62 protein-coding genes, 1 other RNA gene, 3 pseudogenes and 1 riboswitch (1 of these 67 running past the window's edge) are annotated in these 55,881 nt (G+C 52.1%); of the genes and pseudogenes, 42 read left to right on the forward strand and 24 right to left on the reverse strand.

The features are described from left to right. Positions 1–97 precede the first annotated feature (97 nt). A complete protein-coding gene (locus tag I6L47_RS06800) occupies positions 98–1,372 on the forward strand; it encodes an amidohydrolase (RefSeq protein WP_139442465.1) in 1,275 nt (424 codons plus the stop codon). An 81-nt stretch (positions 1,373–1,453) separates the two neighbouring features. Here I6L47_RS06800 and I6L47_RS06805 read toward each other — a convergent pair whose 3' ends face one another. Together I6L47_RS06805 and I6L47_RS06810 are read right to left on the reverse strand one after the other, a co-directional pair. Further along, on the reverse strand, positions 1,454–1,801 hold the full coding sequence (locus I6L47_RS06805; protein ID WP_019446547.1) for an RnfH family protein: 348 nt from the start codon (positions 1,799–1,801) through the stop codon (positions 1,454–1,456). Beyond that, positions 1,794–2,228: an SRPBCC family protein gene (locus I6L47_RS06810; RefSeq protein WP_005334496.1), complete on the reverse strand. Its 435-nt coding sequence runs from the start codon at positions 2,226–2,228 to the stop codon at positions 1,794–1,796. Before I6L47_RS06810 ends, I6L47_RS06805 begins: the two co-directional genes overlap by 8 nt. 169 nt (positions 2,229–2,397) lie before the next feature. On the opposite strand from I6L47_RS06810, the gene smpB reads away from it, so the two are divergent. From smpB to I6L47_RS06855, 9 genes are all read left to right on the forward strand, one after another. After that, positions 2,398–2,886 carry an SsrA-binding protein SmpB gene (gene smpB, locus I6L47_RS06815; RefSeq protein ID WP_005334498.1) on the forward strand — a complete coding sequence of 163 codons (489 nt, stop codon included), beginning with the start codon at positions 2,398–2,400 and terminating at the stop codon, positions 2,884–2,886. Between the two features lie 166 nt (positions 2,887–3,052). Further along, positions 3,053–3,412, forward strand: a transfer-messenger RNA (tmRNA) gene (gene ssrA, locus I6L47_RS06820). Between the two features lie 171 nt (positions 3,413–3,583). Next, positions 3,584–4,882 carry an integrase domain-containing protein gene (locus I6L47_RS06825; protein WP_216948957.1) on the forward strand — a complete coding sequence of 433 codons (1,299 nt, stop codon included), beginning with the start codon at positions 3,584–3,586 and terminating at the stop codon, positions 4,880–4,882. A gap of 478 nt (positions 4,883–5,360) precedes the next feature. After that, a protein-coding gene (locus tag I6L47_RS06830) for an IS3 family transposase (protein WP_216947903.1) occupies positions 5,361–6,523 on the forward strand; the annotation gives its coding sequence in 2 pieces (ribosomal slippage) (positions 5,361–5,616 and positions 5,616–6,523; 1,164 coding nt in all). 121 nt (positions 6,524–6,644) lie between these two features. Beyond that, entirely contained in the window at positions 6,645–7,856 is a 1,212-nt protein-coding gene (locus I6L47_RS22470; protein WP_254204830.1) for a response regulator, read from the forward strand. After that, positions 7,849–9,060 (forward strand): EAL domain-containing protein, encoded by a 1,212-nt coding sequence (locus I6L47_RS06840; protein WP_201995985.1) that lies wholly within the window; start codon positions 7,849–7,851, stop codon positions 9,058–9,060. The genes I6L47_RS22470 and I6L47_RS06840 overlap by 8 nt, the downstream gene beginning before the upstream one ends. Positions 9,061–9,595: 535 nt before the next feature. Next, complete coding sequence (fdhF, locus tag I6L47_RS06845) at positions 9,596–13,786, forward strand: formate dehydrogenase subunit alpha (protein ID WP_216948958.1); 4,191 nt, start codon at positions 9,596–9,598, stop codon at positions 13,784–13,786. Positions 13,787–14,157: 371 nt separating this feature from the next. Beyond that, on the forward strand, positions 14,158–15,510 hold the full coding sequence (locus tag I6L47_RS06850) for a site-specific integrase (protein WP_216948959.1): 1,353 nt from the start codon (positions 14,158–14,160) through the stop codon (positions 15,508–15,510). Positions 15,511–16,181: 671 nt separating this feature from the next. Then, complete coding sequence (locus I6L47_RS06855; RefSeq protein WP_224970031.1) at positions 16,182–17,024, forward strand: GGDEF domain-containing protein; 843 nt, start codon at positions 16,182–16,184, stop codon at positions 17,022–17,024. Positions 17,025–17,069: 45 nt separating this feature from the next. On the opposite strand, the gene I6L47_RS06860 is transcribed toward I6L47_RS06855, so the two are convergent. The 6 genes from I6L47_RS06860 to I6L47_RS06885 all read right to left on the reverse strand — a co-directional run bounded on the left by I6L47_RS06860 (position 17,070) and on the right by I6L47_RS06885 (position 21,688). Then, positions 17,070–17,768, reverse strand: a complete 699-nt coding sequence (locus tag I6L47_RS06860) for a TIGR02642 family protein (protein ID WP_120414208.1) — start codon at positions 17,766–17,768, stop codon at positions 17,070–17,072. Next, positions 17,765–18,190 (reverse strand): hypothetical protein, encoded by a 426-nt coding sequence (locus I6L47_RS06865; protein WP_216948960.1) that lies wholly within the window; start codon positions 18,188–18,190, stop codon positions 17,765–17,767. Before I6L47_RS06865 ends, I6L47_RS06860 begins: the two co-directional genes overlap by 4 nt. Beyond that, entirely contained in the window at positions 18,187–18,516 is a 330-nt protein-coding gene (locus I6L47_RS06870; protein WP_005351636.1) for a nuclease domain-containing protein, read from the reverse strand. The genes I6L47_RS06865 and I6L47_RS06870 overlap by 4 nt, the downstream gene beginning before the upstream one ends. Then, positions 18,513–19,100 carry a DUF1367 family protein gene (locus I6L47_RS06875; RefSeq protein ID WP_216948961.1) on the reverse strand — a complete coding sequence of 196 codons (588 nt, stop codon included), beginning with the start codon at positions 19,098–19,100 and terminating at the stop codon, positions 18,513–18,515. The genes I6L47_RS06870 and I6L47_RS06875 overlap by 4 nt, the downstream gene beginning before the upstream one ends. Positions 19,101–19,414: 314 nt before the next feature. Next, positions 19,415–19,825: a DNA breaking-rejoining protein gene (locus I6L47_RS22475; RefSeq protein ID WP_254204831.1), complete on the reverse strand. Its 411-nt coding sequence runs from the start codon at positions 19,823–19,825 to the stop codon at positions 19,415–19,417. Between the two features lie 222 nt (positions 19,826–20,047). Next, positions 20,048–21,688 (reverse strand): methyl-accepting chemotaxis protein, encoded by a 1,641-nt coding sequence (locus I6L47_RS06885; protein WP_139733148.1) that lies wholly within the window; start codon positions 21,686–21,688, stop codon positions 20,048–20,050. A 388-nt stretch (positions 21,689–22,076) separates the two neighbouring features. Here I6L47_RS06885 and I6L47_RS06890 point away from each other — a divergent pair, with 388 nt between their 5' ends. Next, positions 22,077–22,703: a heme-binding beta-barrel domain-containing protein gene (locus I6L47_RS06890; RefSeq protein WP_005360892.1), complete on the forward strand. Its 627-nt coding sequence runs from the start codon at positions 22,077–22,079 to the stop codon at positions 22,701–22,703. A 47-nt stretch (positions 22,704–22,750) separates the two neighbouring features. Here the strand turns inward: I6L47_RS06890 and I6L47_RS06895 are convergent, their stop codons facing one another. Both I6L47_RS06895 and I6L47_RS06900 read right to left on the reverse strand, forming a co-directional pair. Beyond that, positions 22,751–23,206 (reverse strand): hypothetical protein, encoded by a 456-nt coding sequence (locus I6L47_RS06895; protein ID WP_234879982.1) that lies wholly within the window; start codon positions 23,204–23,206, stop codon positions 22,751–22,753. Positions 23,207–23,927: 721 nt separating this feature from the next. Further along, positions 23,928–24,006: riboswitch (cyclic di-GMP riboswitch) on the forward strand. Between the two features lie 148 nt (positions 24,007–24,154). Further along, positions 24,155–25,317 (reverse strand): IS3 family transposase gene (locus I6L47_RS06900; protein WP_216947903.1). Its coding sequence is split into 2 segments (ribosomal slippage): positions 24,155–25,062 and positions 25,062–25,317, totalling 1,164 coding nucleotides; the frame shifts between segments, so codons are not numbered across the junction. A gap of 136 nt (positions 25,318–25,453) precedes the next feature. Here I6L47_RS06900 and I6L47_RS06905 point away from each other — a divergent pair. Genes I6L47_RS06905 through I6L47_RS06915 form a run of 3 tightly spaced genes read left to right on the forward strand, consistent with a single transcriptional unit; the run spans position 25,454 to position 29,179 of the window. Then, positions 25,454–26,797: a diguanylate cyclase gene (locus I6L47_RS06905; protein ID WP_005351627.1), complete on the forward strand. Its 1,344-nt coding sequence runs from the start codon at positions 25,454–25,456 to the stop codon at positions 26,795–26,797. Next, complete coding sequence (locus I6L47_RS06910; RefSeq protein ID WP_120414204.1) at positions 26,790–28,130, forward strand: glycosyltransferase; 1,341 nt, start codon at positions 26,790–26,792, stop codon at positions 28,128–28,130. Before I6L47_RS06905 ends, I6L47_RS06910 begins: the two co-directional genes overlap by 8 nt. Next, positions 28,130–29,179, forward strand: coding sequence for an HlyD family secretion protein (locus I6L47_RS06915; protein ID WP_005351625.1), 1,050 nt, complete (start codon positions 28,130–28,132; stop codon positions 29,177–29,179). The genes I6L47_RS06910 and I6L47_RS06915 overlap by 1 nt, the downstream gene beginning before the upstream one ends. Positions 29,180–29,433: 254 nt before the next feature. Here the strand turns inward: I6L47_RS06915 and I6L47_RS06920 are convergent. Further along, positions 29,434–30,335: pseudogene (locus I6L47_RS06920) on the reverse strand (IS5 family transposase). 351 nt (positions 30,336–30,686) lie between these two features. On the opposite strand from I6L47_RS06920, the gene I6L47_RS06925 reads away from it, so the two are divergent. Together I6L47_RS06925 and I6L47_RS06930 are read left to right on the forward strand one after the other, a co-directional pair. After that, complete coding sequence (locus tag I6L47_RS06925) at positions 30,687–31,745, forward strand: heparan-alpha-glucosaminide N-acetyltransferase domain-containing protein (RefSeq protein WP_005351620.1); 1,059 nt, start codon at positions 30,687–30,689, stop codon at positions 31,743–31,745. Between the two features lie 13 nt (positions 31,746–31,758). Then, on the forward strand, positions 31,759–32,988 hold the full coding sequence (locus I6L47_RS06930) for a DUF1214 domain-containing protein (protein ID WP_216948962.1): 1,230 nt from the start codon (positions 31,759–31,761) through the stop codon (positions 32,986–32,988). A 42-nt stretch (positions 32,989–33,030) separates the two neighbouring features. On the opposite strand, the gene I6L47_RS22480 is transcribed toward I6L47_RS06930, so the two are convergent. The 7 genes from I6L47_RS22480 to I6L47_RS06965 all read right to left on the reverse strand — a co-directional run bounded on the left by I6L47_RS22480 (position 33,031) and on the right by I6L47_RS06965 (position 37,029). Then, positions 33,031–33,399: a hypothetical protein gene (locus I6L47_RS22480; RefSeq protein WP_224970025.1), complete on the reverse strand. Its 369-nt coding sequence runs from the start codon at positions 33,397–33,399 to the stop codon at positions 33,031–33,033. Positions 33,400–33,588: 189 nt separating this feature from the next. Beyond that, positions 33,589–34,404, reverse strand: coding sequence for an alpha/beta hydrolase (locus I6L47_RS06940; protein ID WP_120414201.1), 816 nt, complete (start codon positions 34,402–34,404; stop codon positions 33,589–33,591). A gap of 51 nt (positions 34,405–34,455) precedes the next feature. Then, positions 34,456–34,797: a hypothetical protein gene (locus I6L47_RS06945; RefSeq protein ID WP_043123546.1), complete on the reverse strand. Its 342-nt coding sequence runs from the start codon at positions 34,795–34,797 to the stop codon at positions 34,456–34,458. Positions 34,798–34,812: 15 nt separating this feature from the next. Further along, complete coding sequence (locus I6L47_RS06950) at positions 34,813–35,505, reverse strand: cytochrome c biogenesis CcdA family protein (protein ID WP_115523135.1); 693 nt, start codon at positions 35,503–35,505, stop codon at positions 34,813–34,815. Beyond that, positions 35,505–35,912, reverse strand: a complete 408-nt coding sequence (locus I6L47_RS06955; RefSeq protein WP_201944848.1) for a thioredoxin family protein — start codon at positions 35,910–35,912, stop codon at positions 35,505–35,507. The genes I6L47_RS06950 and I6L47_RS06955 overlap by 1 nt, the downstream gene beginning before the upstream one ends. A 139-nt stretch (positions 35,913–36,051) precedes the next feature. Continuing rightward, positions 36,052–36,486, reverse strand: a complete 435-nt coding sequence (locus tag I6L47_RS06960; RefSeq protein ID WP_045790060.1) for a DUF417 family protein — start codon at positions 36,484–36,486, stop codon at positions 36,052–36,054. A 9-nt stretch (positions 36,487–36,495) separates the two neighbouring features. Further along, the gene (locus I6L47_RS06965) at positions 36,496–37,029 is read right to left on the reverse strand and encodes a carboxymuconolactone decarboxylase family protein (RefSeq protein WP_115523136.1); all 534 of its coding nucleotides are present in this window, start codon (positions 37,027–37,029) and stop codon (positions 36,496–36,498) included. Positions 37,030–37,132: 103 nt separating this feature from the next. On the opposite strand from I6L47_RS06965, the gene I6L47_RS06970 reads away from it, so the two are divergent. The 4 genes and pseudogenes from I6L47_RS06970 (at position 37,133) to I6L47_RS22645 (ending at position 39,109) form a co-directional block, all read left to right on the forward strand. Continuing rightward, positions 37,133–37,954 (forward strand): AraC family transcriptional regulator, encoded by an 822-nt coding sequence (locus I6L47_RS06970; protein WP_216948963.1) that lies wholly within the window; start codon positions 37,133–37,135, stop codon positions 37,952–37,954. Between the two features lie 163 nt (positions 37,955–38,117). Beyond that, positions 38,118–38,219: pseudogene (locus tag I6L47_RS06975) on the forward strand (IS5/IS1182 family transposase); the annotation flags it as partial. A 103-nt stretch (positions 38,220–38,322) separates the two neighbouring features. Beyond that, positions 38,323–38,667, forward strand: a complete 345-nt coding sequence (locus I6L47_RS06980) for a hypothetical protein (protein ID WP_216948964.1) — start codon at positions 38,323–38,325, stop codon at positions 38,665–38,667. Between the two features lie 181 nt (positions 38,668–38,848). After that, positions 38,849–39,109, forward strand: a complete 261-nt coding sequence (locus I6L47_RS22645) for an HNH endonuclease (RefSeq protein ID WP_367949203.1) — start codon at positions 38,849–38,851, stop codon at positions 39,107–39,109. On the opposite strand, the gene sodC is transcribed toward I6L47_RS22645, so the two are convergent. From sodC to I6L47_RS07000, 3 genes are all read right to left on the reverse strand, one after another. Beyond that, positions 39,099–39,614 carry a superoxide dismutase family protein gene (sodC, locus tag I6L47_RS06990; protein WP_179902188.1) on the reverse strand — a complete coding sequence of 172 codons (516 nt, stop codon included), beginning with the start codon at positions 39,612–39,614 and terminating at the stop codon, positions 39,099–39,101. The genes I6L47_RS22645 and sodC overlap by 11 nt on opposite strands. A 34-nt stretch (positions 39,615–39,648) precedes the next feature. Continuing rightward, the gene (locus I6L47_RS06995) at positions 39,649–40,176 is read right to left on the reverse strand and encodes an ankyrin repeat domain-containing protein (protein WP_216948965.1); all 528 of its coding nucleotides are present in this window, start codon (positions 40,174–40,176) and stop codon (positions 39,649–39,651) included. Positions 40,177–40,291: 115 nt separating this feature from the next. Beyond that, positions 40,292–41,866, reverse strand: coding sequence for a catalase (locus I6L47_RS07000; protein WP_302056620.1), 1,575 nt, complete (start codon positions 41,864–41,866; stop codon positions 40,292–40,294). A gap of 685 nt (positions 41,867–42,551) precedes the next feature. Here I6L47_RS07000 and I6L47_RS07005 point away from each other — a divergent pair. The 4 genes and pseudogenes from I6L47_RS07005 to I6L47_RS22595 all read left to right on the forward strand — a co-directional run. Continuing rightward, positions 42,552–42,848 (forward strand): annotated as a pseudogene (locus tag I6L47_RS07005) (transposase); the annotation flags it as partial. Between the two features lie 246 nt (positions 42,849–43,094). Further along, positions 43,095–43,280 carry a hypothetical protein gene (locus tag I6L47_RS22485; protein ID WP_254204877.1) on the forward strand — a complete coding sequence of 62 codons (186 nt, stop codon included), beginning with the start codon at positions 43,095–43,097 and terminating at the stop codon, positions 43,278–43,280. A gap of 18 nt (positions 43,281–43,298) precedes the next feature. Next, complete coding sequence (locus tag I6L47_RS22490; RefSeq protein WP_235674993.1) at positions 43,299–43,481, forward strand: hypothetical protein; 183 nt, start codon at positions 43,299–43,301, stop codon at positions 43,479–43,481. A gap of 33 nt (positions 43,482–43,514) precedes the next feature. Further along, on the forward strand, positions 43,515–43,646 hold the full coding sequence (locus I6L47_RS22595) for a hypothetical protein (protein ID WP_265324541.1): 132 nt from the start codon (positions 43,515–43,517) through the stop codon (positions 43,644–43,646). 70 nt (positions 43,647–43,716) lie between these two features. On the opposite strand, the gene I6L47_RS07015 is transcribed toward I6L47_RS22595, so the two are convergent. The 3 genes from I6L47_RS07015 to I6L47_RS07025 form a co-directional block, all read right to left on the reverse strand. Next, the gene (locus I6L47_RS07015; protein WP_216948966.1) at positions 43,717–44,367 is read right to left on the reverse strand and encodes a hypothetical protein; all 651 of its coding nucleotides are present in this window, start codon (positions 44,365–44,367) and stop codon (positions 43,717–43,719) included. A 10-nt stretch (positions 44,368–44,377) separates the two neighbouring features. After that, entirely contained in the window at positions 44,378–45,058 is a 681-nt protein-coding gene (locus tag I6L47_RS07020; protein ID WP_181270217.1) for an inovirus Gp2 family protein, read from the reverse strand. 480 nt (positions 45,059–45,538) lie between these two features. Continuing rightward, the gene (locus I6L47_RS07025) at positions 45,539–45,757 is read right to left on the reverse strand and encodes an AlpA family transcriptional regulator (RefSeq protein WP_179902194.1); all 219 of its coding nucleotides are present in this window, start codon (positions 45,755–45,757) and stop codon (positions 45,539–45,541) included. Positions 45,758–45,979: 222 nt separating this feature from the next. Between I6L47_RS07025 and I6L47_RS07030 the strand changes: the two genes are divergently transcribed. The 18 genes from I6L47_RS07030 to I6L47_RS07115 form a co-directional block, all read left to right on the forward strand. Further along, positions 45,980–47,482, forward strand: coding sequence for a DUF3987 domain-containing protein (locus I6L47_RS07030; RefSeq protein WP_216948967.1), 1,503 nt, complete (start codon positions 45,980–45,982; stop codon positions 47,480–47,482). A 98-nt stretch (positions 47,483–47,580) separates the two neighbouring features. Then, positions 47,581–48,531, forward strand: a complete 951-nt coding sequence (locus I6L47_RS07035) for a DUF932 domain-containing protein (protein WP_216948968.1) — start codon at positions 47,581–47,583, stop codon at positions 48,529–48,531. Positions 48,532–48,754: 223 nt separating this feature from the next. Beyond that, positions 48,755–49,303: a recombinase family protein gene (locus I6L47_RS07040; RefSeq protein WP_094696828.1), complete on the forward strand. Its 549-nt coding sequence runs from the start codon at positions 48,755–48,757 to the stop codon at positions 49,301–49,303. Positions 49,304–49,484: 181 nt separating this feature from the next. Further along, positions 49,485–49,805, forward strand: coding sequence for a hypothetical protein (locus I6L47_RS07045; RefSeq protein ID WP_069554321.1), 321 nt, complete (start codon positions 49,485–49,487; stop codon positions 49,803–49,805). Between the two features lie 10 nt (positions 49,806–49,815). After that, positions 49,816–50,607, forward strand: coding sequence for a hypothetical protein (locus I6L47_RS07050; protein WP_216948969.1), 792 nt, complete (start codon positions 49,816–49,818; stop codon positions 50,605–50,607). A 64-nt stretch (positions 50,608–50,671) separates the two neighbouring features. After that, the gene (locus tag I6L47_RS07055) at positions 50,672–51,148 is read left to right on the forward strand and encodes a lecithin retinol acyltransferase family protein (protein ID WP_216948970.1); all 477 of its coding nucleotides are present in this window, start codon (positions 50,672–50,674) and stop codon (positions 51,146–51,148) included. Positions 51,149–51,174: 26 nt separating this feature from the next. Then, positions 51,175–51,600, forward strand: a complete 426-nt coding sequence (locus I6L47_RS07060) for a DUF2787 family protein (RefSeq protein ID WP_216948971.1) — start codon at positions 51,175–51,177, stop codon at positions 51,598–51,600. 9 nt (positions 51,601–51,609) lie between these two features. Next, entirely contained in the window at positions 51,610–51,912 is a 303-nt protein-coding gene (locus tag I6L47_RS07065; protein ID WP_216948972.1) for a hypothetical protein, read from the forward strand. Between the two features lie 87 nt (positions 51,913–51,999). Further along, positions 52,000–52,497 (forward strand): JAB domain-containing protein, encoded by a 498-nt coding sequence (locus I6L47_RS07070; protein WP_216948973.1) that lies wholly within the window; start codon positions 52,000–52,002, stop codon positions 52,495–52,497. Then, complete coding sequence (locus tag I6L47_RS07075; protein WP_216948974.1) at positions 52,494–52,685, forward strand: hypothetical protein; 192 nt, start codon at positions 52,494–52,496, stop codon at positions 52,683–52,685. Before I6L47_RS07070 ends, I6L47_RS07075 begins: the two co-directional genes overlap by 4 nt. A 157-nt stretch (positions 52,686–52,842) precedes the next feature. Continuing rightward, entirely contained in the window at positions 52,843–53,052 is a 210-nt protein-coding gene (locus I6L47_RS22495) for a hypothetical protein (protein WP_254204833.1), read from the forward strand. A gap of 163 nt (positions 53,053–53,215) precedes the next feature. Beyond that, the gene (locus tag I6L47_RS07085) at positions 53,216–53,722 is read left to right on the forward strand and encodes a hypothetical protein (RefSeq protein ID WP_216948975.1); all 507 of its coding nucleotides are present in this window, start codon (positions 53,216–53,218) and stop codon (positions 53,720–53,722) included. Further along, a complete protein-coding gene (locus tag I6L47_RS07090) occupies positions 53,722–53,937 on the forward strand; it encodes a hypothetical protein (RefSeq protein ID WP_202001965.1) in 216 nt (71 codons plus the stop codon). The genes I6L47_RS07085 and I6L47_RS07090 overlap by 1 nt, the downstream gene beginning before the upstream one ends. Beyond that, positions 53,934–54,296, forward strand: a complete 363-nt coding sequence (locus I6L47_RS07095; RefSeq protein WP_216948976.1) for a hypothetical protein — start codon at positions 53,934–53,936, stop codon at positions 54,294–54,296. The genes I6L47_RS07090 and I6L47_RS07095 overlap by 4 nt, the downstream gene beginning before the upstream one ends. Next, positions 54,293–54,619, forward strand: coding sequence for a type IV toxin-antitoxin system YeeU family antitoxin (locus tag I6L47_RS07100; RefSeq protein ID WP_216948977.1), 327 nt, complete (start codon positions 54,293–54,295; stop codon positions 54,617–54,619). The genes I6L47_RS07095 and I6L47_RS07100 overlap by 4 nt, the downstream gene beginning before the upstream one ends. 28 nt (positions 54,620–54,647) lie before the next feature. After that, a complete protein-coding gene (locus tag I6L47_RS07105; protein WP_216948978.1) occupies positions 54,648–55,190 on the forward strand; it encodes a hypothetical protein in 543 nt (180 codons plus the stop codon). 1 nt (position 55,191) lies between these two features. After that, positions 55,192–55,548: a hypothetical protein gene (locus I6L47_RS07110; protein ID WP_216948979.1), complete on the forward strand. Its 357-nt coding sequence runs from the start codon at positions 55,192–55,194 to the stop codon at positions 55,546–55,548. Positions 55,549–55,650: 102 nt separating this feature from the next. Further along, positions 55,651–55,881, forward strand: the 5' portion of a protein-coding gene (locus I6L47_RS07115) for a hypothetical protein (RefSeq protein ID WP_139740176.1). It continues 33 nt past the right edge of the window; the window shows 231 of its 264 coding nt (coding positions 1–231); its start codon is at positions 55,651–55,653; its stop codon lies beyond the right edge, outside the window.

Raw genomic sequence — 55,881 nt, forward strand, 5'->3', positions numbered from 1 at the left:
TCGCACGCACAGCTCCCCCGACCAGCTGCTGGCCCCGTGTGGTCAGCCGGGAAAAAAGGCACAATAGCTGACAAATCGAATCACCAAGGAAGCCAAGATGACCCTTGAGCACCTGATCCTGTGGCGCCGCGACCTGCACCGCCTGCCGGAAGCGGCCTGGAAAGAGTTTCGCACCACCAGCCTGATTGCCCACCACCTGAGCGAGCTCGGTTATCGCATCGTGCTCGGCGACAAACTGCTGGCCAGCAATCTGATGATGGGCCGTGATGTGGATGTGGCGGCCGAGAAGGCTCGCGCCCGCCGTCAGGGGGCCCATCCCGACTGGCTGGAGCGGATTGGCGATGTCACCGGGCTGATGGGGGAGCTGGATACCGGCCGTCCCGGCCCGACCCTGGCCTTTCGCTTCGACATCGATGCGGTGGAGGTGGAAGAGTCCGACGCCGAACAGCACCAGCCGCAGCAGGAGGGTTTTGCCTCCCACAACAAGGGGTGGATGCACGCCTGCGCCCACGATGGCCACACCGCCATCGGCATGGGGCTGGCCAGCCAGCTGATGGCGATGAAGGAGCAGCTTTGCGGCCGCATCAAGCTCTTCTTCCAGCCCGCCGAAGAGGGGTGTCGCGGTGGCAAGGCGCTGGCTGCCGGTGGCGCACTCGATGACGTGGATGCCCTGCTCTCGCTCCATATCGGCATTCACGCTGGCAGCGGCGAGCTGGTGATCAATCCCACCGAATTTCTCTGCTCCACCAAGTTCGACGTCCACTTTATGGGCACCGCCGCCCACGCGGGACTCGAACCCAATGCCGGCAGCAATGCGCTGGCAGCCGCCTGCATGGCCACCACCGCCATGCTCGGCATTCCCCGCCACCGCGACGGCATGACCCGCATCAACGTCGGCCAGCTTCACGCCGGCAGCGGCCGCAACGTCATCCCCGATCATGCCGAGCTGCGCGGTGAGACCCGCGGCGCCGACAGCGCGCTCAACGACTACATGTTCAGTCAGGTACAGCGCATCGTCGAAGGTACCGCCCTCGCCCACGGTGTCACCTACCGCATCATCAAGCAGGGTGAGGCCATTGCGCTCGACAACAGTCCGGCGCTGCAGGCCGAGCTGGCGGCGCTGGCCCGCAAGCAGGGGCTCGCCACCATCCAGACTCGCCGCTTTGGCGCCAGTGAAGATGCCGGTTTTCTGATGGAGCGGGTGCAAAAGCAGGGGGGCGAAGCGGCTTACCTCATCCTGGGGGCCGATCTGGCGGCGCCGCACCATCACAACGAATTCGATTTCGATGAGCGGGTGATGCAAAGCGGGGTCGAGCTGCTGGCCGCCTGGGCCCGCGCACGACTGGGTGTGGCAGAAGCTGCCCTCTCTTGATATCCCCTCGGCAAGCTCACCGGCTAACGGGATCAAAAAAAGGCGCCTCGGCGCCTTTTTTCTGCAAGAAAAACCTGAGCACTACTCGCGGTGCTTGCGATGCACATCGGGGCGACCACCGGTCACGCTATCGGCTCTCCCCTCCTCTTTGGCCTTCTCGGCCCGCTTTTTGCGCATCTCGCGGGGATCGGCGATGAGCGGGCGGTAGATCTCGATACGATCGCCGTCGTGCAGCGGCTCGCTCCCTTTCACCGGGCGGCTGTAGATACCGAACTTGTTGACCGCCAGATCGATCTCGGGGTGTTTTTGTACGATGCCGGACTGCTCGATGGCCGCCTGCACGCAGGTCTCGGGCGCCACCCGCAGGGCAATCACCGTCTGCTGCTGCGGCAAGGCATAGACAACCTCGATGTTGAGCTGGTCAGACACCGTATACCTCCTTCGCCCGGTTGGAGAAGGCGGAGACCATGGAGCTCACCAGATCGCGGAATACCTGACCAAAGGCCACCTCGATGAGCTTGGAGGTAAACTCGAAATCGAGATCGAACTCCACCTTGCAGGCATCCACATCGAGCGGGGTAAAGGTCCACCAGCCCGCCAGCTTGCGGAACGGGCCATCCACCAGCTCCATCCTGATCTGACGGTTCACATCCAGCTGATTGCGGGTAGTAAAGGTCTTGGCAATCCCCGCCTTGGCCACATCGACCGACGCCATCATGTAGTCATCGCCAGCCTCGTGGACACGGCTGCCGACACAGCCGGGCAAAAACTGCGGATAGGCATCCACATCGTTAACCAACTTGAACATCTGTTCTGCACTGAACATCACCAGGGCACTGCGCGTAATTCGGGGCATGGCTTTTCCTCATCCAATCGGCGCGATTTTATCACCATGTTTGGGGTTGTGGAGGTAAAACCTCAGCCAAACCGCTCAGAAAGCCACCACTTGACCTGCTGCGCGTTTTACAGCCGCCCCTGCCTACGTATAATACGAGCCTCCTAGTCATTGCCGGAAATCGCCCGTCATGAGCAAAAAAAACAGTAAAAACAAAGCCGGGTCCAGCACCATTGCACTCAACAGAACCGCGCGCCACGAATACTTCATCGAAGAGAAGATCGAAGCGGGCCTGTCCCTGCAAGGGTGGGAAGTCAAATCCCTGCGGGCGGGCAAGGCCAACATCAGCGAAGCCTATGTCATCTTCCGCGATGGCGAGGCCTATCTGTTCGGCTCCAGCTTCCTGCCACTGCAAGCGGCCTCCAGCCACGTGGTATGTGACCCGACCCGCACCCGCAAACTGCTGCTGAGCCGTCGTGAACTCGACAAGCTCGAAAGCCTGATTGCCCGTCAGGGCTACACCATAGTTCCCCTCGCCCTCTACTGGAAACAGTGCTGGGTCAAGGTCGAGATCGGCCTGGTGAAGGGCAAGAAAGAGCACGACAAGCGCGAAGATACCAAGGCCCGCGAATGGGATCGGGAAAAAGCTCGCATCATGAAGAACAAGCATCGCGGCTAACCTGCTACTGGCAGGATCAGAACGCCAGTTCACCTTCCCCCGGCGCAGCTGGCTCTTCAGGCTCAGCTGCGTACAATAAATCGGCAAACAGACTGGCTGCCAGAGGGAATGGGTATCAACGCCTTGCTATGACAGCATTTTTGCGTACAATCGCAATTAACAACTTGGGGCTGATTCTGGATTCGACAAGATTCACGAAACCCAAGGTGCATGCCGAGGTGCGGTAGGCCTCGTTAATAAACCGCAAAAAAATAGTCGCAAACGACGAAAACTACGCACTAGCAGCTTAATAACCTGCATAGAGCCCTTCTACCCTAGCTTGCCTGTGTCCTAGGGAATCGGAAGGTCATCCTTCACAGGATCGTGTGGAAGTCCTGCTCGGGGCGGAAGCATTAAAACCAATCGAGCTAGTCAATTCGTGGCGTGTCTCTCCGCAGCGGGTTGGCGAATGTAAAGAGTGACTAAGCATGTAGTGCCAAGGATGTAGTAATTTTGGACGGGGGTTCAAATCCCCCCAGCTCCACCAAATATTGTTCCGAGAAGGAACGAAGAAGTACAGAAACCCGCAAGATTCAACGTCTTGCGGGTTTTTTGTTGTCCGACAAAGTCGAAGTGGTCGCCTAAAACCAGCTTCACGAGTACTATAATTAGTACCACAAGGTTAGTGGTACTCAATTCGATGGTACTAAGGAGCGTTATGGTCACGGTGGAGAAAAAGAGGCGCGAAACAGGTAACTGCAGATTAACCGACCCAAAAGTTAAAAACGCCAAGCCATCCGAAGACGCTAAGGCGAAAGGCCAGATGACCACCTTGCGCGATGGTGATGGGTTAGAACTGAGGATCAGTGCGGCGGGTTCAAAGCTCTGGGCCTTCAAGTACTCAAAGCCTTCTGACAATAAGCGCACAAACATGAGCTTTGGCACTTACCCAGAGGTATCCCTTGGCCAAGCCCGTGAACTACTGCGAAAGGCTCGCGCCCTGCTGGCCCAAGGCATTGATCCCAAGCTCCACAAAGAAGAACAGGCCGCCATGGTCAAAGCCATGGAAGAAGCCAGCACCAACACCTTTGAACACATGGCATCTAAGTGGCTGGATCTCAAACGCCATGATGTAACTGAAGCCTATGCCGCAGATTCGTGGCGCTCTCTTGAGCTGTATGTGTTGCCCTTCATCGGTTCTATGCCCATCGACCAGATCCGTGCTCCCAAAGTCATCGAGATGCTGCGCCCTCTGGAGGCAGATGGCAAACATGAGACTGTACGCCGCCTTTGTCAGCGGATTAACGAAATCCTCGACTATAGCGTTAACCACGGCCTGCTCGATGCCAATCCCTGCTCAGCGATACGCAAGGTTTTCAAGAAGCCAGCCAAAAAGCACATGCCGACCCTCAAACCGGACGAGTTACCGCTTTTGATGGCTGACATTGCCAATGGTCGGTTAGACCCAACCACGCGCTGCCAAATTGAATGGAGCCTGCATACCTTGGTGCGCCCTGGCGAATCAGCCGGTACCCGTTGGGATGAGATCGACCTTGACGCCAAAATCTGGAATATCCCTGCTGAGCGGATGAAGATGGATCGCCCCCATCGGGTTCCTTTGACCCCGCAAGCTATCTCTCTGCTGGAGCGCATGAAGCCGATCAGCGGCCACCGTCCTTTTGTGTTCCCTGGCCGCCGCGATCCGCTTGGTCACATCAACGACCAAAGTGCCAATGCGGCCTTAAAACGGCTTGGTTATGGCGGGCGACTAGTGGCTCATGGTTTGCGCTCGCTGGGGAGTACCACGCTCAACGAACAGGGCTTCAACCCTGACGCCATTGAGGCCGCACTATCCCACACCGATGAGAACGAAATCCGTCGCGCCTACAACCGCTCTGACTACTTTGAGCAGCGGGTGATCATGATGGGGTGGTGGAGTGACCACATAGAGAACGCCAGCCAAGGAAGCCTGTCTCTGGCAAGCGGCACTAAAGCACTCAAGCTGGTCAACGAGTAAACCGACAACTTTGCGGGAGTATCTTGGCGGGAGAGTGAGAACATCTCCCAGCCAGATCCGGAAACACAAACAAGGCACTACACGGAAGATGACTTAATGTTAGAAAAAGCACCCTCATTAGAAATCCCGTTTAAATACCACAGAAAATCTACGCACTATCAGCAACATAATTATTTGATAGCAATGTCTGTTGTCTCGTTCATGTCTGAGTGCCTGACAAATCATACAAAGTATCCCTGCAACTCAAACTCCAAAGTGAGCATTTCACACAACCCAAGTCAGGAGCTAACCCCTCTTATCCAACAGAACGTCATACTCGCCGAGAGGGTACATCAGTTGGAGCAAAAGGTGGCCGAGCAAGATCGCCAGCTCGCATTTCTGAACCCTGAGCATGACCGCTACGCTCCCAATGTAGTGGTCTAATCATCCCGGACACCATTTTAGGTGGTACAGTCGCCACCATGACCTGAGGTGTTCAATGACAAGATTACGTCGCTCATTTACTGCCGAATTCAAACTCGAAGCCGCATCCCTGGTACTCGACCAGGGATACTCTGTCCCTGAAGCCAGCCGTTCACTGGATGTCGGTGAAACCGTACTGCGTCGCTGGGTTCAGCAGCTCCAATCCGAACGCTGCGGCACAACCCCAATCAGCAAAGCACTGACTCCGGAGCAGCAGAAAATTCAGGAGCTGGAAGCCCGCATCAACCAGCTCGAACGTGAAAAGGACATACTAAAAAAGGCTACTGCTCTCTTGATGGCGGACGAGTTCACACGTACGCGCTGATAGACCGATTAAGGGAGCAAGCCCCCATCACTCTGGTCTGCTGCGCTTTCGATGTTCCCACCTCCTGTTTTTACGATTATCTGGCTCGCAGGCGGACGATTAACCGTGAACGTATGCAACAGCGCTGTGAGTTGCGCCGTTTGTTCAAAGAAAGCCGGAACTCAGCGGGCAGCCGCGCCTTGATGTCGATGATGCGGGAGTTGGGGTATCAGATTGGTCGATTCAAAGTACGTAACCTGATGAAGGAAGCCGGTCTGGTATCCAAGCAACCGGGCGCTCATCGCTATCAGGTCGCTCGGTCTGAACGACCGGACATTCCCAATCTGCTGGCCCGCGAATTTGATGTCCAGCAACCCAATCAGGTGTGGTGTGGCGATATCACCTACGTCTGGGCAGGTGGTCGTTGGCGTTACCTGGCAGCGATTCTTGACCTGTACACCCGGCGGGTCGTGGGCTGGGGGATGTCTGATAAGCCTGATGCAGAGCTGGCCATCAAAGCACTTGAGATGGCGTATCAGCAACGAGGTTGTCCGTCAGGCGTGCTGTTTCACTCTGACCAGGGCAGCCAATATGGCAGCCGGGCATTTCGGCAACGACTGTGGCGCTATCGCATGACCCAGAGCATGAGTCGGCGTGGCAACTGCTGGGATAACGCCCCGATGGAGCGACTGTTCAGGAGCCTGAAGTCAGAGTGGCTCCCGGCTATGGGATATATGAGCTTGCGAGAGGCGAAGCGGGATATCAGTTATTACCTGATGGATTACTACAACTGGCGGCGTCCACATCACCACAATGACGGGATACCGCCAGCAAAAGCCGAGGTTCGGCCTAACCAAGTGTCCGGATTTAGTTGACCACTACAGTCCCCTTACTAGCCTGTAGGTAATAGACCACTCCGAACGCCCAACGCTCAGGCAGGGAAAGAACGTCCCACTCTGGTAATGGGTTTTTCTTCCAGCCTTTGACGACTTCGATTTGAATAGGGTTTCGAGTAGGATCAGGGTTAACACCCGTAACCACGGCCAGCTCGGTGAAGGAGCCTGTTTCCGCTTCAGCATCCCGCTGCTCAATGGCCTGTGGGAACCACCCGCACTGGCGGGCAGCGAATGGTGGTGGCTGGGTAGCGATGCCGCCTTGCAGGCCACCATGGCACAGCTCGGCGCCCGGTTGAGCCCCCTCGATATCCACCAGCTCACCGCCGATCTCGACGGACTGCTGTTGGCGGAAGAGGCCGCGCTGGAGTCCAGCATGGGGAGCGATTGGCACACCTTGCTACAGTCCGGCACTCTCAAGGGGGTCATCCTCTACCCCCGCGAAGCGTTGCGGGGGCGCATGGGCTCGGAGAACTGGTGGCGCCTCGGCCAATCCCCCCTCTATCCGGATCTGTTGCTCGAAAGCTGCCGCGAGCTGATCACCGGGCGAGCCGTGACCACCCATGCCGCCAGCATCGAAAAACTGGGCGGGCGAGTACTGGTCGCCGATGACCATCTGGTCAATCGCGCCCTGCTGACCCGTCAGCTGGCGATTCTGGGGGTGGAGTGCGAGGTAGTGGAAGATGGCGAGAAGGCGTTGCACGCCTGGAAAACCCGGGATTTCGCCCTGCTGATCACCGACTGCCACATGCCGCACATGGATGGCTACACCCTGACCCGCCACCTGCGGGAACAAGGGGAGCAGGCCCCCATCATCGGCGTTACCGCCGATACCTCGGAGGAGGCGGCAGCCAATATGACAGCAGCCGGCATGAACGGCATGCTGTGCAAACCCTATTCGCTGGAGTCACTGCGCCAGATGCTGCTGCGGTGGTTGCCCGCGACTACGATCACAGAGAGAGTGCCCGCTCGACAGGCCATCAATCTCGACATGATCGGTCGCTGGCAAGATCTGTTTGGCGATGAAGAGATTGCCAAAAGCATGGCAAGGGAGTATCTGGCCTCCAACCGGAAAGATTGCCACGCTATGATGAGCGCGCTCTCCTCCGATGATAGCCAGGAGCTGGTGGAGATCGCCCACCGCATCAAAGGGGCAGCCAGAATGGTCGGGGAGCTCTCCCTGGCCGAGCAGGCGGCGCAACTGGAATCGGCGGCCCGCCTCAAACAGTTGAGCGAGCTCGCGCTGCTGACACAGAGAGTGGAAGAACAGATGAACAATATTGAACGTGAAATGGGATTGTGGCTCGATGAGTAGAACGGCAGACGAGTTGGTCATCATGGTAGTCGAGGATCACGGGTTTCAACGCAAGACCCTGATGCACCAGATCCGGGCGCTCGGTTATCAGCAACTGCTGGAGGCCGCAGACGGCATCGAAGCCCTGGCGCTCTGCCAGAGCCACGCTGTCGACATCCTGTTCTGCGATCTGCGGATGCCCGGCATGGATGGCATGGCGCTGCTGCGCCGCCTCTCGCTGGGTGGCTTTCGGGGCGGCATCATCCTCTCCAGCGCGCTGGAAGATGACGTGGTGGAGGCCGTGCTGCGGATGAGCGCGGCCTATGGTCTCCATGTGCTGGGTCGCATCGAGAAACCCTCCAGCCCGCAGCGACTGCGCCAGCTGATCGACTCCTGGGCACCCAAGTCGGCTCCCTCGGGCAAGGACGATGGCCTCGTCCTGTCGGTGGACGAGCTCAAACGCGCCCTCGACAACGACCAGTTGCTGCCCTGGTATCAACCCAAGGTCGGCTTTGCGTCCGGCCAGTGGGTGGGGATGGAGGCGCTGGCCCGCTGGCAGCATCCGGAATACGGGCTGATCTCCCCCGGCATGTTTATCCCGCTGGCGGAAAATAACGGCCTTATCGATCAGCTGACCGATGTCATCATCAACAAGTCGCTGCAGGATTGCCATCTGTGGGGCCAGACCGGTCTCTCCCTCAATCTGTCGATGAACCTCTCAACCACCTCGCTGATTGAGGGGGATCTCTGTCACTTCCTGATCAACCAGTGCCAGCGCTGGGGCGTCAATCCCGAGCTGATCACCCTGGAGGTGACCGAAAGCTCGTTTGTCGAGGATATCGGCAAGGCACTGGAGGTGCTGACCCGGCTGCGGATGCACGGCTTTGGCCTCTCCATCGATGACTTCGGTACCGGCTACTCCTCGATGCAGCAGCTGGCGCTGCTGCCGTTTACCGAGCTCAAACTTGATCGATCTTTTGTAGATCGCTGCTATGCCGATCCCTCCCGTCTGGCCATCATCGAATCGAGCATCGAGCTGGCCCGCAAGCTAGGGCTGAAATCAGTCGCCGAAGGGGTGGAAGATGTGCAGACCTGGCAACTGCTGGCCAAGCTGGGGTGCGATATCTGTCAGGGCTTCTTCACCGCCCGCCCGATGCCGCGCAGCGAACTGCAGCACTGGCACCAGATCTGGCAAGCCCGGCTGCCCACCCTGATATCCGGCTGATCTTCCGCAACCAACCCTTTGGGCCAACAGGGCGCCGATCAGCCGCGTGAATGGCTGCCTTGGAAAAGGTGGCCATTTTCTTTGTGTCGGGCTTGCCACTCAGCATGCCCGCCCCCTATCCACCAACCTTTTATCCAACCGAGTGCCCCCCCCCCCCTTTGCTCTGCATGCGCCGCATGCCTTCATCAGAGCCACCATTTATGCAAAATAAGTTGCATCACAAATGGTACTACTGGCGGATCACGCCTACCGCTAGCGAGAGCAGCCTCTCTTCTACCAGACGCATAAACTGACAATAAGACAATGAATCTCTTGCTTTAACAGGAATGATTCTCAACGATGCGCCGAGGCGATGAGGTAGACAAGGCAACCTGAAATCGTTTTCCCTTTTGAACAATAAGCTGTCTAAAATCAAATAAAGTTGTAAATAATCTTTGTTATGGTGAGCGTATAGCAAGCGGCCTCCCTGTCGCTTCCCCTGCTGGCTCCGCCAGATGCAGCATTTTCTGCGCCTTGAAAGCGAGTTTATGACGCCATGATCACCATCACCCTCGATGGGGCTCAGTTGACGGTTGACCCGACCAGAACCCTGCTCCAGATAGCCAAACAGCACCAGACTGATATCCCCTCCCTGTGCGGTGACAACACCAGCGGCCCCCAAACACCCTGCGATCTCTGCGTGGTAGAGATTGCCGGTCTCGGCATCCGCCGCGCCTGCGAGACGCGCCCCGAGGCAGGGATGGTGATCACGACCAAAAGCGAGGACCTGAGCACCCACCGCCAGCAGGCGCTCGGCCGCATCCTCGCAGATCACTACGCCGATTGCGAAGCCCCCTGCCAGCGCGCCTGTCCGGCCGGGGTGGACATTCAATCCTATCTGCACCATATCGCCATGGGGGATCACGAAGCGGCGATGGCCGTCATCAAGCAGACCCTGCCAATGCCCCTCTCCATCGGCCGGGTCTGTCCCGCTTTTTGTGAGGCACAGTGCCGCCGCGCCTTGGTAGATGAGCCGATCGCCATTCGTCAGCTCAAGCGCCATGCCGCCGATCTCGATCTGGCCGAGGTTGCCCCCTATCAACCGGCAAAGAAGCCCGCCAAGGGCAAGAGGGTGGCAATTATCGGCAGCGGCCCGGGCGGCCTCACCTGCGGTTACTATCTGGGTTACGAGGGGTTCGAGGTCGATCTGTTCGAAGCGATGCCCGAAGCGGGTGGCTGGCTGCGCTATGGCATCCCCGAGTACCGGCTGCCCAAGGCGATCCTCGATCAGGAGATCGACCTGATGTGCCAGAGTGGCATGCGGATCCACACCAGGCAGCGACTGGGCCACCAGATCACCATCTCGGCGCTGTGCCGCGACTATGATGCGGTCTGTCTGGCGGTTGGCGCATCCAAGGCAGTGCCGATGGATTACCCCGGCAGCACCCTGGCCGGTTGCTATCTCGGGGTCGATTACCTCAAAGATCGGATGCTGGCCAAGCGGCTCACTACTGGCAAGAAAGTCGCGGTGATCGGCGGCGGCAACACGGCCATCGACTGCGCCCGCACGGCGGTCAGGCTGGGCGCTGAAACAACCCTTATCTATCGCCGCACCCGCGCCGAGATGCCCGCCGAAGCCTACGAAATCGACGAGGCGGAGCACGAAGGGGTGCGCTTTTTGATGCTCACCAATCCGGTAGAGAATCTGGCCGATGAGGCTGGTCGCGTCTGTCAGGTGCGCCTCGAGAAGATGGCTCTCGGCGAGCCGGACGCCTCCGGTCGCCGCCGCCCGGAGCCCACCGGCGAGTTCTTCCTTGAAGAGTTTGATACCGTGATTGCGGCAGTGTCGCAGCAGCCGGATCTCAGCTTTATGGAAGGGGAGCCCCTCACCCTCCCCTTCACCCGCTGGCAGACGCTGGAGTCCCACCCCGAGACCATGCACAGCGGCCACGGCAACCTGTTTGCCATCGGCGATCTGCGCCGCGGGCCCGCCACCGCCATCGAGGCGGTCGCCGATGGTCGCAAGGCCGCGCTGGCCATCGATCAGTTCCTTCACGGTGACATGATCGATCCGGTTCGTCCTTTCAACGCCAGCAAGGCTCCCACACTCAAGCAGGTCGATCCCGCCCAGTTTGCTCACCTGAAAAAAGTCGCCCGCAGCATCATGCCTCATCTATCAGAGAAGGATCGCGAGGGCAGCTTTGCCGAGGTGGAATGCGGGTTGAGTGACAACGATGCCCGCAGCGAAGCCAGCCGCTGCCTCGAGTGTGGCTGTCAGGCCAACACCAATTGTGCCCTGCGCGACTACGCCACCGAATACAAGGTCGAGCAGAGCGCTCTCGACACCAGCCAGTGCCAGAAGTTTGCAGTGGATAACAGCAGCGAATTTATCGTCTTTGATGCCAACCGCTGCATCGGCTGCGGCCAGTGCGTACAGACCTGTGGTGAGCAAGCGGTGCAGGGGGTGCTGTGCTTTGCCCAGAACAGCGATGGCACTCTCTCGAACCGGCCACAGTTCGACACGGGGCTCTCGATGGGCGACTCCCACTGCGTGCAGTGCGGCGCCTGTGTACAGGTCTGCCCCACCGGGGCCCTGGTGGATGCCCGAGACAAGTCGCAGGGGCGCACCGAGCTGCTCACGCCGGTCAATACCATCTGCACCTACTGCGGGGTCGGCTGCGGCGTCACCCTCTATGTCGATGAGGCGCGCAACCGCATCCGCTATGTGCAGGGAAATCGCAACTCGCCGGTCAATCAGGGACTGCTCTGCGTCAAGGGGCGCTTCGGCTTTGACTTTATCCAGAGCGAGGAGCGCCTCACCACACCGCTCATCCGCAAGGATAGCCAGCTGGTGCCCGCCAGCTGGCAGGAGGCCATCGCCCTGGTGGCCGAGCGTTTCACCGCCCTGCGCCAGCACTATGGCAGCGATGCGCTGGCGGGTTTCTCTTCGGCCAAAACCACCAACGAAGAGAACTACCTGTTTCAGAAGTTCATGCGCCGGGAGCTTGGCACCAACAACGTGGATCACTGCGCGCGGCTCTGCCACGCCTCCACCGTCACCGGGCTGGAGGCGTCACTCGGCAGCGGCGCCATGACCAACGACATCCCGAGTATCGACCACTCGGATCTCATCTTCATCATCGGCTCCGACACCTCGGCCGCCCACCCCATCATCGGCTCCCATATCAAGCGGGCCGTCACCACGGGCAAGGCGCGGCTGGTAGTGGCCGATCCCAAACGGATCGAGATGGCCGACCATGCCAGCCTCTATCTGGCCCACCGCCCCGGCACCGACGTGATGCTGCTCAACGGCCTGATGCAGCAGATCATCCAGAACAACTGGCACGACAAGGCCTACATCGCCGCACGAGTGGAAGGGTTCGAGGCGCTGCAAGCGGAGGTGCTCTCCCCGGCCTATGCACCGGACAAGGTGGCCCTTGTCACCGGCGTACCGGCCGAGCAGGTGATCGAGCTCGCGCGCCTTATCGGCACCGCCGAACGCACCGCCATCTACTACTCGATGGGGATCACCCAGCACACCACCGGCCACGACAATGTGCGCGCCATCGCCAACCTGCAACTGCTGTGCGGCAACATCGGCATCGAAGGGGGCGGCATCAACCCGCTGCGGGGCCAATCCAACGTGCAGGGTGCCTGTGACATGGGGGCGCTGCCCAACTGCCTGCCCGGCTATCAGAAGGTGGCCAACCCCGAGGTGCATGCCCGCTTCACCACCGCCTGGCAGCAGCCAGACTTGCCGCGCACGCCCGGCCTTACCCTCACCGAGGCCATCGATGCCGCCTGCGCGGGTAGCATCAAGGGGCTCTATGTGATGGGTGAAAACCCGGTGCTGAGCGATCCGGATCAGCATCACGTCATCGAGGGGCTCAAGCAGCTGGAGTTTCTGGTGGTGCAGGATATCTTCCTCTCGGAAACTGCCCAGCTGGCCGATGTGGTGCTCCCCTCCTGCTCCTTTGCCGAGAAGAGCGGCCACTTCACCAATACCGAGCGGCGGGTACAGCGCATCTCCCCCGCCCTCAAGGCACCGGGTGAAGCGCGGGAGGATTGGTGGATCATCCAGCAGATCGCCAACGCCATGGGTGGCGACTGGCGCTATCAACACCCGCAGGAGATCACCGCCGAGATCTGCCGGGTCACCCCGCAATACGCCGGCATCCAGTGGGATAAGGTGGGTGTACAAGGGCTACAGTGGCCCTGCAACGACGCAGCGCCCGAAGGCACTCGCCTGCTCCACGGCAAGCAGTTCACCCGCGGCAAGGGGGAGATGGTCGCGACCCCGTTCCGCTATGCAGCCGAACTGCCCGACGAGACCTATCCCATCGTGCTCACCACCGGCCGCCTGCTGGAGCAGTTCCACACCGGCACCATGACCCGCAAGACCAGGGGGCTCGACAAGCTGGCTGGCCCGCGGGTGATGATGAGCGTGGTGGACGCCGAGCGGACGGGCATCAGCAACAGCGAGCGGGTGAAAGTCACCAGCCGCCGTGGCCATATCGAACTGCCCGCTTTCGTCACCAAACGGATGCAGCCTGGCGTGGTCTTTATCCCGTTCCACTTCGCCGAAGCCCCGGCCAACCGGCTTACCATCAATGCCACAGACCCCCACGCCAAGATCCCCGAGTTCAAGGTGGCAGCGGTGCGCATCGACAAGCTGGAATCCCCGTCGCAAACTGGAGAGCTCTCCATGCAGAAGGAGCCAGCCAAGCCAGACATCGAGGTTGCCTGAGAGGAATAGCAAAACCTGCGTAGCCGCCTGCCGGGAGGGTTGGACCGCTGCCCCTTCCCCTTTGGGGTTGCGATAGCAAAAGAGGGGGATGAGAAGAGTCACCAGCCAGAAAGCACAAAGGGTTAGCTTCACCGAGAAGCTAACCCTTTGTTTTATATGGTGCCGATAAGGGGAATCGAACTCCTGACCTTCGCATTACGAAGTCAATAAACTGACGTTTAATTCTGTCTTAACAATTCTAAATAGAATGAATATATCATTTGCATTCAATGAGATACAAGCAATCCCCATTCGCTCTTGTCCAACAACATACAACCCTATACGATGCCAAATGTGGTACCCCATGTGGTACCCCAATACGAGGTTTTAGGATGATTTCTCAAGATCGACAAGTCGCGGCAGCAGAGCTTAAAGAAGGTGCAACCGCAACCCGATTTGCTATCAGCTCTAAACATGGTAACGGGTTATCACTCGAGGTTCGGGCCGGTAAGCAAAAACGCTTCGTGTATAGATTTAGGCTACTTGGCAAGCAACAAACCATGGTCCTTGGACTATACCCTGCGATGGGACTTGCTCAAGCTCGTGAGCGACATTGTGTTGCGGTGGGGCAAGTCAAACAGGGCATCGATCCCCGTCAGGTTGTTGCAGAGGCTAAACAAAAGAACGAACAGATGCTCGTGCTTGATGAACTGTTTGAGCAATGGCTTAGCCACAAAGCCAGCGTAAAACGCCGTGATGGCGTTCGATCAGAGATTAGCCTTCGAACTGTCACTGATTATCGTCGAATTTACCAAACACACTTGCAAAAGGTCCTTGGTAAATATCGAATTTGCGATATCACCATGGCCGTCCTCCACCAACACTATCAGAAGCTACAGAAGGTCTCTCTGGAAGGGCTTCGCAAAGCAATGGGGATAATGAACCAGATGATGGAGGAGGCTATGCGACGACAGCTTATCAAGATGAGCCCCACGTTGGCACTCAAACCCAAAGTGTACAATGCGACCCCCAATCCACCTCGAGAGCGTTGGCTACGAATCTCTGAGTTACGAGCCTTGTGGCATGCATTAGAAGAGGGCGTTGAAGGTGGCGGAGCGTTAACAGCTGGTGGCCGTGGCATTGCTACGACTTCTGTTCTTTCTGGAAGTGTCGCCAATGCAATTAAAATCGTCATTTTGAGCGCGGTTCGTCGAGGTGAAGTGATATCGATGCAATGGGCACACTTGGATGGTGATCGCTGGACGATCCCGGAAACCAAAAATGGGCGCCCGCATGTGGTGACCTTGTCGCCTTTGGCTCAGGAAATAATTTCAGAGCAGCGAATGATAACGTCCTCTACCAGTCCATATGTGTTCGAATCGACGACGAAGCTGGGTCATGCCATCACAGGTGACGCACTTATGCGCGCCCTTGACCGGCTACAGAAGCGTAAGCTGGCTGAACTTGAGCCTTTCAGCGTACACGACCTGCGACGCAGTGTTGCAAACTGCTGTGGAATTGAACTTGGTGCAGGACCTCTAGAGATAGAGCATATGCTGAACCACCAGATTAGTGACAAACTCCTGCGAACTTATCAGGCGGGTGCTTTACGTAACCCTGAAAAACTGAGGAGTTTATTTCTTCGGTGGGGGGATATTGTGAAACATCAAATAGCCCAACATGAAGTAGAAAAATCACCTGATGCTATGGGGAATGTAATCCAAGGGACATTCGGTAAACGCTGAGTTTTTAGCTCGATAAGACCTAAGAAGGAAGCGGCCAATGGCCGCTTCCTTCTATGCTACTTTTTAGCTTTTCCTAGCCGTTGATGGCATCTTGCCAAACCAGTGTTCCGACAGCTTCTGAGCCTGTTTGACTTCTGGCTTGGTCATCATAACCTCCAGCTCTTCACGAGCTTGTACTACTACGATAGTTCCAAGACTACCTCTTAAGTTAAGAGGGGCGAAGTATCTGGATCTTCAAGGGGCCAATCTACTCACCGATGGATTCAATGTATCTCTGCAACATAATTTTCTAATAAAATTAAGGAGCGGTCGTCGTCAATGACAGGACCTCGCAAACATGACTGAGCGCGAATAGCACGGAAACGTTACAATAACAGTAAGCTGTTTAAAAACAATAGACTATATGAATGATAATTTCCGTTCTTCTCTGATGTAGTCAACTTGGCGATAAGCTATGCTTGATATCAATCATATCAGCTGCGCTAGATCTTTGCCTTCGAACCGTGCATATTACCCCACTTAATCTGCTGACATAGATAGCCTTAATTATCCCTGTTCATGTTGCTGTATGTGAAGGCTCCTCCTAAGGCACTAAACAGATTAGCGATGTGTGATTGTTGCAAACAACTACACTTGATGTTACAGGAATGGTTATTAATAATGGTGTCTTTATGAGCAAAACAGCAATAAATTTTTCTGATATTTTTATTAAATATTTTCCTGGGTTTCTATCAGTAAGGGACAGCAAACACCGGATTGTCTATATAAATGAACCATTTAGAGAATGGGTTGCAAGTCTCACAGATATGAACATTATCGGTTTAACGAATGATGATATCTGTGACTTAGTCGATGGCAATGTCGCAAATGTATTTGCCCAATGCCATGACTTGACTCTAACATATATGGATAACAATGAAGAATCCAATAAGATTATGTCGTTTAAATTTGACGATAACGTGCATTATTTTGATGTCACAAAATTTAAGAGTGTAGTGGAAGATGAGGTATATATATTCACCTTAGCAACAGATATAACTGACTCATACAATGAAAAAATGTTGTACCAAAAACAAGCTAAAACGGACCCACTGACTGGAATTTATAATCGAAGTGTTCTAGAAGACCTACAATTAAAATCAGATAACCTACTGATTTATATGGACCTTGATAATTTTAAATACATCAACGATTCATTTGGTCACTTAGCAGGTGATAAGGTTTTGTGTGATGTAGCCAATATTTTGAAGAAAACCTTCCGGCATGATGACTACATCGTGAGAATGGGGGGTGATGAGTACCTTATCATCATCGACTGTACTGAAGATGTAGATGTGAAAGAGGCATTACAAGAAATCGAAATACGATTCAAAACTAAATTCCAAAAGAATTACCCTCAGCTTTCATTTTCATTTGGTTACAACCGCTTTGAGTCAAACATAGATACGACCTTAGATATCATTGACAGGAAAATGTACAAAAATAAAGCAACCAAAAAAGCAACGCCTACATGAGTTAAGCGCAGTGACTCCATGGGGGCTGACACGATAGGAAGAACCTCACTCCATGACCATTTCCCGAACCTGCCGCTCCATAGCCTTAGTGAGATCTGACGCTTGGTAGATCACCTCATCCACCATGCTCTCTACAGATAGTTGTACTTCCCCTCCGAATCGACGGGAGACCAGAGCAATGTCAGGGGCCACACGCCCGGTATCATGACACTTGGGACACTCGCCACCGATTCGTAGCCGCCTGCCGGTTCCAGTGCAATGTGGACAACGCCCGGATATCAGCATCTCATCAACACAGCGACCATGCGCGGTATTTAGGATGGCATTACGCTCATCTAGCAGGCGCAGATATTCATGATCATTACCGTGACGGTGAGCCCGCTTGGCCTTCTCCATTACCACTGCAGCACGGCGGCGCTCTTTGTCATAGTAGGGATGAGATAGAACGAGCCTCTCCAATTGCTCTGGCAGTGGACGTCGTAGCAGGATAGCCAATGCCATACGCCCTACCTCCGCATTACACAGGCCATCGTTGAAGTGAGCCTGCAGCGCCTCTATAGCTTGTTTGTCGATCAGGTGATCAGCCATCAGATACTGCAACCCCTGGGGATTATCCTTGGAGGCTATCTGTAGCGCACCAATCAACTCGTCACGCCCCAGAGCGCTGAAATTACGGGAGGTCGGTTCATGGAGAGCTCCTTTTGGTGAAAACAGGCGCAGTGCCATTTCCAATGCTTTGCTCATGGGGTGGTCCTCAAGTGATTGGTATTCCGGTCAAATGCTTTCAGCAACCAGGCGCGCAGCTGGCCAGTCTTGATATGCTCAGGAGTAACTTCGATGACGGACCATCCAAGCAATGTGGCCTCATTCATCTTCACTCTGTCCTCAACGAACCCTTTGCCCCGGGTGTGCCGCCCCCCAGAGTGGATCCCGCCGTGGCTCTCAAGGGCGATCATGTTGAGTGACCAGGCATAGTCAAACCTCCATTTTCGAACTGGGTGGAATAGCAGCTCGGTCTTTGGCTCCGGAAAACCAACTAGCTCGGCCATCACATTGCCATGCAAGCTGTCTACCTGTTGAACTGTCTTCAGTTGCTCAACTTCCCGCTTAGCTTTGGGGTAATTAGCAAGCAGACGACTAGCTTCAAGGGCTGATAGGTGGATCATGTTGCCCCTTTCACACTAATAAGCCCGCGCACTACCCACTGATGCAGTTGGCGGATCAGGGCGAAGTAGAGGACTTCCTCCTTCTCTCCCGGTAGCCAGCCATAGTTGAATCGTCCATCGATGGCATCGTGGCACGCTGCACAAGCCTCGACTGCAATCAGATCATCACCCTTCAGGGCCATCCCATGAGGCATACTCGGCAGATGAGCCAACACCGTCGTCTCGGTACCGCCTTGGCACACACCAAGCAACTGCAACTTGCACAACTGCCCTCTGGCGCTATTCCGCAGTGCTTTCGAGCGAATAGGGCTAGTATCAAACCTCATCCAGAAAATCCCATCAGCTGAGCAATGGTATTCTCAGCCTCAGAGCCAAACTGCTGATTCAACACATAGCGCCAACACACACCGAATACAGCTCGATATAGAGCTGAAAATTCGGCCTGTTCCATCTTGTTAAACCGAATGCTTTTTGGTTCTTTGCGCATCCCACCATCCGGCAGTATAACGATAGTGAAATATCCAGCCTCGACAGTCAGCCACTTGCGCATTACCTCGAATGACTTTTCAGCTTGAGGTCCATGACGCTCGACCCTGTTAATGGCTAACAGCTCGATGAACTCATCCTTCGCTTGGTTAAGTGCCTGAGATGAGCCAAAATGTGAGAGGTAACGAACAAAGCGATTCAAGATCCCCTGCTCTGCTGGTGACACCATTCCGCCTGCAGGTTCCCAGTAATCGAAAGTCAGATTGAGTAATGCGAAGAAGCGGCGATGAAAAGCAGGATTACGGCGCCCGCTTCCTTTGGCTTGAATAAATGAGCCAATGGGTAATGATCGGATCGCTTCAGCATCAGCTGGGGTGGAAGGAACCAGCACGCCGCCAGACATTTTCAGCAGAGTCAGCTCCATATAGTGCTAATAAAGACTGGTCTGGTTTGAAGAATTTTAATATTCTTGGTCACGCTTGGCCCTTTTTAGGTTAATAGCCGGATGGTCTAGTTTCGGCATAACCATGGTAAGGCCAAAGTTTGATCAATGTCACGCACCAGTAATTGTGATATTATTGTGTTAGCGAGATATAGAAAACAATCGAGTCTAATCGAATTGATTTTAACAGAAAATAATTCATATCGGTTTTCAATCAAGCCCCAAGCATAATGCTCGGGGCTTTCTCTCAACATCGTAAGCGCGCTACAGAATGGCCCACATTAACCTTATAAAGCTTAGCCACTAATTTTTACATAAAGCTTGAAATCATGCTTGGCTTTACTGCTTTTGTCTGCCCCCATCTGATAAACTCGAATGGTATAAGTCCCTTTCATCGGCAGCTCACCTTCAAAGCGGTCACCTTTCATAGCACCAGAGAACATGGCATCAGCAGTACTACCAGGAGGAAGGATATTAAAATATGTGTTGTACTTGGTGTCCAATGTCACAAGCATCTTCTGGCCCTTGTTGGCCGTTAACTTATAATCCAAGTTCTGATCACCTTTGATCGAACTGTAAATTGTTGTCTCCGACATCCCTTTTTTAAACTGAACCTGCTGAGCCTTGCTATCATTTGCAGCAAATGCAGGCCAACTACTACCAAACAATCCAATCGAGCAGGCCAATACTAGCATCGTTTTTTTCACGTTATAACCTTCTTGTTGGGTGAGCCTCGCCAAATTTTACTGATTCAGAGATGAAGGTCTATCTGAAATTTACGTATAAGCTCTAATAACAAAAACAGTAATATCTATTGCTATATCTGTGGTTTCTTACAACCGTCAAATATTGAATAAGCGCCAGCACTTGTCTAATAAAAAACACCGGCTATCAGCCGGTGTTCAACAAAGACATATCCTTTCCCAGGCTTAAATGCGGAATTTCCTGACTACATCTTGTAACTGAGTAGCTAAGTGGTTCAAGTCATGGCATGCCTGGGACATCTGCTTAGCGCCTGCTGCGACTTCTTCCGAAGCATTGCTGATGTTGACCACGTTGCGATTCAGTTCTTCACTCACAGCCCCCTGCTCTTCTGTAGCAGTGGCAATCTGGATATTCATATGCGAAATACTGCTGACAGCACTGCTGATCTCCGAGATTGACGCCCCTGCTTCCCGGGCGATGGTAACCGTTTCAACCATCATGGTCTGACTTTGCTGCATCGTGGCTCCCGCTTCATTCGCTCGTTCCTGCAGTTCGGAGATGATACCGTTTATCTGGGAGGTGGAGTCTTGGGTTCGTTTAGCCAGCGTTCTGACCTCATCGGCCACGACTGCAAATCCACGCCCTTGTTCGCCAGCTCGAGCTGCTTCAATCGCTGCGTTCAGCGCCAGTAGATTGGTCTGCTCCGCAATGCTTTGAATTACCTCCAGCACCATGCCGATATTGCGGCTATCATCGCCCAGCTGGCGGATCACCACTGCAGTATGCTCTATCGATTCACCCACCTTCTCGATACGCACGATAGAGTTGTTCACTGTGTTACTACCCTGAAGGGCTGTTGTACTTGCCTGGGTTGCAGCACTGGCAGCATCGTTAGTATTGCGGGCTACCTCCTGCACAGTGGCCTGCATCTCATTCATAGCTGTGGCCAGTTGGTTCAGCTCATGCTTTTGACCATCCATATTATGGGCAGACTGCAAGGCAACGGCACTGATCTCTTCGGTTGCAGAACCGAGCTGAACCACAGAGCTTGAAACCTCATTTACGAGCATCCGCAAGTTGTCCTGCATCTCGTTCAAGCCCTTGGCCAGCATGCCGAGTTCATCATGGGAAAAGACTTTCATATCGAGCTTGCTGGTGAGGTTACCAGCAGATACCTGATGAATTTGCTCTAACAAAACCATGATCGGATTGCGGATCTGACGGATAAGTAGTAGAGCCGCCAGGATCACAAAAACCACCGTGCCTGCTCCCATTGAAATGCTGAGTGTTTTGGCGTTGTCATAAACTACCTTATCATGAGCGGCCATCTCATGAGCAATCCGATCATTTTCTGCACGCAGACTCAAGGCATCCTGCCCAGCCTTTTCCAAGGCTTGCTTCGATTCGTTATTGATAAGGGACTTTGCTTTGGTCATGTCACCTTGCTCAACGGCCGTCAACAGAATGGAATGGACAGAAAAGTAATCCGATGCGGCTGCGACAAGGTTCTCGAAGTATTGTTTGTCCCTCTCTGAGACAAAATCCATCTTGGAATATTGTTGTTGCGCAGCCTCAAAGTCACGTTTACTGCTCTCAAAACGTTGTTTGTTGGTACTAATCGCACTCTGATCACTATCTTGAATACCAATCAGCATGCTCAACTCAGCCCGGCGAGCATCAAGCAAGGCCGTATGCATTTGGCTTGAAGCTCGTATTGACGGAATGACGTTGTTAGTGATCTCGGTTGTATCACGGTAAATGTTCGATAGTTGGGTAACAGAAAACCAGGCAAAACCCAGCATCAGCACCACAAGGGCCGAAAAAACAGTTATCAGTTTATTGCCTATTGTCATTGATTTACGCATCTGCCCATCCTTATTAACTTTCATATCAACGCTTTATGTTCCACATTTAATATCGGCGTCAAAAGTTTGCACCTTAACAAAAAACGATGACCCTAAACTAATAACATTTCAAACAATACATAGCCCTCTCCTACAGCAATAAAATTGCCTAACCGTAAGTATAGAATATCGTAACTAAAAATTGATCTAGATTGGCATTGAGATTTTTTCGCTATAACCATGATCATGTGTTAAATCAAATTTGGTTTTTATTAAGAGTAAAAAACAAATCCGGCCTCACAAAAATCACATCACACAATTAAATATAATTGACCATCATCTACCGCTCTTTTTAAAATCCCCTAGCTTGCAGAAAATAATAAAAAGCTGAACCATACAGGAGTCTTTTATGAATAAGCTTGTAATACCCGCCATTTTACTTGCCAGCTCTACGCTGGCGCACGCAGATTCAGACACAACAATAAATGGCTTGGATTTTGGTCCCTTGGCACAGCTAGTGGGAACATGGAAAAGCACGGACACTGGTGGTGTAGACGTAGCCCCAGGGCAAGAAGGGAGCAAGGTTGGTAAGGGTGGACCTGCGGTCGAACCGTACTATGAGACCTTTACCTTCGAGCCCGCTGCGGATGCAAAAAACGCCAGTGACCAATATTTAGTTGCGATGTATTACAAGCAAGAAGTATTCAGAAAAAGTGACAACGGTAAGTTTCATGACCAGCGTGGTTATCTGATTTACGATAAAAAAAATCAGATGATCTACAACTCATACTGCATACCTCGTGCAGTTTGTGTTGTCGTCGAAGGTAAAGCAGGAAATAAGGTTGATTTTAAAACAGGGAAGCGTGGAATTGCTGAAAGTAGTTATATGTCAGCAAATGATTCAACGACTGACTTTATGATGTCACTTGATTTCTCTGTTAAAGATCAGCTCAAGTATAATCAGACGACAAGTCTGCAAGTGTACGGTAAACCATTTGCACATTCTGATAGTGGTACATTAATTAAAATCAAATAATGTGAAGAGCCAAGGTGATTTCACCTTGGCTTTTTTAACTGCAAAATTCATATAAATTCCGTATGCAGTTCCAGCTCATCACTAGACCAATTGGTATTCAACACATTTGCATACCATAGCGTCAAAACCACATCCATCTGATTGTTATGCTTCAATGAAGCTGCGGCATCACACGCTGCAATAACTTCTTGCCATAAGTCATCAGGGTTAATCGGTGTGGATTTATCTTTAGAGGAAAGGATGTCGAGTGCTGTCGCGACATATTTCTTAGTTTTGATGGCTGTATCATAGTGGATTGGCATAATGCAACTGATGCTACCCAAGCTGCAGAGGGTCAGGAATGTTACCTTCGGGTTGTTTTTATACTGCTTTTTTTCGCCTAAGTCCTCTCCGAATGCTTCAAATATTGCCATATCCCAAGCAGTGATATGATCATAGTTGTTCTGCACCATTAAATGTACGGCCCTAAGTGCTGCTCCGCCGTATTTTCCATAGATAATCATAGGCACCCCCAAATTTTCCACATCATATACCACAATTAGCAGGGTGAGTTTTTTAATTATCTATTGCTGTTATCGATGAAATCTATTACTGACAACTTCAGTTATAAAAAAATAGAATTTGATTTAGATCAAATATATTGTGCTATTAGGCTACATTAATTGATGTTAATGTCAGAATAAACATATTGGAATATGAAGCTGAAAGATGAACCACGCAATTCTTTCTCAACTAGCCCGAGCACCTAGGGCTACCTCCCTACATGCGCCGGGGCTAGACTGCCCCCCCGACCTCAATTACTGCTGTTAAGCATTCCAACTCATCATGAGCCTGCCTAGTTTCAGATATTTCTTGAGTTACCACTAAGTAAGAATTCTCCGGATACGCAACCCCCTCCCTTTCCTTAAGCTCCCTCTGCCTCTGCTACCACTAATCCAGCCCGAGCCACAAACAGTGTCAGAATTGTTATCAAATGACGCCATCTGTCGTAGTCAGCAAGCCTCGCAACTCTGTGTGTCTACACCGGCAACAAGGGAAGGCGGGGCACAATAGAGTCCCCCTAGTTTATTAAACCTCGGATGTAGGCCAAGCAATTCGTAGTGCTGTTTATTGCCTCAATAGTTGTAGGAAAAACAAGGTCTCGAATGGCAGGCTACCGAACATGATTAATTGATAACAATTCCTATTTCCAAGCATTGACTAAGTTTTGCACAAGGTTGTATTTATCCACCTCGCCACTCCCGATGTGAGTCGGGTTCGGAAAGCTACAGATCTCTACACCTGAGACGGCTGAGCTGCAGATTGAGTATGGCATCAGTTATCAGTTCTCAACCCTCTGTGTACTTTCGCCATATCCAGGACGTTGATCGATTTAACGGCAGTGCCATTGGTATCGCTCTAGGTTGGGAAGCTCGCAGTCTCTCTCCCCACAGTTGTTGACACTGTAGTGGTCAACTAAATCCGGACACTTGGTTAGGCCGAACCTCGGCTTTTGCTGGCGGTATCCCGTCATTGTGGTGATGTGGACGCCGCCAGTTGTAGTAATCCATCAGGTAATAACTGATATCCCGCTTCGCCTCTCGCAAGCTCATATATCCCATAGCCGGGAGCCACTCTGACTTCAGGCTCCTGAACAGTCGCTCCATCGGGGCGTTATCCCAGCAGTTGCCACGCCGACTCATGCTCTGGGTCATGCGATAGCGCCACAGTCGTTGCCGAAATGCCCGGCTGCCATATTGGCTGCCCTGGTCAGAGTGAAACAGCACGCCTGACGGACAACCTCGTTGCTGATACGCCATCTCAAGTGCTTTGATGGCCAGCTCTGCATCAGGCTTATCAGACATCCCCCAGCCCACGACCCGCCGGGTGTACAGGTCAAGAATCGCTGCCAGGTAACGCCAACGACCACCTGCCCAGACGTAGGTGATATCGCCACACCACACCTGATTGGGTTGCTGGACATCAAATTCGCGGGCCAGCAGATTGGGAATGTCCGGTCGTTCAGACCGAGCGACCTGATAGCGATGAGCGCCCGGTTGCTTGGATACCAGACCGGCTTCCTTCATCAGGTTACGTACTTTGAATCGACCAATCTGATACCCCAACTCCCGCATCATCGACATCAAGGCGCGGCTGCCCGCTGAGTTCCGGCTTTCTTTGAACAAACGGCGCAACTCACAGCGCTGTTGCATACGTTCACGGTTAATCGTCCGCCTGCGAGCCAGATAATCGTAAAAACAGGAGGTGGGAACATCGAAAGCGCAGCAGACCAGAGTGATGGGGGCTTGCTCCCTTAATCGGTCTATCAGCGCGTACGTGTGAACTCGTCCGCCATCAAGAGAGCAGTAGCCTTTTTTAGTATGTCCTTTTCACGTTCGAGCTGGTTGATGCGGGCTTCCAGCTCCTGAATTTTCTGCTGCTCCGGAGTCAGTGCTTTGCTGATTGGGGTTGTGCCGCAGCGTTCGGATTGGAGCTGCTGAACCCAGCGACGCAGTACGGTTTCACCGACATCCAGTGAACGGCTGGCTTCAGGGACAGAGTATCCCTGGTCGAGTACCAGGGATGCGGCTTCGAGTTTGAATTCGGCAGTAAATGAGCGACGTAATCTTGTCATTGAACACCTCAGGTCATGGTGGCGACTGTACCACCTAAAATGGTGTCCGGGATGATTAGACCACTACAACCAGTACACTAACCCTCTTACAGGGTGGCACTCTATATTTCAGTCTGTGGAAAGAGGTTATTTCCTCATGATGAGTACAAATGAACAACCCATCCAGATCGCTCTACTAGGGGCATCGATGGATCGTGTTACCCAGCATATAACCGATTGGTCTCTATGGGACCCAGCACAGCAAGCAGTGCTGCTACTCAATTTACCAGCAGATGAGCAAGACCAGGTCTTGCTGGCGGTTCGCCGTGATCCCGACCGTTATTTGCATCCCGTTTTCTGCCTAGAAGCCAGCCCGCTCTCGCCCATATTGGCAGATGGTCTGCTTGGCCAACTGGATGAGCGGGTACCTCATATACTTGAACGTCTGTCCCTACTGACACTGCGTGAACACCCAGATGAGATGGATAAATTAGCCTGGTACAGCTGGCCGCGCGCTCACTTCCGCTTGTTACCACACTGGCAGGTAGGTTGCCGTCAAGGCTATAGTTATCCTCTGCTCGATTGTCTATTAGGCAGCGAGTCCATAGGCTCTTTGCCACAACTGGTGTCTGAACGTCTGTTGCAGAGCGAACAACTGGTGGATCGCGTGCGCCTGTGCAACCGCTGTCGCTCAGCTCACCTGAACTTTGTCGATGTTTGTCCGGAATGCTCCCATATTGCCCTTGAGGCTAAACCGGCTGTTCACTGCTTCACCTGTGGCCACGTTGATGACCAAGATTCCTTCATGCAACAGAGCACGTTGCGTTGTCCCAAATGTGTCACCACCTTGCGTCACATAGGGGTGGACTATGATCGCCCACTGGAGAAGTATCGTTGTCTCTCGTGTAACGCTCGTTTCATCGAAGCTACCGTATTGGCGCGCTGTTATGAGTGCGGTCAGTCAAGCAAACCGGATGATCTTGTGGTGACGCCCATCCATGAATATCGCATTGGCAAGCTGGCGCATCATATTGCCCGGGAAGGCAGCCAGCGGTTGCATCTCCCCCTAGCTTGGGGAGCTCCTATGGCTATAGAACACTTCCCTTGGTTGCTGCAGTGGAGCAACCGCCTGCTACAGCGTCACGGCGGCAGCCATACGCTGCTCGCTATACAGGTTGAGCATCTGGCCGAGTTTCGAGCAGAACTGGGGTTGCTAAAAGCTTTCCAGAGGCTGGCAGCTCTGCTTACTCGCCTACAAGCACAATTTCGGGATACAGACGTAGTTTGCCAGTACGCAGATGACTTGCTGCTGCTCCTGCTCCCATACACGGATGCAGATGACAGAGAGATATTGCAGAGCCGGATCCTGGCGATGAACAATATTGAGGGACTGGACACACTGACACTCAATGTGAAGATGCAACCCCTACCTGTCAGCCTGGGTGAAGACGCCAACCTATGGCTGAGTCACTGGCTGGATGGGAGCATCCAGCATGCATGATTGGCTGAGAACCGTTTATTACATCCTGATAGATATACTGGGCAGTCTGTCGGTTTCACCTCGGATGATTCTGCTGCTGTTGCCCATGCTGCTGTTGGTTGAAGTTCCACTAATGGCGCTGACGCTGACCGGAATCCTCAAGTGGTATGCCCGTCAGGAGCCCAGAGTGTCCGACCTACCGCTGTCACGACGCTGCCCCAGCGTCTCTTGTATCATCACCTGTTATGGAGAGGGGAATGCGATCCGCTCCACTATATTGACCCTCAAGGAACAGCTATATCGCGGTCATATGGAGATCATCGCGGTCATTGATGGCGCCAATGCCAACGCTCATACCTACCAAGCGGCCTTGGACTGTGTCCGCGAGTTTCAGGGATGCGAGAACCGAACCCTGGTGCTGTTGCCTAAGTGGCAACGTGGCGGACGGGTATCGACCCTGAACGCAGGCCTATCGGCGGCAACCGGTGAAATAGTGATGAATGCCGATGGGGATACATCCTTTGACAACAATATGATCGATGAGATTGTCGCCTGTTTTGATGATCCCAATATTCCAGCCGTCGGCGGAGCATTGCGAGTGCGCAACCTGCAGGCTGGGCTGCTGACCCGGATGCAGGGGATTGAATACATGATCTCCATGCAGGGCGGCAAAACCGGCTTAAGCGAGTGGAATCTTATCAACAATATTTCGGGGGCATTCGGGGCATTTCGTCGTGATTTCCTTCGCCAGATTGGGGGATGGGATACACACACAGCAGAAGACTTGGATCTGACATTACGGATCAAACACTACCTCAAGCGTCACCCCAGTCTGAAGATAGGGTTTGCCCCTAAAGCCATAGGCCATACTGATGCCCCTTCGGATCTAGTCACTCTAGCCAAACAGCGTCTGCGCTGGGATGGTGACCTGCTTTTCCTCTATCTGCGCAAGCACAAGCTGTCACTTACACCTCGCATATTAGGATGGAAAACCTTCCTGTTCACTCTGGTCTATGGGGTGGCGCAAAACGTGGTGCTGCCACTGCTAGTCATGGGATACACGTGGTGGCTGATCTTCAGTTATCCGAGTCAGTTTGTGATGGCCTTAATGCTCTGTCTCTATCTGGTTTACCTATTTCTCACTTTGATCAATTTTCTGGTGTTCCTGCTCGCAATATCAGAACGGCCCAGAGCCGATCTGAGACTGTTGCCTTGGTTGTGCCTCTATCCGGTTTATACCCTACTGATGCGTCTGTGGTGTGCCGTAGCACTTTTGAATGAAATATTCCGGCGCGGCCATGAAGAGAGCAGCATGGCGCCATGGTGGGTTCTGAAACGAGGAAACAAATTCTGATGAAAGTCACATTCACCCCCCCTAAAAAACAGGATGCCACCTCGGAACAGGGGATCCGAGTATTGTATGCCCCCGCGAAACGGATGGCATTCAAGGTGCGATGGTATCTGATCCTGATACTGGCCTTCAGTCCTGTCATCATACTGCTCTGGTATCTGGGACGAGAGTGGTGGCTAACTCAAGCACCAGCCATTATCACGACAGAGCCCCAGTTGGTGGTGGCCAATGGCGATGGCTTTATCCGCAATATCTACATGACACCGGGACAACCCGTCTCACAGGGGGATGTCTTGATGCAGTTTGAATCCCCTACACTCAATGTAAATATTGAGGCGCGCAAAGCCCGTTTGAAGGCGATTGTACTTAACAAGCAGCTCGACGAGCTTGAGATACTGCGCATCCTTGATGGACAAATCAGCATTGCTGAACGAGGCTCCCGTGAGCAGGAAGCTATCTACAAAGAATATGCAAACTACCGGCAGCAGAAACTGGTATCCAGCGCTGAATACGCCAGCGTTCTTCTGAGCTGGACACAGTCACTTATCGCGCTGCAAAAAGCCAAGGTAGACAAAACGCAACACATCTTACAAGTCAAAGAAGATCACCTGACAGGACCACTGGCCAGTGCTCGCCACTCTCTAGAACAGGAGTTGACGGAGATGGAAACCATGGCTATGCAGCAACAACCAGTAGCGCCTACCAGGGGCAAGGTCTCCGATGTGCTAGTACAAGCAGGGGACTGGGTCTTCTCGGGGGCTCCACTTGCGCTGATCTCCAAACGTGAGGATCCTCTAGTCCTTGCCTATGTGCAGCCCAAGTATTTGTCATCCATGGAGACGGGTCACAGGGCCATCGTCAAGTTACCCAGTGGTGAGCGTCTGGCAGCCAGAGTAGCTAGACCGGTCGAGCTAGCCGACAAATTGCCAGCACAATTGGCCGCTCCGTTTGAAGGGGAGAAAGCAACGCTCAAAGTAGCACTATCATTGGATGATAAGTTACCGCTCAGTCTTCAAGTTGAGGGGCTACCAGTCACAGTGCTATTTGATTGAGTCAAGGATTCAGCTCTAGGACGCAAGGGCCAGCCATATAGAAAGGTGGCTTCGTCTATGATTTTGACGAGTTTACACGTTGCTGCGATTACCTAGGAGGTTAATCAATAGCAGGAGCTCATGTACAGGATCTTTAGCGGCAACCAATTGAAATAGATATAAAAAGGCTTCGTTTGTGATCTGATTCTATCGCCAAACGGCGTTGTTTCCCAAATCAACCATCAAGCCACACCTGCCCCAGCCCCAAGTGACCGCTACACTCGGGGCTTTCTGAGAGGCAGGCCAAAGGTATTCAGTTTGTTTATGGCGCTTACATACGCCATGACTTCTCCCACTTGGCCGTTGTAGTTACGCAGGCTGATTTTCCCCGCCAGCAACTGCTTGAACCGATACATCGCTGCCTCTGCCAGCGAGCGACGGTGATACCCCGATATCTTCTTCCAGTGCGCCAACCTTTCCTTACGCATCACCAGCACGGCCTCATTTCTTGGGTGCCCCTTTTTCCAGAGTCCAGCGTTATTGCGAGGCGGGATACAGACTGTCGCCCCTTTGCGTGAGATAAGCTGATGGCTGGCTTTGCTGTCATAGGCACCATCCGCATAAACACGTCCCAGCTTGCGCCGCAGAGGGTTGAGCAAGGTCGGCAACACCTCGGCGTCATGGACATTTTCCAACGACACTTCTGCCGCCACGATATCGTGGGCCACCTGCAACTTGCGCCACACTCGCCGCTTCTCGGCGCCGTGTTTTCTGACCTTCCACTCGCCTTCGCCAAACACCTTCAGCCCGGTTGAATCGATAACCAGGTCGGTGATACGTCCCTTGGCGGGTTGTCGATAGGTCACTTTCACCGTGCGAGCGCGCTTGCTGACACAGCTATAGTCCGGCGCACACAGCGGCACATTCATCAACTGGCACAGGGGGTCGAGTCATCCCTGAGTGGCCCGCAGAGTGAGGTTGAAAATCCCCTTGAGCATCAGGAAGGTAGAGATGGTTTGGTCAGTGTAAAGCTAGCTGCGGCCCGCCGCCCATGATGGTCGTGGTGGAACCAGTTGTTCATGGCCTCGGTATCAACCCAGAAGGTGAGTGAACCACGATTAATCAGAGACTTGTTGTATTTAGGCCAGTTGGTGATGGGTGGAAGCGACGTGCCCATGATACAGACTTGAAGAGGATCGTGGTGATCAGATCATCGAGTCCTCAGTAAGTTCCCTTCAAACTGCATCGATTTGGGAAACAACATCATTATCGTCAAAATCCGGATACTTATTGATGCGTCCATCACTTTACCAACGCAGCTTACTCAACAGAATTTCCACATCAAAACAAAACGTTCAACACATTTGAATCATTCCCACATAAAACTCAATACAAATACCTATAAGGGAATAGCATAAAGACTATAAATATAATGACAACCCTGTAATTAATCAATGATATGCGATCTCATATGGCGCTCAAAAATCTAATAACGTACAATACTCGAACACTTCACAGGGATAAATAAATGTCGAGTAAACTTCCATTTTTAGACTTGGCTCGCGGTTTGGCTGCAATATTTATGGTGTGTACTCATGTAGTGAGTATTAACACAAAGACTCAAATTGCAGAACATTCTATCTTTGGGAGAGTTATAACATTACTAGGTGAAGCCCCTGCCGCCCCAGTATTCATGGTTGTCATGGGGATTCTATACGCATATAAGAAAGAGCATCAATTTACGCACGATATAAAGCGCTCATTTTCATTGTTTGCTAAAGGGTACTACCTTAATTTATTACGATTAGCAGTCCCCTTTACCCTCTTCTTATTTTATATGCCATTTGATACAAGTGAGCCGGATGATAAATTAACAAACTTTGCCGATGATATCATCTCGAATTTACTTGTGGTTGATATCCTACAAGTCGCAGGCCTATCATATTTGATAATGGCGATAGTCAATAAATTACAACTTAATGATGTTTGCATAACGCTTCTGATACTATTGGTTTTGGTGTACTCCCCTTTTATATGGGGCCTTGGAACCTATGTTCCATTTTGGGGAAGGTTACTCGAACCATTATGGGGTATTAATGGGGAAATGGTTTCATTCCCTCTATTCCCATGGGTCATCTATCCATTGATTGGCATGATCCTTGGTAGAAGATATAGCAATCCACTTACACTAACAACGCAGGCAATGGGGTATCAGTTTGGCTTCGGTGTATTGTTATCCTTTATTGGCATACTCATATCAAAAACTAATATCTCATTTCACTTTGGTGATTACTGGAGAACCGGTCCTGGCGGATTAATATTATACATTGGTTTTATTATGCAATGGCTTGCACTCATGTTCTTTGCATCTCCATACCTTCATAAAGGTTTTTTGAACATAATTAGTTTTATAAGCACACACATCACCAACTTCTATATTGTTCAGTGGGTTATTATTTCAGCAAGCATTGTCGTGCTTGATCAATACAAACTTGATATAACCGAGTCACTCGTAGCTATTATCATAATAATAGCAATGTCGTTTTTAATTTGTAAAAAATTACAGAAGCACAATGTAAACTTATAGTAGGAGAAAACTTATGAAAATATTTATATATATGCTAGGTTTGGTTTTATCTAGTGGTGTCTTTGCAAAGGATAATCGAGATGGGATTGCTTATTCGATAATATCACTTAATCAAAAGATCATAGACTTCGACAACTCATTGAACCTTGATAACTCCATTCGAGAGCAAGGTGTAGATTTTCTATACGACAGCTTATCTCTTGCCAGTGAAGTCTTTATCGAAAAGGCCTCTATCGGTTCCCCATCATTCGTTGATTGGATCACTACATCACGTAAAACAGCCGGTGATAACCCTTGGACACGCTATCGCTCCACAATGATCAAAGGTGAGAGCAGTTATGTTTTAGAAGGTAAAATCGGAGATACGCTTTACCTTGGCATCCAAGTTTATACATTACGTGATGGAAAGAACGTGGCTCTTCCAGAAAAAAATGTTTCAACAGACAACATCAAAGTTGGGGATAATGGAACTTTCCGTATCGAGATCGGTCCTAGAGCTGCAGCAAATGGGATCACGACTGATGCCAATGACTACATGCTGATTGTTCGCGAGTATTATGCTAATGGAGCCGTTAGAAAAAATGCTCCAGCCGAGTTGATGATCCAACAAACTGATGGTGATTTTGACACTCCATTCATTGCCTCATCATCGGATCGAATTACACGAGCCAGTGCCTTTTTGACTAGTTTGGTTGAAAGCTCGCTTGACCTCACTTCCCAGATGAGTAAAAGCAAAAATACAAGTGCAGAGGTAAACCCTAGACCTGACCTCGTTCAAGCGCTCTTTCCCACCACTGATAATCGCTATGATGGTTTCTACATTCAACTTGAAAATGACAAAGCAATTAAATTGACAGGTAAGATACCTGCCAACTTAAAGTATGCATCCATCACATATTATAATCCTTACTATGCTACTGTTGATTATGAGAAGCATAAGACATACATCACTAAAGATGAATTGGAATTAAATGCAGATGGCAGCTACGAAGTCTATATAACCAAGTTTGACATCAAAGACAAAAAAAACCTCATCACTACTCAAGGATATAACGAAGGCGTTATATCAATACGATACCTTGGCAAAGAAGAACTTGATTTTGAAACCAAGGTTATCGATGTAAATGACATACCAAACAAGGACATTAAGAAGGATGACCGTAATGGTGGTGGCGGTTCAGTACCTGCTGAGTTATTAATTCTAGGTGCTATTTACATGGCAAGAAAGAGCTTGGCAAGCTGACATTAAGCATAAAGCCACCATTACCGGTGGCTTTATGCCACCTCAATACTGACAGGTATATGGGATTTCTGTTGTAAAGCTAATGACCTTTTCTACGGACACAACTGCATCATAATCTTCTGCAAACCCATCGTTCGCCTTCCCTTCATCAACACCATAAAATTCTATATAAACCTTCGGATACATATATCCACTCTCGGCTCTAATTTTGTTTGTTGCCTTTTCAACATCATCCATAACCTGGGGTTGTTTCGCATATAACCAAAAGTCCTTTCCCCCACCACAAGGGGTAAAAGCACTTACTTCAAATCCTTCTGAATAAACACCTCTCCAAGGCTTTTGTTCTGTGACCGAACTTGAGCAACCTGTAGCAAGTGAAGCAATAAAAACTGAAAATAATAGCTTTCTCATTGAAAACTCCAATTGAATTGAGGCTTGTAACTTTCTTTTATATCATATCACCAAGTTCCCTTAAAATAAAACTATGACAATCACCCTTACTTGGGTGATGTCATTCTTCTGTCAATATCGCATCGAACATATATAAATAAGACATCGGCTCAGGCCGATGTCTTATTCTTGCTAAACCACATCATTAGTTTACGTTTTGGTTAGCCATTCAATTACTTTTTCCCCTACAAGGGTCTCTTGGCCAGCAAACCAATGATTGGTACCTGGAGCGCATAACGCAAATTCACCCGGATTCATCGGTGCCTTATCTACAGGGCCATCAATTTTCACCAGTGGCGTGTATTGAGCCTTTTCTGCAGCATCAGCATAAAGAGTTGATGAACAGGCATCATTGGTGTGATGAACAAGTAAGGTAGGTTTACCAAGTTGGCTAAAGTCAATTGCTGAAAGCCCTGTGCCACCGGGCGCTTCCTGAGGAGCATCCGCAGGTTTTGCCGCAACCTTATAGCGAGCACTGAGCAAGACTGTGGCATCAACTTCACTTGCCAAAGCACGCGACACATAACCTGCCGAAACCGAACCACGGCTATGACCCATCAGCACAACCTTCGACTTTGGATACCGTTGCTTCAACTCTGAAAGAACTTTTCTCATATCAGTGAAATGTTCTTCAGACTGTCGAAATGACTCACCAAGGCCTTTGCGGTCTGAAGGTGTGTCGATAACCGCTACTGCAAATCGGGGAGAAGTGAAAAGCTCACGCTGTTTTTCTAAAAGGTAAAATTTCTCAGCTTCAGCTTTCCCATCTTTCATCTTCAATCCGATATTACCGTTAGATGAGGGGAAAAAGACGATAAGGAATTCAGGCTCCTGACTTTTCGCCTCCCACAGTAAAACTGGCTGAGTTACACCAGTTCTGGTCTCTAACTGGATCAATTCATCTGCTTTAGCCTGAGTTGTTAATGGCAACATCAACAATGGAATTAGTTTTATTATACTTTTCATCGAATGCTCCTTATTAACAGACTGCGGTTTAGGTGGCTAGCATCATTGATGCTAGCCATTACGGCCACTACCAATGGCGATTGGAATACGATAACTAATATCATGTTCGCCAAACTGGATGTTGATTTCACCACTTTGATGACGTGGGATCTTGATCATGCTCTTCTTCATAGTAAGCATGTCGGTGGAAATAACTTCACCATTGCTATTCTTGACAATTACTTGTCCCTTTATGAAGTTGTCATCTTTAAAATTCAAGAAGAGCGACCCTGGATTGTAGCTAACTATAACATTCGCTGGATCTTTCATTACCATATCTGATGCCATCGTACTGGCTTGAGCAGTATTGAGTAGCAGCATGCTAGCGAGACCTGCAAGAATGATTTTTTTCATATGTATACTCCGTGTTTATATGGATGTAACCCAATCAGGCAACCAATTTATCGCCCAAATCTCTAATATTTTATCGAATCCGGTGAATATCATTGTGCTCAACAAAATCAGAGCGATAGCCAGAATATATTTTCCATATCTTGCACTATTACCTATTTTTTTGAGCTGCACACCAGAGGCATAACCGATCCCCACCAGAGGGAGTGCGCAACCAAGTCCAAAGGACAGCATGACAAAGAAAGCCATCACCATATTCTGTCCGGAAGATGCCAAGGCTATGGCTGTACCAAGGGTTGGCCCAACGCAAGGCAACCACACCAGTCCAAGCGACATACCTACAACGAGTTGAAAGGCAGCTCCAGATCCTTGCACATTTCCCCCTGGCATCCTGCTTACAAGCAGGGAGAGCCAGTAAGACATGCGGTCGTTCAGTGCTGGCGTTAGCAACACTGTGCCCATCAACAACATCAAGCTCGCCGAGAAGTACCTCAATATGTCTGGTGAAATCCCCAAGCTAAGCAGAATAAAGGTGATCAGGCTACCGGCAACGGCGAAGGTAACGCTGATCCCCACTGCCAGCAAAATGAGACCCGTGCGTGAGGCCTGCATGGCAGAGCTAGCCACTGCGGGTATCATGGGTAAGACACAAGGCGATAGCAGGCTGAGGATCCCGGCCATAAATGCCAGAGGAATGGATGACATATCCATTACATGGCACTCTCAGCATCTTTCAGAACTTTGAAAATTTTATCTTCACGGGTTTCCGCCACGCTAAACCATATCTGTTTATCCCCTTTATAAAGCATCAGGGTTGATTGGCGAGGCGCCTTGAAATAGGTGACCCAATTTTTCTGTGTATCGAAATTGATAATGAGCTGATTTATTTTACTATTGGGGTTGTCCTTAAAGTATGAGCTAAGGACTTTGTGCTGAGCTTTGCATGTTGGGCACCAGTCAGCATGTACCACCAATAATGTCACTTGATTTTGACGTTGAGCCTCTTTCCAAGCTTGCTCAGTAAAGTCCATGCTTTGTGCGTTATCCATTGCATTAGCAGTACTAAAAAAAAGACCAAAAACAAACGTCATAAAAATTGTGCGTATAGTTCTCTTCATCTTCTACCCTCACTTCTAGATGTTACGACTCACTTCTAAGTAGACCCGACTGACGAGTATTAACTTTCAAAGAATAAAAATTATTTTCTGGAGTAAGTCGCTAAAAAAATGCGCCCGGGAGGGCGCAAAGGCATCAGTACTATTGAGTAGTGAGCAATGCTCGGCATTGATTCAAGTAGTACCAACTCACACCCAGGAACACGATATCCTTAAGGATGAAAAACTCAGTAACGGGGACGCCATCAACCAGTTTCCAAACACCCGGTAAGGTCAACAGGAAGCTCAGGGTCGCCACGAAGGTGACTACAGCCCCCCAGCTACTCCAATAGCCGATGCGTGGCTGCCAGAGCCCTATCACCAACCCTGTGGCGATAACTATCTCAACCAAGCCGATCAGGTTGGATACCCCTTGCTCTGAAAGAAGGCTATAGAGCCAGTTCATCAGAGGATGGCTTGCCACCAGAGGACGAATGGCTGCTGCTTCGGTTGGCGTAAATTTGAACACGCCAATCCAGAGCAGGGTCAGTACTACGCCACCAAGGGCAACCAGAAAGCCTTTATCGTATCGCTGCATACAGACTCCTTAGAGGGTCAGGGCGACGATCGGGAAGTCGATCTCGGTGCCGGCAAGGTGATTGCCGTAGTTAGTCATGGTGTTGACTACTACCTGACCAAGCACCTCCAGCACTAACTCGTCATCCAGCCCGGCGTTGTAGGCATTATGTAGTTGCTCATCACTGACAACCCCCCGTTGGGTGACCAGCAAGATGGCTAGTTGCAGTAAGGCATGATCGACAGGATCTGACGCGTTACCTTGGCGGGCCTCTTTAATGTCTTCAGGCGTGAAGCCCATTTTGTCGGCCAACAGGGTATGTGCGGATAAGCAGTATTGGCATTTGTTGGCTTGGCCTATCGCGAGAGCCAGCAGTTCACGTTGGCGTGCGGTCAATCGCCCTTTGCTCAGTGCGTCAGCGAATGCCAAGAAGCCGTTGAACAGGGCTGGTGAATGGGCCAGTGTGGCATAAAGGTTGGGGACCATACCCAGGTTACGCTGCATGGCGGAAAAACTGGGAGCAACGGGCGGTGAAGGTTGGGTTACGGGTTGAATGCGGCTCATGGTAGTGCTCCTGTGGGTTCATTGAGGTGCAGAGGTAGTTTGCCGCGCATCGTGATATGGTTTATTACCCATAGTCTCTAAAAACTTACTATTCGTCTCAAATATGGATCCTCTTTCTGTTCTTCTGGCGCATACCACCCCACGCGCCCAACTGTTTTTCGCTGGCAACCTGTGCCAGAACTCCAATAGCCAAGACTATCCGGCGGGTGGCCATCTTCATTTGCTGCGAAGCGGTGAGCTCACTCTGTATCACGAGGGTGCGGAGCCGCACTTACTCACAGAACAAACACTGCTCCTCTTTCCGAGCGGGCTTCCCCACCGTATGGAACCCCGCCAACTGGGGGGATGTGACCTCGTGTGTGCCTCTGTATCTTTTGGCCAGGGAAGCACATCCCCCTTACAACTTGCGCTTCCTGATGTGTTAGTTCTGCCACTGAATGACATGCCAACACTGGCACCACTACTGAACATGTTGTTCGACGAAGCATTTGCTCATCACTATGGCCAAGAACCCCTCATAACAAGGCTGTTGGAAAGCTTATTGATCTTGCTGTTGCGCCATATGGTGGAGAAGGGGCTCTGCCAAAGGGGGATGTTGGCCGGTTTATCAGACCAACGGCTGGCACGTGCGATTGCAGCTATGCATTTACGCTCAGAAGAAGGGTGGACTGTTGCAACATTGGCACAGGAAGCCGGAATGTCCCGAGCCCGCTTTGCCGCACACTTTCAGTCACAGACTGGATTGTCGCCTCTGGGTTACCTGACCCAATGGCGGATGCTGTTAGCCTGCCAACAATTGTTGGCTGGGGAATCAATTACTCAGGTTGCGCTGGGGGCAGGATACAGTGGTAGTGTCGCGTTCAGTCGGGCGTTCGAGCGGGAATTTGGAATGAGCCCTGGACGATGGCTCAAAGCAATACAGTGAATTTGAAGAGGATCATAATCCCGCAGTGCTAGTGGGTAATTAACTACGAGTGAGTGGCTCTACAGCAACAGTGGTAGTAGCGAACCTTCCTCTTATGCGAATGATACCTATGGCCGCTATACAAGCTTTCTGTTGGTAGCGCATCAACCAATATCCAGCCTTGGGGCTATGGGAAACGGAACATCCGAGAAATAAGGTTGTGATAGTGAAACATAAGGAAGGACTGACGTACTGGATGAAGATATCGGGGTATCACCGTCGCTCGATGAGACGACGTATCGGTTTTCTGGTCGCCTAAGACCAACATAAACGGCTCGCAGAACCAGACCTATATCATCAACCTCACGCTGAGCCTGCGCAGAGATATTGTGATCTCTTACGCCGATGGGTTTATCAAGGACGTTGGTCTGGTTACGGCACCTAGCAAAGACAAATCCAAGCCCTCTGAATTCGGCAGCGCAGGCGATTCATGGTCAGATGCAGGCTGGGAGGTACCTATCGACTGGGAGTTGCTGGAACAGCCAATTAGTCCCAAGGACCATCTGGAATTGATCTCCCCCCTCCTCCATTCGAATAATTCGCCCTTGCAGGCCAGTGGTAATGGTAACCACGGTTGCTATCTGGCAAGTATAAGCGAAGCACTCAGCAACCTGGTGCTCTCATTGGCCAAGAGAATGAACCCATCTTTTGCTGATGACATCGAGCAGCACTAGGCCGAACTGGAAGGTGTGCAATCGATGCGGGCATCCAGACCTCGACCATGGACACGACAGAAAAGTTGCAGCTCGTAAAATCGCGCCATGGCCAAGACCTTTTCCGTACAAACATCGAGAAGTCGAGCCAGTTTGTTGAGTTACCGGAGTCACCGACAAAGCCCTGCTGATTGCCAGCCACATCAAGCCCTGGTCAAAATGCGACAACAATGCAGAACGCCTGTATGGGAGCAACGCCCTGCTTCTCTCACCTCACATAGACAAACTATTCGAGCGTGGCTGGATTACCTTCACTGACGCCGGCGACCTACTGTGTGCTGATCTCAGCATCGAACAAACCCTGCTGCAATGGGGCATGAGCCTACAGAGTAGCGTCGGCCATTTTGATCCCAAGCAAGTCATTTACCTCGCCCATCACCGTGAAATTATATTCATGGGATGATACCGCATACAACTCTCGGTCCACCGCCACCAAGGGGGGCTGGATGATCTGAGTGGTTGTCACCGCCTGCATGAATCATCAAAGCCTTACCACTCAGTTCCGCCAGGGTCAGGCGTGGAGCCAAAACTGGTTGAACAGCGTTACCGACCTCATCGACATAGAGAGGTGGTAAATCTCCCTTGTGGACATCATCTTGCCAGGGGGCGCCATGGCGCCCTGTTTGCTGGGGATCATAGTGACCACCCGCCGCGCCACCCGCAACGCTTTGCCCATCCTTAATACTGCTGTCGCAGCTCCCGTTTGCGTGCACATGGAATCCATGCAAACCTACAGGCAAAGAGGACAGTGCCGGAGTAAAGACTGCTCCATATGGACTTTCACTCAACTCTACTTGCCCAACGACAGCCCCGCTGGCCAGATCCTTCACTGTCACACTAGCTGCAGTGGCATTGACGCTTACTACCAACACCGCAGCAAGCATCACCTTACTCATTCGAGTATTCATCTTTCTTCCCCTTGATCTATTACATCGAGGGTAACTAATCCTCGATGTAATTGCCTTTCCCAGCACCAATTGCCAGAGCGCGAAACCGTTCGCCCTGTCCAAAATGTTCGGCAAACTGAGCCGCCGTCATCGTGCTTTTATCGGTAACAGGCTCATCAGCCCGTTTATCACTATCCCAATCACAATCAATGGCATATAGGGTTTTCGCAATACGCCATTCACCCTTGATCACCGCCCCCATTAATGCGGTATGACCTCGTTTGTCACGCAAGCAAGGGTCTGCCCCTCTTTCGAGAAGAGACTTCACTGCCTCCGACTGCCCTTGGTAAGCGGCAATCATCAGTGCGGTGTAACTCTGCTCATTGCGCTCATCGATCGGGAAGCCAGCTTTTACAAATTCATTCAGAACACTCACTTCTCCGCTGCGCGCAGCGGCAAAGAAATATTCTTGTAAGCTGACAGGCTGCAATTGCTCCGCCTCTGTCGGCTCGCTACCCCAGGCCGGTTCAGACAACCCCACAAGCACCACAAGCAAACTCAGCAGCAAACGGTTAGGTACCATCCTGCACTCCTTCAACATAGTGCCTGCAAGGCCCGGTTCATGATTGCAGGCAGGAACAAGTGGGCCCTGCAGGACTTACCGAGTTACCCCCACCGCCTGCCTGGCGGGGGCAAAATTAGAGTTTGCTCGCGAGTAGTTTGACCTGCTGCTCATCCCCCTTAACGGCACGAGTTAGGGCAATACCATATTCACTATCTGCTTTGTAAAAGTGGGCCAGCATCTTGTGCTTCACTCCACTGTCACGCACCGCACCGAGATCGGCAGCCAAGTTGCGCACGAGATTAGTCTTTCCTTTAGCATCGAGAGAACGATAGAAATTGCCGGCCTGGCTGAAGTTATCGGTTTTCTCGATCTGCTTTTGCTGAACTGTCCCCTCTAGCGCAGTCGTTACTGCACGCGCCTCTGCCACCATGGTCTTAGGTGCCTGGCTGCTCGGTTCATAGTTCACGTTGCTGATTGTATTTCCAATGTTCATGGCACCATCCTGGTTGTTACTCACAACCGGCACCAATGGACGGTTGATAGGCAACTGTTGATGGTTTGCTCCGAGACGGTAGAACTGGGTGTCACTGTAGGCGAACAGACGCCCCTGAAGCAGACGGTCTTCGGAAGGTTCGATACCAGATATCAGGTTGGCCGGAGCAAAGGCAGACTGTTCGGTTTCCTGGAAAAAGTTGTCAGGCATTCGATTGAGGGTCATGGTCCCTATCTTCTGCTCAGGTACCCCCTCCCACACCTTAGTAGCATCCAGCGGGTTGTAGCTAAAGTCGTTCAGCTGAGAGGGCTTTAACACCTGAATAGCCAGATCCCATTTCGGGTAATCGCCGGCCTTGATTGCACTGTACAGATCCCGGGTCAGATGGTTGAAATCCTGACCCTGCACCTTAGCGACCTGGTCTAGATCCAGACTGCTCACCCCCTGCCGGCTGCGCCAGTTAAATTTGACGTAATGCACATCGCCCTTGGCGTTGACGAACTTGTATGCATGCACGCCGAAGCCATCCATTTTGCGATAGCTGGCTGGGGTACCGAGATCCGAGTAAACCTGGGTCAGCATATGAGTAGAGGCCGGATCCTGACTCATGAAGTCAAACACTCGGTTCGGGTCTTGAATATTGTCGACCGGTGAAGGCTTAAGAGAGTGGACCATATCGGGAAACTTGATGGCGTCACGGATGAAGAACACCGGTAGGTTATTGCCTACCAAATCCCAGTTGCCCTGGTCGGTATAAAACTTGGTAGCAAAGCCCCGTGGATCCCGGAGGGTCTCTGGACTATGTTGGCCATGAATAACTGTGGAGAAGCGAACGAAAACAGGGGTTTTCTTGTTCACGGCTGAGAATAGGCTTGCAGAAGTGAGCTCTGGAATAGCATGGGTCACTTCAAATTCGCCATGGGCGCCAGTACCTCGGGCATGAACAACCCGCTCGGGGATCCGCTCCCTGGCAAAGCGCTGCAATTTTTGGATGAGATGCACATCTTGCAGCAAGACAGAACCATTCTCACCGGCCGTAGTAGAATGCTGATTATCACCTACGGGCGCACCGTTATCGCGGGTGAGGACATCAGCTTGAACGTACAATGCAAGGCCCGACATGAGAGCAATTGTCAATTTTGTCATTATTTTCATTTCTTCCCTTATTTTTTCTAGATTTATCCCTGCCTGCGTGCTCAATACTATGCCAGCCATGCATTCTAAAAAAACGATTAAATTCGATTAAATTGTTCTATTTTTACGATTAGGTTTAACTGTGGCTGAAATGAGTGAGAAAGAAATAGGACACCAACAAGGCTTTGCTGATTGATGGCCATACAATGCCGAGCGACTTGATGGCGATAACGGCCTATAGCCCTGCCCTCACATCGGCAAACTGTTTGGTGGTGAGTGGGTAACCGTGACCGACCCCGGCTATTTGCAGTGCGTAGACAAAAATAAGTATTGAGGCAATGGGGAATCAGCTACCCCTCAATGTTGGAATACTCAACGTTAAACAACTCGAGTATCTCGCTTGTCACAGAAGCGAAATATATCGGTCCGCACCGACCTCGGAGTAATGGGAAATAGTCCCTCACCGCGGCATATTTGCTACCAGTTTCCTCAGCTTTTTGACTACAACTTCATCTTTAGGCTGAGGAATCACTACGACTTTGGGTTTGGGTGGTTTAGGGAGCTTGGCCGGCTTCGGTGGCCCCATGGGCGCCCTGGTGATTTTTATCACCCGAACCATCACCATGACCTTTACTTGCCCATCACTGATAATGCACTTCTCCCGCTTGAACTCTGAGGGGCGTTGTTTCCCAAATCGATGCAGTTTGAAGGGAACTTACTGAGGACTTGATGACCTGATCACCACCCTCCTTTTCAAGTTTGCATAATGGGCTCGTCGCTTCACCCCATCACCAACTGGCCTCAATACAACAGGTCTTTGATTAACCGTGGTTCACTCACCTTCTGGGTTGATACCGAGGCCATGAACAACTGGTTTCACCACGACCATCATGGGCGGCGGGGCCGCAGCCAGCTCTACACCGACCAGACCATCTGTACCTTCCTGATGCTCAAGGGGATTTTCAACCTCACTCTGCGGGCCACTCAGGGACGACTCGACTCACTGTTCGAGTTGATGAACGTACCGCTGTGCGCACCGGACTACAGTTGTGTCAGCAAGCGCGGAAATTATTGAGATAGAGTCTCTTTGGTATTTGTGAGCGTGTTCACAAATGGCTTAGCAACCCCCTCGGGCCAATAGCACCTCTCACTCATTTGATCCTGTGGGTAATTTGAATCGCAGCTTCAGCGAGTGTCGCGCGGAAAATCAACGTAACCGTTCACCTGCGGGGGCTTGACGCACACAATCCGGCACGGCATAACAGGCCGATATGGTCGTGTCGGCCAGCGGATAGAACAGGGCCGCCAGTTGGTCATCATCAAGCTCGGTGGGCAAGGACAGGCCGAGCGCCTGGGCACTGTTGAGGAGTTTCTAGATGGAGCTGACTACGCATCCCTCAGCTCAGAGGAGCAGAGCGGCAGCAATATCGTGCCCCATACCCTGGTCTATGACGGGATCCGCTGGCACGTTCGCGCTTACTGCGAGAAGAAATGAGTGTATCTGGATTTTGTGATGAGCCGGTTTCGTGGGGAACCTGAGCTACTGGATACCTCCCCTCACGGCCGGGATAAGGGTCTTGAGTGGAACACTCAGGTCACTGCGTTGGTCATACCCAATCCAACCCTCAGCGCAGGACAACAGGCCATCATTGCCAGTGACTATGTCATGCCAGATGGCAAGCTGCTGCTCAACTAGCGCATCCCTTTGATGCATTACGCGCTGGAGCGCATGCAAGTGAGCTATAACGGCGATCATGAACAGCATCCGCTGCTCTACCCGCAGGTGCTGGCAAACCGGGACGAGTTGGTAGCCAAAGGTTGCATCTTCAAGCTCCGAAGCCCGGATTTACACGAGAGTTAAGGGCTTTATGATGTCCCACATAAGAACGTGAATAAAGGAGGGAGCAAAGGCTCCCTCCTGCAACCAAGACTTAAAAATAACCCACCTCCTGCTTTTTGATGTGACGACCGCAGAAATACTCCGCCTGTGCAGCGTTATCACCGTATAGCCGGTGGCCACTCATTAGCCATTCAAATACGGTTAAGGCAGTGTCCTCTTGGTCGATGCAGTGGTACGCCACACGCCCCAAACCTGGCTCCATAGGAAGCCGCTCTACTTCTTTGCAGAAACGAAAGCGCCGCAAGATACACTCACGCCAGTATTCTGCCACTCGATAGGCAAACCACTCAGGCCTTGTCACTTGCTTACAGTCACTGAATAAGAAGACCATGCGCACCAACGTCATGTCGTGAGAGCGACTCACACGGCAGACAACACACTCCAAGTCTTTAAATAAAACTTGAGTTTTGGAGTCACACACCAACCAAGTGGACATCCACTCTGTCGCAGTGCAAACATCATTAAAATGCCGGGCACCGAAATAGATTTCCAAACTAAACGCATAACGCGTCGATACTGGGTCAGTTGCCTCCCACCACAATAGCTGCAGAATATCCTTCGTCAGGACTGGCTTTAGATCATAATGCGCTAAACCGCCGCATACAGTAGGCATATGGATATACTGCTCAAACTCTGGCTGTACCTTTTCTCCTACTACTTCACTCTTGTTAATTTCCGTCATCTTACTCTCCTTACTTTCCAAAAAGCTGACTACTACCAAAATTACGCTGACCGGGAACCTTTGTTCTGGTCTTAGCTAGATACGCGGCTCGCAATAAAAACTCGCGATACGCTGGGGAATGTACAGTCGCAGCACGGCGGTCAAATACGTACGCAGGGTTCTTCGGAAAATGCACTAAAGACGCATAGTCTGGATGGGCAAGCCCAAGGGCACTACACCAAGCACGCTGTATTCTAAGGGACATGTTGTCGGTAGCAGCGTTACGGTAGGTCCCCAAGTGTGCATAGATGTCTTTATTAAAGAGCAGCACCACGTGGTAATGCTGGCTCGCACTCGAGTCCTGCTCGCGCACCCAGATATATGCAGGAAAGGCTGTCGGTCCTCGCCTGCCTTTACGGTAGTGGTCTGCTACCAATTGGCTTTTAAGTGCACAAAAGAAACGTGTAATTACCGCTGAGTCCTGCCGAGGAAAGCACAGTGGTATATCAGGCTCCTCCTGCAAATTAGTTTGTGGTAAACGCAAGTCCACACGCACGGCAAACACACGGGGATATATATCCAAGCAGTTTGTAATGACCTGTGACAACTTGGTTAAGTAATAGGGTGAAACACTCCCATAACGCTGCTCAGCTGCAGCAAGCAGGTTATGGAGCTCCTCTGGGCTAAGCTGGTAGCCCAACGATGAATTCATCTCGCCTCCTTTTCGGCAGGCATGGTTAACCCCATGCCGATTTACATGTTGATTTTGTGGATGAGTCAGGAGTGGCCGTGCAAGTCCACTCATCCATTAAGTGGATGATGTAATTTATTACAGTAGGACGTCAGTACAGAGGGTATGTAGCCCTAGCGGACATACCCATTGAGTCAGGCCTGAGCAATGCTGCGTAGGCTGTACAGCCACTTAGTGTGGCTGATATTTCCGTGTTGGGCTGCTGGTATAGAAGAACGTGTTGGTAGGTACGTAACAAAGAGAGTTCTGTTGATATGTATACTGATGTTGATAGGTATGCTGTTGCTTATAGGTTTCTGCGGTTGATAGGTATATTACATATACCGACAATTCCTCCTGTCATTCATTGCAGCGATATACACATTTGTTGCAACCAACAGGCCATGTTTCCTTAGGGGGTAAATACAAGCCTTACTCTGAAGTTATATTCCAGCACCAACGTCATGCGGTCGTCGCTGCGAAGCGGGACAATATCCAGTCGTCAATCTCGGACTCCAACCAGCCCACACTGTGTTGTCCTATCTTTACCCGTTTGGGGAATGTCGGGGAATAACGAGGAGAGCGTTCATTCATCCAGTCATACAGCGTACTACGAGCAATATTGAGCTTGTACAACACGTCCTTTAAACGCAGCACTCGTACAGGTCGATGGTTTGTCATGGTCTTGCACTCCTGATAGTGATATGGATAACGCCGGGTAAGCTCACTTGCCCTACAAGAACTCACTCAGGTCTCATTCATCGAGCCCAGCGCGTTCTCATATCACTGTCCTACGCCGTAAGTTTTGACATATTTCACACAACCCCATCATGGCAACTCCAGTTTCTTGCTAATGAGTAGCAGGAATGAGAGCTTGGCATACTAACAAATGGAGTCACTCGCATGCATCGTCGCGAACCACCGCCCTCTTATCACTATCCTCGGCCCAACAGTTTAATGTGCAATCTCCTGCCCATGGAACTGCAACACGTTGTCATCGAGGTACGTCAACTCACTCAGGCAGATGATGACATCATCATCAACAGCATGCTCAATGCCATGGCTATTGCCGTGCAAGCAACCACCGACATATATAATCCCCTTACCGAAAAGCCCATTCCACTCTCACTTTATTGCGTCACGGTAGCTGATTCAGGCACACGTAAAACCACAGTGGACAATATATTTTCAGCACCATTTCAACGCTTTGAACAAGCACAGCAAAAAAGCAATCAACAATCAAAAGAAAAACATGAACACGAAAAAATTATTCATCAGATAAAGCTCAAAGCACTCAAGGCCAAACTAAGAAAAGCATATGCCAGTGATGACAGCTCTGCCGCCAAAATAATTGAAGATGATATTTTTAAGTTAAATCAGCGAGCCCCATCACATATATCTTCACCTGTTATCTTGGTCAGAGACATCACACAGTCTGCATTAATGAAAGAGCTGTGCGCACCATGGAATAATATTTGTTTGAGCACTGATGAGGCAGGACAAATTCTCAACAGCAAAAATTTCTCCACACCAAGCTTTTATAACGACCTCTGGGATGCAAAAGAAATATCAATGACACGCGTAGCATCCGGACGTCAAGCTGTGAAGGATTATCGATTTAGCATGAACCTCATGTTACAGCCCTCACTTTTTGCGAAGTATGTTCGTCGTCATGGCGAGTCTGCTCGAGAGAGTGGCTTTTTTGCTCGTTGTCTATTTGCATTGCCTCGTCCGTTATACCGCGCCAACCATCCTTTAATAGAATCGCAACAAACACCTCATCTCACCAAGTTTCTTACGCGAGTGGAGTGTATATTAAATGAAGCTTACCAGTGCTTTATTTCAAAACAATACTCCGAGCGCCGTTCATTAAGAGTAGATAATGATGTAGCACTGTATTATTTGGAACATGAGAAATCGAAAATGCTGGCAAATAATTCATCTAATGCTATGCTGGATACCCCTCAATTTATACAGCGTGTAACTGAGCATGCGTTACGATTAGCAGGGGTCATGCATGCATTTTCATTCGATGAAGACTCTGTTTCTGATATTATTCTGGACGCGGCAATCAAAATGACCATGGAATACTCGTACCGATATCAACAGGCGATAGATTACACTGAGTTGACAGTTCAGCTAGTTGACAACTTACTAACTTTTATTATTCAGTATGCGAAACCTCATCATTTGTTATCAATCCCAGCCATTAGTAAAACTCTACTACTGCAAAGAGGCCCCTCTAAATTACGTAAAAAGGAACAATTAGATACAGCCTTGGCTATATTGCAGCACAACCAGGAAATTAGCATTCATCGTATATCCAATGGTGTTTTCATTGCGCCAACACGCCCATCATTCGCGCCTGCTCTTTCCGCACCTCATGTACCTGGCTGCAGCCTTTAAAGGCTGCTTTTAGATATTATCCCAGGATATTTCAAACCTATATCACCTCCATGAGTTAGCAGGCTGAATGTCTGCATTTCACAACTCCTGGAGGAAGTATGGCTCACTTAATTGACACCATGGCTTACACCGGCCAAACCCCGTGGCATGGCCTTGGCAATGTTTTTCCCCCGCAACAATCTCTCGATATCTGGCTGCAAGCAGCCGGGATGGATTGGACCATTGAGCAGAGCGACGTGATGTTTAACGTCGCCTCTGACGCGCTGCATATCCGCCCCTACAGCGACAGCAAGGTACTTTACCGCTCCGATACCCTCGTCCCCCTGTCGGTGGTCTCAAGCCGCTACAACGTGGTCCAGCCTCACGAGGTGCTGCACTTCTACCAAGACCTGGTGCAAGTCGGTGGCTTTGAGCTGGAGACCGCAGGCTCGCTCAAAGGCGGCCGCAAGCTGTGGGCACTGGCCAAAACTGGTCAGGATCTCAAGCTAGCAGGTGGGGACTTGGTGAAGTCCTATCTGCTGCTGGCGACCAACTGCGACGGGACGCTCTGCACCACGGCGCAATTCACCTCGCTGCGGGTGGTCTGCAACAACACCCTGGAGATGGCGCAGCGCGGCGCTACCAGCGCCATCAAGGTGCCTCACTCCACTCTATTCGATGCCACTGCCGTCAAAGAATCGCTCGGGCTGGGGCTGTCCCACTGGGATGAGTTCAAGACGCAGACCAAGGCACTGGCGCAACGGCCCGTGGCCCCTGAAGAAGCGCTGCGCTTTTTCAGCGACCTGCTGGCGCAGCCGCTGGATGAGGAGAACATCATCCTCACCAAGCCGTTGCAACGACTGCATGAGCTCTATCAGGGCGCGGGTATGGGCTCAGAACTTGCCAGCTCCCGCAATACCGCCTGGGGGTTGGTCAATGCTGTCAGTGAATACGTGGATCACCATCGCCGTGCCCGCAGCCAAGATCACCGGCTCGATTCCGCCTGGTTTGGGCAGGGCGCCCAACTCAAATCCCAAGCCCTGGATCTCGCTCTCACGCTACTGCAATAGCCCCACCTGACGGTGACATCGCACCTCGACAATCCCGCTGTTTAGCGACTGTTACAACGTTCACAAAACAACTTGTCATTCATCCAAATCACTGGTTTTGGGTCAATAGGTCAGGCCCTTATGACTCACACGAAATCGGCACAATTTTCAGGTCAATAGGGTTTGTTTGGGGCTTTTGGCTGGTGACGTCAGTGTACCCTGCCCTATTGACCAGGAGGAGACCATGGCACTGGTGGGTTATGCACGCGTGAGTACCGTCGGGCAGAGCCTGGATACCCAGCTTCAGGCACTGGCTGAGTGCAGCACGATCTTTCAGGAGAAGGTCAGCGGGGCCAGGGACGACCGCCCCCAATTGGCCCAGCTACTGAACTTTGTGCGTGAGGGGGATGTGGTGTTAGTCACCAAGCTCGATCGCTTGGCTCGCAACACCCGTCACCTGTTGGAGATCTCGGAGTACCTGCAAAGCAAGCGGGTGGCACTGAGGATTTTGAATTTGGGGATCAACACCTCGACCCCTACCGGCAAGCTGATGCTGACCATGATCGGCGCTATCGCCACCTTCGAGCGAGAGCTGATGCTGGAGCGGCAAGCCGAGGGGATTGAGTTGGCCAAACAGCGGGGGGTCTACAAGGGACGCAAACCGACCGCCATGGCCAAAGGCAATGAGGTGCTGGCGTTGCTGGCGCGAGGGCTAACCAAAGCCGAGACCGCTAGGCAGGCGGGGATCAGCGTCTCCAGCGTACAGCGCATTCTCAAGGCAACTGAACAATAGACAAGGAGAGAACACCACGAAGACCAGCTCTATACCCCACATACTTGCCGAGCTTCACCTGATGCATTGATGGGGCTTTGCACTTCAGCCCGGCAACCGACTTCCCTTATTCCCCCTCTACACGACGGCTAGCGCGTTGGCACTGGCAGGGGGACCTTTTATGCACAATTGAGGAAATACCATGAAACGTTACTTTGTTATCGCTGGCCTGCTTTTTCTGGCCCTAACCATCAACATTGCCTGGACCGGCAAAGCTCCTTGGCTTGGATTCTGGGGGCTGACCGCCACCTTCGTGTTCGGCACGCTCTTCACTGGCGTTGGCATGTGTATCGGGGAGTGGTTTCGCCGCTTTACTCACCCGGACTGGATCTCGACCAGCGGTGCAGTCGAGACCTTCAAGGCCAAGATATTTTGGCTGATGGGGCCACAGGCCATTGGGGCGCTGATCGGCTTTTTCGCCTTTCAGGGCTTTATGAACAACATCCTCGGCTATGCCGTGTAAGGAGTGTGGGATGCATCAATGGATAATAGCCCTGCTGGGCTTACTGCTGACGCCCGCAGTACTGGCGTTTGGAGACCATGGCCGCTGGAACGATGGCTGGGGGCAGGGTGTGACGGAGTATTCGGCAACGGTTGATGACGAGACCTATCTCTATCTCTCATGCCGGATGGGCCAGCTTAGCCGCATCGAACTCAACCAAGCAGGCCAAGCACCTAATGAAACCATTTGGCTACGCATCGATGGCCATACCTACCCCCCGCTATCGAGCATGGTGGCAGGCAATGACAGTAAGGCGTTCTATGACATGTGGGCCGCGCTGCGTTCAGCCACGTCGCTGCAAGCCATCACCCAGGATGGCCGCACCGTTGAGCTACCAGTAGCCGGGGCACAAGAGACGCTAACTGCCGCTACGGACGCGGCCTTTGGTTGTGCCTTTCCTGCTCCGGAGCCCGAGCCAGCCGCTGCCCCCTTGAACTTTGAACTTCGAGTACAACAGGGCGTACTGCAGGTCGTGTCTCGTAATGACCCTGTCACGATTAATGACATCACCATCAACCGTGGCCAGTGTCAGTTGGACCGAGAAGTACCGAGCAATGATTGTGTCAGCGGTCGTGTGAAATGGAGTACTTGTCTCGATAGTAAAGGCAGGCTGAAGCCAGAGTACATCAAGCGGCAGATTTTCCCTGTTGCAATCAACTTTGGGCAGCAAGCTCGGTTCACTATTAAGTCAGCATCACAGTGCCGGGTACTGGAGGTGGTTATTCATACCGACCGGGGAGACGCTGGTTACACCTTCGAATGAGCCAGACTTCACTTCGTTATGCCCGCTCTCGTACCGGGCTTTTTATTTTCTAAAAGGAGCAGAGATGCAACCTGGTGACCATCTGGTCGTAAGCCGATGGAGCTATGACCATCACGGCCTCTACGCGGGCAATAACCAAGTCATCCACTATACCGGGCCTTTCTCGAGTGAAGGCCCGGTGACAGGGCGGATTATTGTTTCATCGTTGGAGATATTTTCAGGCAATAGCGACTGCTACCGGCGTGAATACAGCCACCGTTACTACAGTCCGAGCGAAAGCCTGGCGCGAGCACATCAACGGCTGGGAGAGCGGGCCTACAACCTGCAGTTCAACAACTGCGAGCACTTCGTGACCTGGTGTATCCAGGGGGGGCACCACAGTGAGCAGGTAGACCAGGCGTGGAGTACCGTCTTGCTAGCCATCACGCTCGCACAAACGCCCCTGCCGCCGATCCGCACCACCGTTCCTACGCTTCCTACACTGTTCACACCGCTGACGAACAAGCTTCCAACCTGGCTTCTGCCCTGGCGACGGCGCTAGCCCCAACCCTTTATTCGGAGTACACCATGACCATTCCCTTTTTCCGGGATGGCTTTGCCCTGCCCGTTGCACCGGCTCTACTGGAGCTGCTTAACCAGGAAATCACTAAAACCGACCTCAATCTGGAGCGCTTAACCCAACTGACCTTCAACTTTCGCAATCCCGGCTACACCCCCGAACAAGGGGGCGTGCACCCGGTCGAGCTCCGTCTGATACGTGGTCTTGATGGCTGGCTGTTCGATTACGTCACCGACTTCAGCTACCAGGGGCTGGGTCCGGATGCTGAGCTCTACAAGGAGCTCGACTTCAACTTCCTTGATGGTGAGCACTATCTGCAAGGCTGGGGACCGCTGCCGCCAACAGAAGCCCATGAACTCTTTCACATGTGGCAAGGCGCTTTCCTCACCTACGCGCAGTTGGGCTTTTTTACCGTCACCGTCAATGGTGATTGAGGGGGGCTGATGCTCAAACAACCGATAGCCGTTGAGCTGGAGGCCATCAATCGAGAGGGGGAGACACAGGTGATACGTGACCGTGGCCTACCCATGAACGGCTACAGCGTCTACCTGCGGGCCGTCGAAGCCAGCGGACTGGCCTTGGCCACCTGGGTAGCTGACTACGACACCATCGGCCCTGCCTATGAACTGGCAGAACGGCTGAGTTTGGCGCTGGCCATCCCGCTCACCGCGCAGGTCCCCGAACCACTAATGCCGGTTAAGCAGGAACCCACCACCAGGGAAGGCGTCACCACTACGGCCCACTGAACTACCCTCAAATTGAACCAACAACACCTCTGCATTTAGCCCCGGTATGCCTCGCGCTGCCGGGGTTTTCTTTTTCAGGAGACCACCATGCGTTACCACAAGCTCAAAGCCGGGGAATGCCCCGGCACTTATGTCGTCACCGAACCAGTGACCGAACAAGACCTGCTGCGTATTGCCAACCAAATTGCCCGCAAGCACTTGGCTAAAGGCACTGCCATCACCAGTACCATAGAGGCTGCTGAGCGGCTGCAAACCCTGCTGCAGGACCGAGAACACGAAGTGTTCGGGGCACTGTTCCTTGACTCCCAGCATCGCGTGCTGGCCTTTGAGGAGCTGTTTCGCGGCACCTTGGACTGCGCCAGTATCTACCCACGAGAGGTAGTCAAGCGGGCCATACTGCTTTGCAGTGCCTCGATTATCGCGGTCCATAATCACCCCAGCGGTGACCCTGAACCCAGCCACTCAGACCGGGTATTCACCCAAGCCCTCAAAGAGGCCTTGGCCCTGGTCGATGTGCGATTACTCGACCATCTGGTGGTCGGTGCCGAAGGCGTAGTCTCGATGGCCGAAAGAAGTCAGCTATGACTCTAACCCCAGGCAAAACCCACCTCACCGCCCTCGATATCCTCATCGAGCTGCGCTGTTGGCTGGCTGACAACGTCGAGATGCAGGCCGAGCCCGCCATCGTGGCTCACCTGCCTAACGGCTACCTGCTCACCCAGACTGACTGTGTCGAGGCTATTGACGCACTGTTCCACCAGCTACGCCATTAGTCGTGCCAAGAAAGAATAAACGCCATGCGATTACCCAATCCCTATTCCCTTGAGGAAACGCTCGAGAAGCTGCGCCATGGCCTGACAGCCGTCAGCAAAGAAGATGCGCTGACGTTGCTGGAGAAGGCCGTCACCAAGGCCCATGATGACGAGGCCTATGCCAAGCAGTTTGAAGAGACAGACCTTGCTGCAAGGCTCCACCATCGAGATCCGCGAGTGTCTCATTTGCTTTGGCAACTACTTCGAATGCTCCAGAGACACACCGCCCTATTACCCGCACCACGATGCCGTCAACAGCATTGATTGTGCGCTCTACGCCATCCTGTTTGAGGCGGCTCACCCCGACACACGCCAAGATCACCAATAACGAACCGTCGATCGCCCAATAACATGCCGATCACGTTTCCACCCGATCACCCGGATCATCAAACCAGGATCATCAGGTCCCACACCATGATCCGGATATCCCGACACAACCCACAAGGCCACCTCACCGAAGGTGGCCTTTTGCATTTTAAGGAACCATGCCCATGTCTGCCTTCATGATCGACCGCAAGGATTACCTGGCCTTCGCCGTACAGTTATACCGCTTTTGCAATGCTCCCATGCCACCCCATTACACCCTTGAGTTGCTGCGATCCCTCTGGTGGCTGCCGCCAGCAGACACGACCAGTACCTGGACGTGGCGGGTTGACCGATTGGTACGGCTGATGATGCTCGCCAATCGGCGGGCAGTCTGGCATCGCTATCAGCTGGGGCGTCAGAAAGAGCACAAGGAACCACACCAGCGTGGCTCGACCAAGCGGATCCCGTTTAAACCTGCCCATCGTTATCACCAGGCACCACTCACCGATAGCGAGCTGGTTGCCCTCTACAAATTCACCTGCTGCGCCCTGTACCAATCGAGTGAATGGAGTGGGAGCCCTGAGCAGGCTCCCCGGCTGGTGAAGGTAATACAGCAGTTGCAGCAAGCGCTGGCGCAAGACGTGCTGACCCGGTTGTCACTATGGGACCAAGCTCCTTGGGGAGAGATGTGATGAACCTTTCCATCACTCTGACAGTGACAAGCTCACCACCGAGCTCAACCGCCCAGATAGCCCAACGTATCGCCGATGACATGGCACACCTGCATCACCGTCTAGGGGATGGGGTCAGTGATGAACTGGGCATCAGCATCAGTTACCTGGTTGAACAGTTTGCGCTGCTGGCAGCGACTTACCGTTCACCTGCAGAAAGAGAGAAACACCCATGATCGAATTCAACGATAGCTTCACTCAGGTCGCTGTCGCTCAGGCCATGAGCGCACATGGCGATTTGCATCGGCTCATTGCCTATCAGCTCACCTTCCCGAAGTGGGCGCACGACTATGACGAGACCGGCAAGCGCACTGGCCCCGACAAGATCAAGCCCGTGCCAACGATGCACAAGACCACGCTGTTCGTGAGTCCACTGGACATGGTGGACAGCCTGCCCCGCGAGATTAACTTTGCGTGGTGGGAACGTGAGTGCAACGACCTCGGTTATCCCGTTGGGGAGTGGCGACGCACCATTGTGGGTGCCTACTTCAACCACGGCACCAACGACAACCCAAACTGGAGCAGCCACACATGAGCATCTTCGAGCACATGACATGGGGACTGGGCACCCCGAACCTGCCCAAGCTGGGGGCTCGAGCCATTCTGCAACGTGGTTATGTGGACTTCCTAGGCGACCGTGCCGGTATGTACGGCGAGCCAGACGAGGCGTGGCGGGCCGAGTGCGGCACGGTGCTGCCGCACTTTCTGCGTGAGTTAACCAAGATGGCCAAGGCATACCAGATATGCACCGACATGGACGAGGTGTTTCGCCTTGAACACAAGGGCTGGGTGTGTGAAGCCAGTCCGAGGCGCAGCTACGGCTACCTCTACCTCGACATCTACCACCCCGCTAACTAGCGGGGTGTTTGTTTCAAGGATAAATATCATGAACAAGTTCTATCACGTGGGCACACTGGCCCGCCGTGACGTCACCGCCCTGCTGCACACGCTGACGCACAATGCCGCCGCCAATGCCGAGGGGATCCTCAACTACGTGGGCAGCAAGCTGAACCCCTACGACCCGCGCAAAGAGAGAGCCAAGGCACGGCACACATTGCGCCGGGTCAAGAAGGCTCTGAAGGTAGGGCGTATCCCGTTCGAGCTCACTGTGACCGGTTGCCGCATCGACCGGGGGAGTCATCAGGCTGACCGTTACTACTACGACAGGACGCTGCTGGCTCAAGGTTGGCAGCAATACGATACCGAGGAAGACGCGTGGTATTTCGGCATCTGGATTCACACAGAGAAGTTGGAGACCTTTACCTACGCCGAGGGGGATACCAGCCATGTGATTGCGCCAAACGTTGAGGCGTTTCGCGCTGAATTGGCGCGGCTCTACCAGTACCATCCGCAAGCCCCGGCGTTTATCAGCATCGACCCGGAAGCGGGCGTTGTAACCTGCCACTTTGAAGCCAAACCGGAGGTGTGAGATGGCAAAAAACATCACCATCAAGGTGCCCGGCAAACATCCGCAAACCGGCGAGCTCACCACCTTCGCGCTCAAGGGCCAGCGCATGGATATCGACATCGGCGGGCAGACCGTGCCCTTCCTCATTCACGGGAGGGGGATAGGGACGTCGCTCACCCACATCCCGAGTGGCTACCGCATAGCCCTGCTCGGTGGCTGGCTCACTGCGCGTTACGCAATCCCTGAGAATAAGCCCAGCAGAGCAGCCTGCGCCCAGATGGCCATAGACCGGCTGGTGGTTCAATACGGCTCGCGGCACCTGCTGTACCGACTCAACTGCAAGCCGGTTATCAATGAGACTGCTGACTGCGCTCGTTGACGCCCCACTGTCTCGCTCATCCACAAACAGCATAAAGGGCCAGCCCTCTCAGGCTGGCCCTTGGCATCACAGGAATCACAGGAATCACAGGAATCACCGAACATGACCCGTCTTATCACCGGACTCGAGGTGCATCGCTATGCCCCCAAGCTCAACACACTGCATCTACGGAACCGGCAAACGTTACCCACTCTCGGCATCACCACTATCAAAAAGGCCAAAGCCCGCCTGTTTAGCCGCTGGCAGCCGGGGCATCAGGTGACCATCACGGTGAGTCACCCTGAGTACGTCAATCTCTCTCGGCTCTATCGGGGGCGACTGGTAAACCAGATA

It is taken from the genome of Aeromonas sp. FDAARGOS 1417, from assembly GCF_019046985.1.
Lineage (GTDB): Bacteria > Pseudomonadota > Gammaproteobacteria > Enterobacterales > Aeromonadaceae > Aeromonas > Aeromonas veronii.

What these genes read in the sequence shown, in the direction of transcription:
- I6L47_RS06800 (WP_139442465.1), top strand. Translation starts at nt 98, where the DNA reads ATGACCCTTGAGCACCTGATCCTGTGGCGCCGCGACCTGCACCGCCTG.
- I6L47_RS06810 (WP_005334496.1), bottom strand. Translation starts at nt 2,228, where the DNA reads ATGCCCCGAATTACGCGCAGTGCCCTGGTGATGTTCAGTGCAGAACAG.
- smpB (WP_005334498.1), top strand. Translation starts at nt 2,398, where the DNA reads ATGAGCAAAAAAAACAGTAAAAACAAAGCCGGGTCCAGCACCATTGCA.
- I6L47_RS06825 (WP_216948957.1), top strand. Translation starts at nt 3,584, where the DNA reads ATGGTCACGGTGGAGAAAAAGAGGCGCGAAACAGGTAACTGCAGATTA.
- I6L47_RS06840 (WP_201995985.1), top strand. Translation starts at nt 7,849, where the DNA reads ATGAGTAGAACGGCAGACGAGTTGGTCATCATGGTAGTCGAGGATCAC.
- fdhF (WP_216948958.1), top strand. Translation starts at nt 9,596, where the DNA reads ATGATCACCATCACCCTCGATGGGGCTCAGTTGACGGTTGACCCGACC.
- I6L47_RS06850 (WP_216948959.1), top strand. Translation starts at nt 14,158, where the DNA reads ATGATTTCTCAAGATCGACAAGTCGCGGCAGCAGAGCTTAAAGAAGGT.
- I6L47_RS06855 (WP_224970031.1), top strand. Translation starts at nt 16,182, where the DNA reads ATGAGCAAAACAGCAATAAATTTTTCTGATATTTTTATTAAATATTTT.
- I6L47_RS06860 (WP_120414208.1), bottom strand. Translation starts at nt 17,768, where the DNA reads ATGAGCAAAGCATTGGAAATGGCACTGCGCCTGTTTTCACCAAAAGGA.
- I6L47_RS06865 (WP_216948960.1), bottom strand. Translation starts at nt 18,190, where the DNA reads ATGATCCACCTATCAGCCCTTGAAGCTAGTCGTCTGCTTGCTAATTAC.
- I6L47_RS06870 (WP_005351636.1), bottom strand. Translation starts at nt 18,516, where the DNA reads ATGAGGTTTGATACTAGCCCTATTCGCTCGAAAGCACTGCGGAATAGC.
- I6L47_RS06875 (WP_216948961.1), bottom strand. Translation starts at nt 19,100, where the DNA reads ATGGAGCTGACTCTGCTGAAAATGTCTGGCGGCGTGCTGGTTCCTTCC.
- I6L47_RS06885 (WP_139733148.1), bottom strand. Translation starts at nt 21,688, where the DNA reads ATGCGTAAATCAATGACAATAGGCAATAAACTGATAACTGTTTTTTCG.
- I6L47_RS06890 (WP_005360892.1), top strand. Translation starts at nt 22,077, where the DNA reads ATGAATAAGCTTGTAATACCCGCCATTTTACTTGCCAGCTCTACGCTG.
- I6L47_RS06895 (WP_234879982.1), bottom strand. Translation starts at nt 23,206, where the DNA reads ATGATTATCTATGGAAAATACGGCGGAGCAGCACTTAGGGCCGTACAT.
- I6L47_RS06905 (WP_005351627.1), top strand. Translation starts at nt 25,454, where the DNA reads ATGATGAGTACAAATGAACAACCCATCCAGATCGCTCTACTAGGGGCA.
- I6L47_RS06910 (WP_120414204.1), top strand. Translation starts at nt 26,790, where the DNA reads ATGCATGATTGGCTGAGAACCGTTTATTACATCCTGATAGATATACTG.
- I6L47_RS06915 (WP_005351625.1), top strand. Translation starts at nt 28,130, where the DNA reads ATGAAAGTCACATTCACCCCCCCTAAAAAACAGGATGCCACCTCGGAA.
- I6L47_RS06925 (WP_005351620.1), top strand. Translation starts at nt 30,687, where the DNA reads ATGTCGAGTAAACTTCCATTTTTAGACTTGGCTCGCGGTTTGGCTGCA.
- I6L47_RS06930 (WP_216948962.1), top strand. Translation starts at nt 31,759, where the DNA reads ATGAAAATATTTATATATATGCTAGGTTTGGTTTTATCTAGTGGTGTC.
- I6L47_RS22480 (WP_224970025.1), bottom strand. Translation starts at nt 33,399, where the DNA reads ATGAGAAAGCTATTATTTTCAGTTTTTATTGCTTCACTTGCTACAGGT.
- I6L47_RS06940 (WP_120414201.1), bottom strand. Translation starts at nt 34,404, where the DNA reads ATGAAAAGTATAATAAAACTAATTCCATTGTTGATGTTGCCATTAACA.
- I6L47_RS06945 (WP_043123546.1), bottom strand. Translation starts at nt 34,797, where the DNA reads ATGAAAAAAATCATTCTTGCAGGTCTCGCTAGCATGCTGCTACTCAAT.
- I6L47_RS06950 (WP_115523135.1), bottom strand. Translation starts at nt 35,505, where the DNA reads ATGGATATGTCATCCATTCCTCTGGCATTTATGGCCGGGATCCTCAGC.
- I6L47_RS06955 (WP_201944848.1), bottom strand. Translation starts at nt 35,912, where the DNA reads ATGAAGAGAACTATACGCACAATTTTTATGACGTTTGTTTTTGGTCTT.
- I6L47_RS06960 (WP_045790060.1), bottom strand. Translation starts at nt 36,486, where the DNA reads ATGCAGCGATACGATAAAGGCTTTCTGGTTGCCCTTGGTGGCGTAGTA.
- I6L47_RS06965 (WP_115523136.1), bottom strand. Translation starts at nt 37,029, where the DNA reads ATGAGCCGCATTCAACCCGTAACCCAACCTTCACCGCCCGTTGCTCCC.
- I6L47_RS06970 (WP_216948963.1), top strand. Translation starts at nt 37,133, where the DNA reads ATGGATCCTCTTTCTGTTCTTCTGGCGCATACCACCCCACGCGCCCAA.
- sodC (WP_179902188.1), bottom strand. Translation starts at nt 39,614, where the DNA reads ATGAATACTCGAATGAGTAAGGTGATGCTTGCTGCGGTGTTGGTAGTA.
- I6L47_RS06995 (WP_216948965.1), bottom strand. Translation starts at nt 40,176, where the DNA reads ATGGTACCTAACCGTTTGCTGCTGAGTTTGCTTGTGGTGCTTGTGGGG.
- I6L47_RS07000 (WP_302056620.1), bottom strand. Translation starts at nt 41,866, where the DNA reads ATGGCTGGCATAGTATTGAGCACGCAGGCAGGGATAAATCTAGAAAAA.
- I6L47_RS22490 (WP_235674993.1), top strand. Translation starts at nt 43,299, where the DNA reads ATGAGCCGGTTTCGTGGGGAACCTGAGCTACTGGATACCTCCCCTCAC.
- I6L47_RS22595 (WP_265324541.1), top strand. Translation starts at nt 43,515, where the DNA reads ATGCAAGTGAGCTATAACGGCGATCATGAACAGCATCCGCTGCTCTAC.
- I6L47_RS07015 (WP_216948966.1), bottom strand. Translation starts at nt 44,367, where the DNA reads ATGACGGAAATTAACAAGAGTGAAGTAGTAGGAGAAAAGGTACAGCCA.
- I6L47_RS07020 (WP_181270217.1), bottom strand. Translation starts at nt 45,058, where the DNA reads ATGAATTCATCGTTGGGCTACCAGCTTAGCCCAGAGGAGCTCCATAAC.
- I6L47_RS07025 (WP_179902194.1), bottom strand. Translation starts at nt 45,757, where the DNA reads ATGACAAACCATCGACCTGTACGAGTGCTGCGTTTAAAGGACGTGTTG.
- I6L47_RS07030 (WP_216948967.1), top strand. Translation starts at nt 45,980, where the DNA reads ATGCATCGTCGCGAACCACCGCCCTCTTATCACTATCCTCGGCCCAAC.
- I6L47_RS07035 (WP_216948968.1), top strand. Translation starts at nt 47,581, where the DNA reads ATGGCTCACTTAATTGACACCATGGCTTACACCGGCCAAACCCCGTGG.
- I6L47_RS07040 (WP_094696828.1), top strand. Translation starts at nt 48,755, where the DNA reads ATGGCACTGGTGGGTTATGCACGCGTGAGTACCGTCGGGCAGAGCCTG.
- I6L47_RS07045 (WP_069554321.1), top strand. Translation starts at nt 49,485, where the DNA reads ATGAAACGTTACTTTGTTATCGCTGGCCTGCTTTTTCTGGCCCTAACC.
- I6L47_RS07050 (WP_216948969.1), top strand. Translation starts at nt 49,816, where the DNA reads ATGCATCAATGGATAATAGCCCTGCTGGGCTTACTGCTGACGCCCGCA.
- I6L47_RS07055 (WP_216948970.1), top strand. Translation starts at nt 50,672, where the DNA reads ATGCAACCTGGTGACCATCTGGTCGTAAGCCGATGGAGCTATGACCAT.
- I6L47_RS07060 (WP_216948971.1), top strand. Translation starts at nt 51,175, where the DNA reads ATGACCATTCCCTTTTTCCGGGATGGCTTTGCCCTGCCCGTTGCACCG.
- I6L47_RS07065 (WP_216948972.1), top strand. Translation starts at nt 51,610, where the DNA reads ATGCTCAAACAACCGATAGCCGTTGAGCTGGAGGCCATCAATCGAGAG.
- I6L47_RS07070 (WP_216948973.1), top strand. Translation starts at nt 52,000, where the DNA reads ATGCGTTACCACAAGCTCAAAGCCGGGGAATGCCCCGGCACTTATGTC.
- I6L47_RS07075 (WP_216948974.1), top strand. Translation starts at nt 52,494, where the DNA reads ATGACTCTAACCCCAGGCAAAACCCACCTCACCGCCCTCGATATCCTC.
- I6L47_RS22495 (WP_254204833.1), top strand. Translation starts at nt 52,843, where the DNA reads ATGCCAAGCAGTTTGAAGAGACAGACCTTGCTGCAAGGCTCCACCATC.
- I6L47_RS07085 (WP_216948975.1), top strand. Translation starts at nt 53,216, where the DNA reads ATGTCTGCCTTCATGATCGACCGCAAGGATTACCTGGCCTTCGCCGTA.
- I6L47_RS07090 (WP_202001965.1), top strand. Translation starts at nt 53,722, where the DNA reads ATGAACCTTTCCATCACTCTGACAGTGACAAGCTCACCACCGAGCTCA.
- I6L47_RS07095 (WP_216948976.1), top strand. Translation starts at nt 53,934, where the DNA reads ATGATCGAATTCAACGATAGCTTCACTCAGGTCGCTGTCGCTCAGGCC.
- I6L47_RS07100 (WP_216948977.1), top strand. Translation starts at nt 54,293, where the DNA reads ATGAGCATCTTCGAGCACATGACATGGGGACTGGGCACCCCGAACCTG.
- I6L47_RS07105 (WP_216948978.1), top strand. Translation starts at nt 54,648, where the DNA reads ATGAACAAGTTCTATCACGTGGGCACACTGGCCCGCCGTGACGTCACC.
- I6L47_RS07110 (WP_216948979.1), top strand. Translation starts at nt 55,192, where the DNA reads ATGGCAAAAAACATCACCATCAAGGTGCCCGGCAAACATCCGCAAACC.